The organism is Amycolatopsis bullii (genome assembly GCF_014654205.1).
GTDB lineage: Bacteria > Actinomycetota > Actinomycetes > Mycobacteriales > Pseudonocardiaceae > Amycolatopsis > Amycolatopsis plumensis.
The window spans coordinates 1-55,469 of record NZ_BNAW01000049.1 but is presented as its reverse complement, the minus strand read 5'-3'; the positions used below and the strand labels follow the sequence as shown (position 1 = coordinate 55,469).

At 71.0% G+C, this 55,469-nt stretch carries 58 protein-coding genes (1 of these 58 running past the window's edge); 29 read left to right on the top strand and 29 right to left on the bottom strand.

What is annotated here, in order from left to right; translation table 11 throughout:
- From IE317_RS36180 to IE317_RS36140, 9 genes are all read left to right on the top strand, one after another.
- Positions 1-462, top strand: the 3' portion of a protein-coding gene (locus IE317_RS36180) for an ABC transporter permease (protein ID WP_191315866.1). The gene continues 1,986 nt to the left of window position 1, outside the view; the window shows 462 of its 2,448 coding nt (coding positions 1,987-2,448); the start codon falls outside the window, past its left edge; it ends in the stop codon at positions 460-462.
- Between the two features lie 27 nt (positions 463-489).
- Positions 490-1,053: an orotate phosphoribosyltransferase gene (gene pyrE / locus IE317_RS36175; protein WP_191315865.1), complete on the top strand. Its 564-nt coding sequence runs from the start codon at positions 490-492 to the stop codon at positions 1,051-1,053.
- Between the two features lie 105 nt (positions 1,054-1,158).
- Positions 1,159-1,710, top strand: coding sequence for an RNA polymerase sigma factor (locus IE317_RS36170; protein ID WP_191315864.1), 552 nt, complete (start codon positions 1,159-1,161; stop codon positions 1,708-1,710).
- Complete coding sequence (locus IE317_RS36165; RefSeq protein ID WP_373309202.1) at positions 1,701-2,255, top strand: Asp23/Gls24 family envelope stress response protein; 555 nt, start codon at positions 1,701-1,703, stop codon at positions 2,253-2,255. Before IE317_RS36170 ends, IE317_RS36165 begins: the two co-directional genes overlap by 10 nt.
- Positions 2,252-2,614, top strand: a complete 363-nt coding sequence (locus tag IE317_RS36160) for an Asp23/Gls24 family envelope stress response protein (RefSeq protein WP_191315863.1) — start codon at positions 2,252-2,254, stop codon at positions 2,612-2,614. Before IE317_RS36165 ends, IE317_RS36160 begins: the two co-directional genes overlap by 4 nt.
- Entirely contained in the window at positions 2,611-2,889 is a 279-nt protein-coding gene (locus IE317_RS36155) for a hypothetical protein (RefSeq protein ID WP_191315862.1), read from the top strand. Before IE317_RS36160 ends, IE317_RS36155 begins: the two co-directional genes overlap by 4 nt.
- A 49-nt stretch (positions 2,890-2,938) precedes the next feature.
- Positions 2,939-3,115: a hypothetical protein gene (locus IE317_RS36150; RefSeq protein ID WP_191315861.1), complete on the top strand. Its 177-nt coding sequence runs from the start codon at positions 2,939-2,941 to the stop codon at positions 3,113-3,115.
- A gap of 109 nt (positions 3,116-3,224) precedes the next feature.
- Positions 3,225-3,614, top strand: a complete 390-nt coding sequence (locus IE317_RS36145; RefSeq protein ID WP_191315860.1) for a DUF2784 domain-containing protein — start codon at positions 3,225-3,227, stop codon at positions 3,612-3,614.
- Positions 3,615-3,628: 14 nt separating this feature from the next.
- Complete coding sequence (locus IE317_RS36140) at positions 3,629-4,279, top strand: TrmH family RNA methyltransferase (RefSeq protein ID WP_191315859.1); 651 nt, start codon at positions 3,629-3,631, stop codon at positions 4,277-4,279.
- A 3-nt stretch (positions 4,280-4,282) separates the two neighbouring features.
- On the opposite strand, the gene IE317_RS36135 is transcribed toward IE317_RS36140, so the two are convergent.
- Positions 4,283-5,251, bottom strand: coding sequence for a cellulase family glycosylhydrolase (locus tag IE317_RS36135; protein ID WP_191315858.1), 969 nt, complete (start codon positions 5,249-5,251; stop codon positions 4,283-4,285).
- Positions 5,252-5,319: 68 nt separating this feature from the next.
- Positions 5,320-7,455, bottom strand: a complete 2,136-nt coding sequence (locus tag IE317_RS36130; protein WP_191315857.1) for a molybdopterin-dependent oxidoreductase — start codon at positions 7,453-7,455, stop codon at positions 5,320-5,322.
- A gap of 51 nt (positions 7,456-7,506) precedes the next feature.
- On the opposite strand from IE317_RS36130, the gene IE317_RS36125 reads away from it, so the two are divergent.
- Positions 7,507-8,535, top strand: coding sequence for a glycoside hydrolase family 76 protein (locus IE317_RS36125; protein WP_191315856.1), 1,029 nt, complete (start codon positions 7,507-7,509; stop codon positions 8,533-8,535).
- Here the strand turns inward: IE317_RS36125 and IE317_RS36120 are convergent.
- The 3 genes from IE317_RS36120 to IE317_RS36110 all read right to left on the bottom strand — a co-directional run bounded on the left by IE317_RS36120 (position 8,500) and on the right by IE317_RS36110 (position 10,996).
- On the bottom strand, positions 8,500-9,012 hold the full coding sequence (locus IE317_RS36120) for a GNAT family N-acetyltransferase (RefSeq protein WP_191315855.1): 513 nt from the start codon (positions 9,010-9,012) through the stop codon (positions 8,500-8,502). The two genes, IE317_RS36125 and IE317_RS36120, sit on opposite strands and share 36 nt — an antisense overlap.
- 10 nt (positions 9,013-9,022) lie before the next feature.
- The gene (locus IE317_RS36115; RefSeq protein ID WP_191315854.1) at positions 9,023-9,889 is read right to left on the bottom strand and encodes a LacI family DNA-binding transcriptional regulator; all 867 of its coding nucleotides are present in this window, start codon (positions 9,887-9,889) and stop codon (positions 9,023-9,025) included.
- Between the two features lie 69 nt (positions 9,890-9,958).
- The gene (locus IE317_RS36110; protein WP_191315853.1) at positions 9,959-10,996 is read right to left on the bottom strand and encodes a LacI family DNA-binding transcriptional regulator; all 1,038 of its coding nucleotides are present in this window, start codon (positions 10,994-10,996) and stop codon (positions 9,959-9,961) included.
- Positions 10,997-11,103: 107 nt separating this feature from the next.
- Here IE317_RS36110 and IE317_RS36105 point away from each other — a divergent pair, with 107 nt between their 5' ends.
- The 7 genes from IE317_RS36105 to IE317_RS36075 all read left to right on the top strand — a co-directional run bounded on the left by IE317_RS36105 (position 11,104) and on the right by IE317_RS36075 (position 16,697).
- A complete protein-coding gene (locus IE317_RS36105) occupies positions 11,104-12,120 on the top strand; it encodes a substrate-binding domain-containing protein (protein WP_191315852.1) in 1,017 nt (338 codons plus the stop codon).
- Positions 12,117-13,106, top strand: coding sequence for an ABC transporter permease (locus IE317_RS36100; protein ID WP_191315851.1), 990 nt, complete (start codon positions 12,117-12,119; stop codon positions 13,104-13,106). Before IE317_RS36105 ends, IE317_RS36100 begins: the two co-directional genes overlap by 4 nt.
- Positions 13,103-13,909 (top strand): ATP-binding cassette domain-containing protein, encoded by an 807-nt coding sequence (locus IE317_RS36095; protein ID WP_191315850.1) that lies wholly within the window; start codon positions 13,103-13,105, stop codon positions 13,907-13,909. Before IE317_RS36100 ends, IE317_RS36095 begins: the two co-directional genes overlap by 4 nt.
- On the top strand, positions 13,906-14,739 hold the full coding sequence (locus IE317_RS36090; protein WP_373309201.1) for a PfkB family carbohydrate kinase: 834 nt from the start codon (positions 13,906-13,908) through the stop codon (positions 14,737-14,739). The genes IE317_RS36095 and IE317_RS36090 overlap by 4 nt, the downstream gene beginning before the upstream one ends.
- The gene (locus IE317_RS36085; protein ID WP_043787338.1) at positions 14,736-15,371 is read left to right on the top strand and encodes a nucleoside/nucleotide kinase family protein; all 636 of its coding nucleotides are present in this window, start codon (positions 14,736-14,738) and stop codon (positions 15,369-15,371) included. Before IE317_RS36090 ends, IE317_RS36085 begins: the two co-directional genes overlap by 4 nt.
- Entirely contained in the window at positions 15,371-16,108 is a 738-nt protein-coding gene (locus IE317_RS36080) for an SDR family oxidoreductase (protein WP_191315849.1), read from the top strand. The genes IE317_RS36085 and IE317_RS36080 overlap by 1 nt, the downstream gene beginning before the upstream one ends.
- Before the next feature lie 175 nt (positions 16,109-16,283).
- Complete coding sequence (locus IE317_RS36075) at positions 16,284-16,697, top strand: VOC family protein (protein ID WP_191315848.1); 414 nt, start codon at positions 16,284-16,286, stop codon at positions 16,695-16,697.
- Positions 16,698-16,700: 3 nt separating this feature from the next.
- Here IE317_RS36075 and IE317_RS36070 read toward each other — a convergent pair whose 3' ends face one another.
- From IE317_RS36070 to IE317_RS36055, 4 genes are all read right to left on the bottom strand, one after another.
- Positions 16,701-17,369: a DedA family protein gene (locus IE317_RS36070; RefSeq protein ID WP_191315847.1), complete on the bottom strand. Its 669-nt coding sequence runs from the start codon at positions 17,367-17,369 to the stop codon at positions 16,701-16,703.
- 131 nt (positions 17,370-17,500) lie between these two features.
- Positions 17,501-18,322 (bottom strand): YceI family protein, encoded by an 822-nt coding sequence (locus tag IE317_RS36065; protein ID WP_191315846.1) that lies wholly within the window; start codon positions 18,320-18,322, stop codon positions 17,501-17,503.
- Positions 18,319-20,892: an MFS transporter gene (locus IE317_RS36060; protein ID WP_191315845.1), complete on the bottom strand. Its 2,574-nt coding sequence runs from the start codon at positions 20,890-20,892 to the stop codon at positions 18,319-18,321. Before IE317_RS36060 ends, IE317_RS36065 begins: the two co-directional genes overlap by 4 nt.
- On the bottom strand, positions 20,889-21,419 hold the full coding sequence (locus IE317_RS36055; protein ID WP_191315844.1) for a MarR family winged helix-turn-helix transcriptional regulator: 531 nt from the start codon (positions 21,417-21,419) through the stop codon (positions 20,889-20,891). Before IE317_RS36055 ends, IE317_RS36060 begins: the two co-directional genes overlap by 4 nt.
- Positions 21,420-21,607: 188 nt before the next feature.
- On the opposite strand from IE317_RS36055, the gene IE317_RS36050 reads away from it, so the two are divergent.
- Both IE317_RS36050 and IE317_RS36045 read left to right on the top strand, forming a co-directional pair.
- A complete protein-coding gene (locus IE317_RS36050; protein ID WP_191315843.1) occupies positions 21,608-22,027 on the top strand; it encodes a PPOX class F420-dependent oxidoreductase in 420 nt (139 codons plus the stop codon).
- A gap of 73 nt (positions 22,028-22,100) precedes the next feature.
- The gene (locus IE317_RS36045; protein WP_191315842.1) at positions 22,101-23,492 is read left to right on the top strand and encodes an FAD-binding oxidoreductase; all 1,392 of its coding nucleotides are present in this window, start codon (positions 22,101-22,103) and stop codon (positions 23,490-23,492) included.
- Positions 23,493-23,547: 55 nt separating this feature from the next.
- On the opposite strand, the gene IE317_RS36040 is transcribed toward IE317_RS36045, so the two are convergent.
- Entirely contained in the window at positions 23,548-24,279 is a 732-nt protein-coding gene (locus IE317_RS36040) for an SDR family NAD(P)-dependent oxidoreductase (RefSeq protein ID WP_191315841.1), read from the bottom strand.
- 148 nt (positions 24,280-24,427) lie between these two features.
- On the opposite strand from IE317_RS36040, the gene IE317_RS36035 reads away from it, so the two are divergent.
- A complete protein-coding gene (locus IE317_RS36035) occupies positions 24,428-24,787 on the top strand; it encodes a winged helix-turn-helix transcriptional regulator (protein ID WP_191315840.1) in 360 nt (119 codons plus the stop codon).
- A gap of 98 nt (positions 24,788-24,885) precedes the next feature.
- On the opposite strand, the gene IE317_RS36030 is transcribed toward IE317_RS36035, so the two are convergent.
- From IE317_RS36030 to IE317_RS36015, 4 genes are all read right to left on the bottom strand, one after another.
- Positions 24,886-25,590 (bottom strand): DedA family protein, encoded by a 705-nt coding sequence (locus tag IE317_RS36030; RefSeq protein ID WP_191315839.1) that lies wholly within the window; start codon positions 25,588-25,590, stop codon positions 24,886-24,888.
- A gap of 45 nt (positions 25,591-25,635) precedes the next feature.
- Positions 25,636-26,016 carry a hypothetical protein gene (locus tag IE317_RS36025; RefSeq protein WP_191315838.1) on the bottom strand — a complete coding sequence of 127 codons (381 nt, stop codon included), beginning with the start codon at positions 26,014-26,016 and terminating at the stop codon, positions 25,636-25,638.
- Positions 26,017-26,040: 24 nt separating this feature from the next.
- The gene (nagA, locus tag IE317_RS36020; RefSeq protein ID WP_191315883.1) at positions 26,041-27,192 is read right to left on the bottom strand and encodes an N-acetylglucosamine-6-phosphate deacetylase; all 1,152 of its coding nucleotides are present in this window, start codon (positions 27,190-27,192) and stop codon (positions 26,041-26,043) included.
- 91 nt (positions 27,193-27,283) lie between these two features.
- Complete coding sequence (locus IE317_RS36015) at positions 27,284-27,856, bottom strand: RNA polymerase sigma factor (RefSeq protein WP_163046624.1); 573 nt, start codon at positions 27,854-27,856, stop codon at positions 27,284-27,286.
- Positions 27,857-28,057: 201 nt separating this feature from the next.
- On the opposite strand from IE317_RS36015, the gene IE317_RS36010 reads away from it, so the two are divergent.
- Positions 28,058-28,336: a YciI family protein gene (locus tag IE317_RS36010; protein ID WP_191315837.1), complete on the top strand. Its 279-nt coding sequence runs from the start codon at positions 28,058-28,060 to the stop codon at positions 28,334-28,336.
- Positions 28,337-28,385: 49 nt separating this feature from the next.
- Here the strand turns inward: IE317_RS36010 and IE317_RS36005 are convergent, their stop codons facing one another.
- The 4 genes from IE317_RS36005 to IE317_RS35990 all read right to left on the bottom strand — a co-directional run bounded on the left by IE317_RS36005 (position 28,386) and on the right by IE317_RS35990 (position 32,306).
- Positions 28,386-29,855 carry a flavin-containing monooxygenase gene (locus IE317_RS36005; RefSeq protein WP_191315836.1) on the bottom strand — a complete coding sequence of 490 codons (1,470 nt, stop codon included), beginning with the start codon at positions 29,853-29,855 and terminating at the stop codon, positions 28,386-28,388.
- 81 nt (positions 29,856-29,936) lie between these two features.
- On the bottom strand, positions 29,937-30,410 hold the full coding sequence (locus IE317_RS36000; RefSeq protein ID WP_191315835.1) for a pyridoxamine 5'-phosphate oxidase family protein: 474 nt from the start codon (positions 30,408-30,410) through the stop codon (positions 29,937-29,939).
- 2 nt (positions 30,411-30,412) lie between these two features.
- Positions 30,413-31,324: an SDR family oxidoreductase gene (locus IE317_RS35995; RefSeq protein ID WP_191315834.1), complete on the bottom strand. Its 912-nt coding sequence runs from the start codon at positions 31,322-31,324 to the stop codon at positions 30,413-30,415.
- 55 nt (positions 31,325-31,379) lie between these two features.
- A complete protein-coding gene (locus IE317_RS35990) occupies positions 31,380-32,306 on the bottom strand; it encodes an aldo/keto reductase (RefSeq protein ID WP_191315833.1) in 927 nt (308 codons plus the stop codon).
- Positions 32,307-32,369: 63 nt separating this feature from the next.
- Between IE317_RS35990 and IE317_RS35985 the strand changes: the two genes are divergently transcribed.
- Positions 32,370-33,194, top strand: coding sequence for an LLM class F420-dependent oxidoreductase (locus IE317_RS35985; protein WP_191315832.1), 825 nt, complete (start codon positions 32,370-32,372; stop codon positions 33,192-33,194).
- 154 nt (positions 33,195-33,348) lie between these two features.
- Positions 33,349-34,380 carry a class II fructose-bisphosphate aldolase gene (fbaA, locus tag IE317_RS35980; RefSeq protein WP_191315831.1) on the top strand — a complete coding sequence of 344 codons (1,032 nt, stop codon included), beginning with the start codon at positions 33,349-33,351 and terminating at the stop codon, positions 34,378-34,380.
- Between the two features lie 54 nt (positions 34,381-34,434).
- Here fbaA and IE317_RS35975 read toward each other — a convergent pair whose 3' ends face one another.
- Positions 34,435-35,616 carry a hypothetical protein gene (locus IE317_RS35975; protein WP_191315830.1) on the bottom strand — a complete coding sequence of 394 codons (1,182 nt, stop codon included), beginning with the start codon at positions 35,614-35,616 and terminating at the stop codon, positions 34,435-34,437.
- A gap of 236 nt (positions 35,617-35,852) precedes the next feature.
- Between IE317_RS35975 and IE317_RS35970 the strand changes: the two genes are divergently transcribed.
- Positions 35,853-36,263 carry a DUF3151 domain-containing protein gene (locus tag IE317_RS35970; protein ID WP_043787367.1) on the top strand — a complete coding sequence of 137 codons (411 nt, stop codon included), beginning with the start codon at positions 35,853-35,855 and terminating at the stop codon, positions 36,261-36,263.
- Between the two features lie 70 nt (positions 36,264-36,333).
- Here the strand turns inward: IE317_RS35970 and IE317_RS35965 are convergent, their stop codons facing one another.
- Positions 36,334-37,557 (bottom strand): alpha/beta fold hydrolase, encoded by a 1,224-nt coding sequence (locus tag IE317_RS35965; RefSeq protein ID WP_191315829.1) that lies wholly within the window; start codon positions 37,555-37,557, stop codon positions 36,334-36,336.
- Positions 37,558-37,645: 88 nt separating this feature from the next.
- Here IE317_RS35965 and IE317_RS35960 point away from each other — a divergent pair, with 88 nt between their 5' ends.
- Positions 37,646-38,290, top strand: a complete 645-nt coding sequence (locus tag IE317_RS35960) for a TetR/AcrR family transcriptional regulator (RefSeq protein ID WP_191315828.1) — start codon at positions 37,646-37,648, stop codon at positions 38,288-38,290.
- On the opposite strand, the gene IE317_RS35955 is transcribed toward IE317_RS35960, so the two are convergent.
- The 3 genes from IE317_RS35955 to IE317_RS35945 form a co-directional block, all read right to left on the bottom strand.
- Positions 38,291-39,454: a GGDEF domain-containing protein gene (locus tag IE317_RS35955; RefSeq protein WP_191315882.1), complete on the bottom strand. Its 1,164-nt coding sequence runs from the start codon at positions 39,452-39,454 to the stop codon at positions 38,291-38,293.
- Between the two features lie 321 nt (positions 39,455-39,775).
- Positions 39,776-41,035, bottom strand: a complete 1,260-nt coding sequence (locus IE317_RS35950; protein WP_191315827.1) for an MFS transporter — start codon at positions 41,033-41,035, stop codon at positions 39,776-39,778.
- 315 nt (positions 41,036-41,350) lie between these two features.
- Positions 41,351-41,647, bottom strand: a complete 297-nt coding sequence (locus IE317_RS35945) for a hypothetical protein (protein ID WP_191315826.1) — start codon at positions 41,645-41,647, stop codon at positions 41,351-41,353.
- A 171-nt stretch (positions 41,648-41,818) separates the two neighbouring features.
- On the opposite strand from IE317_RS35945, the gene IE317_RS35940 reads away from it, so the two are divergent.
- Entirely contained in the window at positions 41,819-43,702 is a 1,884-nt protein-coding gene (locus IE317_RS35940; protein ID WP_191315825.1) for an FAD/NAD(P)-binding protein, read from the top strand.
- Between the two features lie 5 nt (positions 43,703-43,707).
- Here IE317_RS35940 and IE317_RS35935 read toward each other — a convergent pair whose 3' ends face one another.
- The 3 genes from IE317_RS35935 to IE317_RS35925 form a co-directional block, all read right to left on the bottom strand.
- Positions 43,708-44,826, bottom strand: a complete 1,119-nt coding sequence (locus tag IE317_RS35935) for a glycosyltransferase (protein ID WP_191315824.1) — start codon at positions 44,824-44,826, stop codon at positions 43,708-43,710.
- A gap of 21 nt (positions 44,827-44,847) precedes the next feature.
- Positions 44,848-45,486 carry an HNH endonuclease family protein gene (locus IE317_RS35930; RefSeq protein WP_191315823.1) on the bottom strand — a complete coding sequence of 213 codons (639 nt, stop codon included), beginning with the start codon at positions 45,484-45,486 and terminating at the stop codon, positions 44,848-44,850.
- A gap of 90 nt (positions 45,487-45,576) precedes the next feature.
- A complete protein-coding gene (locus IE317_RS35925; protein WP_191315881.1) occupies positions 45,577-46,221 on the bottom strand; it encodes a hypothetical protein in 645 nt (214 codons plus the stop codon).
- A gap of 112 nt (positions 46,222-46,333) precedes the next feature.
- On the opposite strand from IE317_RS35925, the gene IE317_RS35920 reads away from it, so the two are divergent.
- Positions 46,334-47,620 carry an adenylosuccinate synthase gene (locus tag IE317_RS35920; RefSeq protein ID WP_191315822.1) on the top strand — a complete coding sequence of 429 codons (1,287 nt, stop codon included), beginning with the start codon at positions 46,334-46,336 and terminating at the stop codon, positions 47,618-47,620.
- 11 nt (positions 47,621-47,631) lie between these two features.
- On the opposite strand, the gene IE317_RS35915 is transcribed toward IE317_RS35920, so the two are convergent.
- Positions 47,632-48,129, bottom strand: a complete 498-nt coding sequence (locus IE317_RS35915; protein ID WP_191315821.1) for an OsmC family protein — start codon at positions 48,127-48,129, stop codon at positions 47,632-47,634.
- Between the two features lie 138 nt (positions 48,130-48,267).
- Positions 48,268-51,180, bottom strand: a complete 2,913-nt coding sequence (locus IE317_RS35910) for an ATP-binding protein (RefSeq protein ID WP_191315820.1) — start codon at positions 51,178-51,180, stop codon at positions 48,268-48,270.
- 190 nt (positions 51,181-51,370) lie between these two features.
- Here IE317_RS35910 and IE317_RS35905 point away from each other — a divergent pair, with 190 nt between their 5' ends.
- Entirely contained in the window at positions 51,371-52,279 is a 909-nt protein-coding gene (locus tag IE317_RS35905; RefSeq protein ID WP_191315819.1) for a TIGR03564 family F420-dependent LLM class oxidoreductase, read from the top strand.
- On the opposite strand, the gene IE317_RS35900 is transcribed toward IE317_RS35905, so the two are convergent.
- A complete protein-coding gene (locus IE317_RS35900) occupies positions 52,260-53,894 on the bottom strand; it encodes a Na+/H+ antiporter (RefSeq protein WP_191315818.1) in 1,635 nt (544 codons plus the stop codon). The two genes, IE317_RS35905 and IE317_RS35900, sit on opposite strands and share 20 nt — an antisense overlap.
- Positions 53,895-54,042: 148 nt before the next feature.
- On the opposite strand from IE317_RS35900, the gene IE317_RS35895 reads away from it, so the two are divergent.
- Positions 54,043-55,278, top strand: a complete 1,236-nt coding sequence (locus IE317_RS35895) for an MFS transporter (protein WP_191315817.1) — start codon at positions 54,043-54,045, stop codon at positions 55,276-55,278.
- Positions 55,279-55,469 lie beyond the last annotated feature (191 nt).

The window sequence follows — 55,469 nt, the reverse complement described above, 5'->3', positions numbered from 1 at the left end:
GCCGGGCTGCCGGTGTCCGTCGGCGACCGCGGCACGCTGATCGCGGCGCACGCGAAGGGCAACGAGGTCGGCGCCTGGGTCAACTACCTGCTCGTCGGGATGATCATCGCGTACACGGTGATTTCCGTGGTGAACACGCTGGTGACGGCCACCGCGCGACGGCGGCGCGAATTCGGGGTGCAGCGGCTGAGCGGCTTCACCCGCGGCCAGGTGCTGCGGATGGCCGGCGTCGAAGGCGGCTTGATCGCGACCATCGCGGTGCTGCTCGGGACGCTGACCGCGGCGGGCGCGATCGTGCCGTTCTGCCTGGTGGTGACCGGCTCGCCGCTGCCGTCGGGCCCGGTGACCATCTACCTGACGGTGCTGGCGATCGCCGTGGTGCTCGCGCTCGTGGCGATCCTCGTCCCGGCCTGGGCCGCGACGCGCGGGCGTGCGGTCGACGCCACATCCGTCGGTGAGTGAGCCCGGCCGTGTGTAAGACTCACGGCCGTGGCGAACCCCGGGTTGGATCAAGCGGCGAAACTCGAACTGGCCAGGCTGGTCACCGATCTTTCCGTGGTGCACGGAAAAGTGACCCTGGCGTCCGGCAAGGAAGCCGACTACTACATCGACCTCCGGCGGGCGACGCTGCACCACGCGGCCGCGCCGCTGATCGGCAAGCTCCTGCGTCAGCTGACGGCGGACTGGGACTACGTGGCGGCCGGCGGCCTGACCCTCGGCGCCGACCCGGTCGCGCTGGCGATGCTGCACTCGGCGGCGAACGACGGGGTCGTGCTGGACGCGTTCGTCGTCCGCAAGTCGGTCAAGGAACACGGCATGCAGCGGCGCATCGAGGGCATGGAGGTCCGCGGCCAGCGCGTGCTCGCGGTCGAGGACACGTCGACGACCGGCGGAAGCGTGCTGACGGCGGTCGAGGCGCTGCGCGAAGCGGGCGCGAACGTGGTCGGCGTGGTGACGGTCGTCGACCGCGACACGGGCGCGCGCGAGGCGATCGAGAAGGAAGGCCTCGAATACCGGTACGTCCTCGGCAAGGACGACCTCGGCCTGGAGTGAACGTCCACCGGGGCGGATCGCTGGATTCGCCCCGGTGACCGCCGTCACCCAGAATCACTGCGTGACGTTTTCCGCCCGCCGGTGTCCTCCCCTCGAGGAGGTGCCGTGACGACGACTACGCCGCTGGACGACGTGACGCTCGTCAGCCGGGCGCGGGACGGCGATGTCCGGGCGTACGAACAGCTCGTGCTGCGCTACCAGGGCCCGATGTTCCGGCTCGCCGTCAAGATGCTGGCCCACCGCGGCGACGCCGAAGACGTCGTGCAGGAGGTGTTCCTCAACGCCTGGCGCAAGCTCGGCCAGCTGAGCGAGGACGCCGCGTTCGTCGGCTGGCTCTACCGGGCGACCACGAACCGCTGCCTCAACACGATCCGGGCGCGCAAGCCGCAGGCCGACGTCGACCTCGACACCGCCGAGTCGCCCCTGGCCGATCTCCAGCCGGAGCGGGCCGCCCAGGTGAGCGGCCAGCTCGCCGCGTTGAACGCGGCCTTGGAGCAGCTGACGCCCGAACAGAAAGCCTGCTGGCTGCTGCGCGAAGTCCACGGCCGGTCCTACGACGAGATCGGCGCCATCGTCGGCGTGAACGCGACCGCGGTCCGCGGCCGGATCGCGCGCGCCCGTGCCCAGCTGGCGGAGGTGATGAAGCCGTGGCGATGACGGGCTACGAGCTGCCCTGCGAACGCGATGTCGAGCAGGTGTGGGAGCGGCTCGACGCGGTCGCCGACGAGCACGAGCTCAGCTGCCCGCACTGCGGGGCCGCGCGCGAGAGCCTGCTGGCGCTGCGCGAGGCGACCACCGAGCTGGCCGCCGAGGAGGACGCGCCGTCGCCGGACCTGTTCGGGCGGATCATGTCGGCGGTGCGGGCCGAGGTGCGGCGCGGCTCGACGGTGCGCCTGCCGACTCCGGAACCCGGGTTCGTCGAGGTCAGCGAGCAGGCGGTGGCGGCGGTGCTGCGGTACGCGGCCGACACGGTCGACGGCGTCCGGGCGCGGCGGTGCCGGGTGCGGACCGGGCCGGACGGCGTCGAGGTGGAACTGACCCTCGCGGTGAGCCTGCGGACCGTCGCGGGCGGGGCCACGCTGGCGAAGGTGCGGGAGCGGGTGACCGCGGCGGCCACGGCCCGGGTGGGCCTGACGCCGGCGAAGCTCGACCTGCTCGTGGAAGACATCTTCGAGGAAGACGCCGGGGAGCCAGGGCCATGAGCGTTGACTACGTGATCGCCGACCCGGTGATCGCCGGGGTGGCGGCGCGGGCGGCGATCGCCACGCCGGGTGTGGTGCGGCTCGAACCGGGCCTGCGCGGCCTGGTGACGGCGTGGACGCGTGCGGCCCGCGGGCGCTGGAAGGGGCTCGACCCGGCGCCGTCGGACGGTGTCCGGGTCCGGACCGCCGACGGCCGGCTGACGGTCGAGATCGACCTGGTCACGGCCGGGGCCGACCAGGCGGCGGCGGTCGGCCGGGCCGTCCAGCGCTCGGTGACGCGGTTCGTGGCCGAGCAGACCGGCTTGGCCGTCGACGAGGTGTGGGTGTCCATTCTGGACATCGAGCCGGAAGCCCGGTGACCGCGGCCGAAGCCGTCGAGCGGATCGTCGGCGCTCTCGCGCAGGTGAACGGCCTCCGCCCGGCGACCCCGGCGGTGCCGATGGGCCGGGACGGCACGGCGGTCGACGTGACGGCGGAGCGCGTCGAGATCCGGCTGATCGCCACGCGGCTGCCGATCCCGCCGCTCCTGGACCAGGCCGCCGAGGCGGTGCGGCCGGTGCTGGCGGGAACCGCGTGGGCGAACGCCCGGCTGCGGCTGGTCGTCACCGATCTCGACGGCGCCGCATTCGGCTGAGCGCGAAATCGCGCAGCCGCGGTGAGGGCCCGGGCGTACCGTCGAGCGCATGGACGAGCCGTCGAAGCCCGGCGAGCCGCCGGAACCCCACCGCCCCCGCGACCCGAACCGGACGAAACCGGACGGCGCGCCGGACCAGTACCCGCACGAGGAACCGACGCAGTACCCCGGCAAGCGGCCACCGGAATTCCCACCGGGCGTAACCCCTCCGTCACCGCGCCAGTGAACGGGTTGCTCTGCTGGGTTGAACATCACACGGATGGGCACTAATAGGAGGGGACAACTGCGGTCGGCGGAGTAAAGTCGCTGGTAGGGGGATTGGTGGAGGGGGTGCGATGGCGAAGTTCCTGGCCGACGTGACCATCGTCGTGCACATCCTGGCGCTGCTGCTCATCGGTTTCGGCGGCTTCGTCGCGTGGCGCTGGCCGAAGCTGATCTTCATCCACATGCTCGGACTGGCCTGGGGCATCCTGGTCAACGTGGCACCCGTGGCGTGCCCGTTTACCGCGCTGGAGAACTACTTCCGGCACCAGCAGGGCCTCGGCGATCTGCCCGGCGGCTTCAACGCCTACTACCTCTACGGCACGGTCTTCCCGCAGTCGTGGCTGCCGGCCATCGGCATCGGCGCGATCGCGGTGGTCGCCTACTCCTACGTCGGCGTCTACCACCGCTGGCGCCACCGCCACGACGAGGAAACCCACGTGCGTCCCGTCCACCTCGGCTGAGCGAGAATCACCGGGTGAACACAACACCCGGACCCACCGAGTGGGTGAGCCGCGAAGAGGTCGGCGTCGGCCCGTGGCCGGGTGAGTGGCCCGCGGACGAGCGGTACGACCCCGAGCTGCTGCGCGACGGCGACCGCCGCAACGTCGTCGACGCCTACCGCTACTGGCGCCGTGAGGCCATCGTGTCCGATGTGGACAGCCGACGGCACCCGTTCCACGTCGCGATCGAGAACTTCCAGCACGACCACAACATCGGCACCGTCGTCCGCACGGCCAACGCCTTCGCCGCGGCCGAGGTGCACATCGTCGGCCGCCGCCGCTGGAACCGGCGCGGAGCCATGGTGACCGACCGCTACCAGCACCTGCGCCACCACGACGACGTCGGCGGCCTGGTCGCCTTCGCGGCCGAGCACGGCCTGGCCGTCGTCGCGGTGGACAACACGCCGGGCTCGCAGCCGGTCGAGACGGCCGAGATCCCGCGCGAATGCGTGCTGCTGTTCGGCCAGGAAGGACCCGGGCTTTCCGCGGAGGCGCAGGAAGCCGCGTCGCTGGTCGTGTCGATCGCGCAGTTCGGCACGACCCGCTCGATCAACGCCGGGGTCGCGGCCGGGATCGTCATGCACGCCTGGATCCGGCAGCACGCCGATCTCGGCCGCGCCTGGTGACGGCTACAGGCCCCAGCCCCAGCGCAGCTGGGCGACGCCCGTCGCGTTGTTGACCTCCAGGCCGCTGCCGCTCTGCCGCGTGATCGAGTACGTGTCGCCGGACCGCAGGCCGGGCCAGTAGACGACGCCCATCTGCCGGGAGCGCGCCAGGTCGGTGGTGGCGGCGAAGTACGCGGTGAAGTTGTTGCCGTCCTGGTGGCCGGCGGAGTAGTCCAAGCCGGTCGTCATCGGGGCACCGGCCTCGTCGATGATCGTGCGGGAGGAGTACGACCCGAGCCGGTTGCTGAGGTTCGCCGTCCAGGCCGAGCGGGTCGTGTCCGAAGCCCAGAAGCCGTAGAAGTGCAGCGACAGCAGCGTGCCGTTCAACGCGCTCGCCGCGCCGACCCCGGTGACGTTGTCGTTGTAGCCGGTGCCGCTGATCAGCACCCGGCCGCGCGGGATGTTCGAGTGCCGGGACAGCCAGGTGGAGCAGAGGGACACCCAGTCGTTGAGGCGGTAGCCGAAGGGCTCGTTCATCGGCTCGAAGTACACGTTGGCGTTGCCGCCGTAGTCGGCGGTGACCTTGTCCCACATGGTGTTCCAGGCGTTCGTGTCGTCGACGAAGCCGTCCTTGTTCGCTTCCCAGTAGCCGAAGATGACCTTCATGCCGTGGGACAGCGCCGAGTCCGCGGCGCCCTTGTACCGCCCCCACCAGTCGGAGTTGACGCTCTGCGGGTTGATCGGCAGCCGGACGGTGTTCGCGCCCAGCTTCTGCTGGAAGCCGGTGATGATGCCGTCGGCCTTGCCGCGGACGCTGTCGTAGCTGTCCCCGGCGGTGAGGCCGGTCGGGATCACCCAGCCGTCCACGTAGTTGTCGCGGGCATCGGCCCAGTTGACGCCGCGGAAGGCGTTGGTCGCGGCCGCGGCTTCGTGCGGGACGGCGAAGAGGGGAACGAGCAGGAGAGCGAGCAGGCAGTGACGAAGACGGGCCATGCGAACTCCGATGTTCACGTAAACATGCCGGTCGCAGAATCCTTGACGGCTCGCCGCGGTGTCAAGGCTCAGGCGGGGGCGACCTCGACGGGAATGCCGTTCAACACCGACGTTCCGGAGGGCCTGTCCAGAAATGTCTCATCCGTGAGGAGGTTCGAGTTCACGCCGGGGTTCGCGCGTGCCACCCGCGTTCGCGAGCCGTCGGCGTCGTGGCCCCAGCCGTGCGGGATGCTCACCACGCCCGGCCGCACCTCGTCGGTGACCTCGACCGGGACCTGCAGCTTTCCGGCGCGGGAGGTGACCGAGGCGAGGCCACCGTCGGTGAGGCCGAGGCGCGTCGCGTCGGCGGGGTGGACCTGCACCGTGCACCGGTTGCCGCCGCGGACCAGCGGGGCCAGGTTGTGCATCCACGAGTTGTTCGAGCTCAGGTGCCGCCGCCCGATCAGCACGAGCCCGTCGTCCGCCGTCTTCGCGAGTTCTTCCCGCAGCCGCGGGACGTCCGCGACGATCGGCTCGGGTGCCAGCTCGATCCGCCCGGACGCGGTGCACAGCACCTCCGGGATCCGCGGCTTCAGCGGCCCGAAGTCCACCCCGTGCGGCGCGGCCTCGAGGTCGGCGAGCGTGACGTCGTACGGCCCGGCGCGCAGCATCAGGTCGACCAGGCGGGCGGGTCCGGTCCGGTCGTGGGTGACCTCCAGGCCCGCGCGGCGGGCGACGTCGGCGGCGACGAAGTCGTCCAGCGCCGCGACGTCGGCCTCCGGGCCCTGACCGGCGACGATGCCGGTGAGCCGGAGCATGGTTTCCCACTCCTGCGGCAGCGCCGAGGGGAGCGTCGCGGGGGTCCAGTTGGCGACGTTGCGGATGGACAGCTGGTAGAAGGCCAGGTCGAAGTGCGGGCGTTCGAGCGGCGACGGACCGGGCAGGATGACGTCGGCGTGGCGGGACGTCTCGTTGAGGTAGACGTCGACCGAGATCATGAAGTCGAGGGTGTCGAGCGCCGCGGCCAGGCGTCCGGCGTTCGGCGTGCTCAGGCAGGGGTTGCCGCTGACCGTGATCAGCGCGCGGACCTGGCCCTCGCCCGGGGTTTCGATCTCGTCGGCGAGGGTCGCGACCGGCAGTTCGCCGACGACCTCGGGCAGGCCGCGCACGCGGCTGTGCCAGCGCCCGACGGCGAACGGCCGCCGGTTCCCGGTGGGCTGGCACGCGGCCAGCGGGAACATCGCGCCGCCCGGGGTGTCGAGGTGGCCGGTGAGCACGTTGAGGACGTCGACCAGCCAGCTCGCGATGGTGCCGAAGGCCTGGGTGGTGGTGCCGATCCGGCCGTAGACCACAGCGTTGTCCGACGTCAGCTCCCGGGCCATCCGGCGGATCTCGCCGGCGCCGATGCCGGTGTGCGGCGCGACGGCGTCCGGGGTGAACGGCCGGGCCAGCTCGCGGACGTCGTCGAGGCCGTCGAGGTGTTCTTCCAGACGCCCCGGCGCCACGAGGTCTTCCGCGAAGAGGACGTTGACCAGCGCGAACAGCAGCAGTGCGTCGGTGCCGGGCCGGATGGCGTGGTGCTCGTCGGCGAACTGGGCGGTGCGCGTGCGGCGCGGGTCGACGACGACGATCTTGCCGCCGCGGTCCCGGATCCCGCGCAGCCGCCCTCGGATGTCCGGCGCGGTCATCAGGCTGCCGTTGGAGACGAGCGGGTTGGCGCCGAGGATCAGCAGGTGCCGCGTCCGGTCCAGGTCGGGGACGGGGATGGCGAGCGGGTCGCCGAACATCGTGCCGGCGGAGAAGTGCTTCGGCAGCTGGTCGACGGAGGTCGCGCTGTAGAAGTTCTTGGTGCCCAAGGCTTTGTAGAGCACGCGGCCGTAGAGCGTCAGCGCGATGTTGTGCACGCCGGGGTTGCCGGCGTAGACCGCGACGGCGTCCCGGCCGTGCTGCTCGAGGATCGGCGGCAGGCGGCGGGCGATCTCGTCGTAGGCCTCCTGCCAGCTGACCTCGACGAACTCACCGTCGCGCTTGAGCAGCGGGGCGATCAGCCGGTCGGGGTCGTGGTGCAGTGCGCCGAGCGACGCCCCCTTGGGACAGATGTACCCGCGCGAGAAGACGTCCTGCTCGTCACCTCGGACGCGCGTGACCTGCTGGTTCGCGTCGAGCGTCACTTCGAGACCGCAGGTGGCTTCGCACAGCGGGCAGGTGACGTGGGCCGTCGTCATGACCACCGAACATACCGAGCGGTATGTCGATGGGCAAGGCACGATTGCGTCATGGACGTCTCGGCCGCGGAACACGCGGTGACTTCGCGCCACCTGCGCCGGGTGTGGGCCCTGCCCGGCACGGTCCTGGGCCGCAGCCGCTGGCCGGCGGCGATGGATCAGCGGGTGCACTGGCACTGGAACTACTGGTGGCAGGCGCACCTGCTGGACACCCTGGTCGACGCCCAGCTGCGTGCTCCTTCTTCCGGCCGGCTCGCCTTGATCCGGTCCTTCGTGCGTTCGGTGCGGTTGCGCAACTTCGGCAAGTGGACCAACGACTACTACGACGACATCGCGTGGCTGGGCCTTGCGCTGCAACGGGTTTCCGCATTGGGGATCGACGTCGGCCCGGCGCTGGCGGCGATCGACACGCAGTTGCTGTCGGGCTGGACGTCAGCCGCGGGTGGCGGCATCTGGTGGCGCCGCGGCGACGACTTCAAGAACGCCCCGGCCAACGGCCCGGCGGCGATCTTCCACGCCCGATCGGGGAATCTCTCCCGGGCTCGCGAGATGACTGCGTGGCTGACGTCCACTTTGGTCGATCCGTCGTCCGGCTTGGTCTGGGACGGGATCCGGGCGGACACGGGCGAGCTGGTGAAGCACATTTACACGTACTGCCAAGGTGTCTACCTCGGTGCTTGCCTGGAACTGTCCTTAGTGGACGACGCGGCCCGGACCGTGCGGGCGGTCGCGGAGCACGTCGCGCCGGGAGGGGTCATCCGCGGCCAAGGCGGCGGCGACGGCGGCCTGTTCGCGGCGATCCTGGCCCGCTATCTGGCGTTGGCGGCACGCTCTCTGCCCGGTCCGGAGGCGGCGACGGCCCGGTCGCTGGTGCTGACATCGGCGGAGGCGTGCTGGTCGGGCGCGGCTGATGCGCCGGAGGGGCCGCTGTTCAGCGCGTACTGGGACCGCCCGGCGCCGTGGCCGTTGCCGGAGGACGCACCCGAGCGGGACCTGTCGGTCCAGGTGGGCGGCTGGATGCTCCTGGAAGCCGCGGCGACGCTGTCACCAGACGTCGCCGGCCCGCCAGTCGGCGGTTAGCCCGCCGTCGAGGTCCAGGGGCACCCGGCCGGGGAACACGTACACGCCGCCGTCCTCGTCCGCGGTGCGCCGGATGCCCGATGGCGTGAGCGCGAAGGTCGGTCCGCGCCACCGCTGCCAGCCCCGGCCCTCGTACAGCGCCACCGCCTCCTCCGAAGCGCTCAGCGCGCCGAGGTCGTAGCCGGGCAGCAGCCGTTCCAGCGCGGTCATCAACGCGCTCGCGTGCCCCCGCCGGCGTTGGTCCGCGCGAACGGCCACGCCTTCGACGTACCCGGCTCGGAGCACGCGCTCGCCGTGCAGCAGCCGTCGTTGGACGAGCGCGGCGTGGCCGACGAGCTCGGTGCCGTCGAAGGCGAGGGCGTGCGTGCCACCGAGGGCGTTCTCCCAGTCGGTGTCCGCGAACTCGCCCTCGAACGCGTCGTCGAGCAGGGCGCGGGTGGCTTCGGGCAGGTCGGCGGTGTGCGCGAGGCGGATCACCGCCCCAGTATCAGCACCCGCAGGAAGCGCCGTGGAGGAGTTTCGGGGTCAGCCACACCGACTCCGGGGGCCGGTCCGGGTCCGCCATACGCGACATCAGCAGCTGGACCGCCCGGCGGCCCAGGTCCGCGATCGGCTGGACCAGCGTCGTCACCGCCGGGCTCACCCGCCGCGCCCAGTCCATGTCGCCGTAGCCCACCACCGCCAGCTCCGAACCGATCCGGATGCCCCGGCGGTGGGCCTCGTACTGGACGCCGACTAGCATCGCCTCGTCCGCCACCACCAGGGCCGTCGGGGAGGGCCAGCCGTCCAGGAGCTTGGCCGTCGCGCGAGCCGCGCCGCCCGAGGTCGACAGCCCGCACTCCACCAGCTCGCGGTTGAAGCGCAGGCCCGCCTGCTCCAGCCCGAGCCGGTAGCCGCGGACGCGCTCGCGGCTGACCTCGAGGCCGTCGTCGCCCGAAATCAGGCCGATCTTCCGGTGCCGCCGGTCGGTGAGGTGGCGGACCAGCGACGCCACCGCGTGCACGTTCTCCGTGCCCACCTGGTCGACGTCGTTGCGCGCGGCCACGCGGTCCACCAGCACCGTCGGCACACCCATCCGGACCAGGCCGTTGATCACCGCTTCGTCGCCGGCCGAAGGCACCAGCAGCACGCCGTCCACCAGGTCCGCGCGCAGTGCGCGCACCACTGCGGCTTCTTCGCCCACGGTGTCTTCGGTGTCCGCCAGCACGACGTCGCAGCCCGCCTGCGCCGCGGCCGCCCTGATCGCGCGCAGCAGTTCGCCGGAGTACGGGTGCGTGTCGACACCCATCGCGACGCCGATCCGGTAGGTGACCGGGGGGTCCCACAACCGGAGGTCCGGCGAAAGTGCGGTCATAAGCCCTCGCAGACGCTCAGCGGCAACGTATCCGCTGAACGGCCGTACGGAGGTGTCAGGAACCCAGATTCACTGAAGTGAGTGAACCGGTGGGCAGCCGCACGACTCACGGTGACGCAGGGTGGGTGCCAGCCGGACCGTTTCGGCCTTGCGCGCCGGGTCGTTGATCCGGGCCAGCAGCAGCCGCACCGCCTGGCGGCCGATCTCCTCGATCGGCTGCGCCATCGTCGTCAGCGGCGGATCGACCAGGTCCGCCCACTCGACGTCGTCGTAGACCACCACCGGCAGGTCCCGCCCGATCCGCAGCCCGCGCCGCCGGGCCTCGTGCAGCACCCCGACCATCATGCTGTCGTTGCCGACGACCAGCGCCGTCGGCGGCTCGGGCAGGGCCAGCAGCGTGCTCAACGCCAGCGCGCCGCCCTCGCGCGAGGAGTTCCCGCAGGCCACGAGGTCCGACGACCAGGTCAGCCCGGACCGCCCGAGCCCCAGCCGGTAGCCGAGCACGCGCTCCTCGCTGGTCGACAGCCCGGGCACGCCGCTGATCATCCCGATCCGCCGGTGCCCGAGCGTCGCGAGGTGCGCGGTCAGCGCCGACGTCGCCTGGATGTTCTCCGACCCGACCTGGTCGACGTCGGTGCGGGTGGACAGGCGGTCGATCAGCACGGTCGGGACGTCGAGGGACACCAGCTCGCCGATCACCGGGCCGTCGCCGGGCGCCGGGGTGATGAGCAGGCCGTCGACGCGACGGGAGCGCAGCGCCCGCACGGTGTCACGCTCCGTTTCCGCCGCGTCGTGCGTGTCCGCCAGCAGGACGGTGTAGCCGTGCAGCGACGCCTCGCGCTCGATGGCCTGCATCAGCGTCGCGAAGTACGGGTTGGCCACCAGCGAGATCGCCATCCCGATCGACCGGGTGCCCCCGGTGACCAGCGAACGCGCGATCGCGTCGCCGGTGTAGCCGGTCGCCTCGATCGCCCGCAGCACCGCCGCCTTGGTGTCCTCGGCGACCGCGCGCGTCCCGTTCACCACGTGCGAGACGGTCGTGATCGAGACGCCCGCGAGCTCGGCGATGTCCCGCTGAGTCGGCCGCGAAGACTTCGATGAGGGCATCCCGATCCTTTCCGGCAAGCGTTTGCGCAAACGCTTGCGCGCCGAGAGCAGTCTGTCTACCTTCCCGACCATCGGCAAGCCTCGACACGAACAAAGGCTGGGAAACCATGAGACAGCGAAGTCTCACCGCGCTCACGCTGGCCGCCGTCCTCGCCGCGACGACCGGGTGCACGGTCGAGCGCCACTGGGGTGGCAACACCAACACGGGCGGGAGCGGCAAAGCCAAGGTCGGCCTGGTCACCAAGACCGACACCAACCCCTACTTCGTGGAACTCCGCAACGCCGCCAGAGCGGCCGCGCAGGCCAACGGCGCCGACTTCAGCGCGCTGGCCGGCCAGTTCGACGGCGACAACGACGGCCAGGTCCGCGCCATCGAGAACCTCCGCCAGCAGGGCGCGAACACCATCCTCATCACGCCCAGCTCGTCGACCGGCGTGCTCAAGGCGATCAAGGACGCCCGCGACGCCGGGGTCCTGGTCATCGCCCTCGACACCGCCACCGAGCCGGCCGACGCCGTCGACGCCACCTTCGCCACCGACAACTTCGCGGCCGGCGAGCAGCAGGGCGCCTACGTCAAGGCCGCGCTCAACGGTGTTCCGCCCAAGCTGCTGATGGTCGACGGGACCGCCGGCAGCACGGTCGACACCCAGCGGCACGGCGGGTTCCTCAAGGGCATCGGGCTCACCGACGGCTCGCCGGAGATCAAGGGCCACACCGCGGCCAACGGCGACCAGAGCCTGGCCCAGCAGGGCATGGAGAACCTGCTGCAGCGCAGCACCGACATCAACGCCGTCTACTCGATGAACGAGCCGATGGGCCGCGGCGCGTACGCGGCGCTCAAGGCCCGCGGGCTGACGAACCAGATCGTCATGGGCTCGATCGACGGCGGCTGCGAAGGCGTCCAGAACGTCAAGGACGGCCAGTTCGCCGCCACCGTCATGCAGTTCCCGAAGAAGATGGCCGAGCAGGGCGTGCTCGCCGCCGTCGAATACGCCAAGACCGGCAAGAAGCCGTCCGGGTTCGTGAACACCGGATCGGCTGTGATCACCGACAAGCCCCTGCCCGGCATCGAGAGCCACGACTCCGCCTGGGGCCTGCAGAACTGCTGGGGAGGTTCGAAATGACGACGGCAGTGGCAACGAAGGACCGTGAATCGCTCGGCGACTTCCTGCTCCGCGCGCCCGCGGTCGGCCCGGCGCTGGCGCTGGTCGTCGCGATCGTGGTGTTCTCGCTCGCCACGGACACGTTCTTCGACCTCGACAACCTGTCCACGGTGGTCCAGCAGTCGCTGGTCGTCGGAACGCTCGCGCTGGGCCAGACGCTCGTCATCCTCATCGCGGGCATCGACCTGTCCAACGCGGCCTCGATGGTCGTCGCGACGCTGATCATGGCGAAACTCGCCGCCGCGGGCACGAACGGCTTCGTCGCGCTGCTCGCCGGGGTGGTGCTGACGATCATCGTCGGCATCTTCATCGGCGGGCTCGCGACGCGGATCAAGCTGCCGGCGTTCATCATCACGCTCGGCACGTTCACCATGCTGACCGCGGTGTCGAAGCTGATCGCCGGCGGCCAGGCCGTGCCGGTCACCGACGGGCTGCTGCAGTGGCTCGGCACCAAGCGCTACCTGTTGGGCGGCATCCCGATCACCTACGGCATGACGCTGGCGCTGCTGATGTACCTCGGCATCTGGTACGCGCTGACGAAAACCGCGTGGGGCAAGCACGTCTACGCGGTCGGCAACGCGCCGGAGTCCGCGCGGCTGTCCGGGATCAAGGTCAACCGCACGGTGCTCTCGGTGTACATCGTGGCCGGCCTGACCTTCGGCATCGCCGCCTGGCAGGCGCTCGGCCGGACGCCGAACGCCGACCCGAACCAGTTCCAGCTCGGCAACCTCGACTCGATCACCGCCGTCGTCCTCGGCGGCACGAGCCTCTTCGGCGGCCGCGGTTCGGTGCTCGGGACGCTGATGGGCGCGCTGGTCGTGGCGGTGCTGCGGTCCGGGCTGACGCAGATGAACGTCGACGGCAACTACCAGGACCTCGCCACCGGCGCCCTGCTCATCGCCGCCGTCGTGGTGGACCGGATCGCGAGGAGGCAGCAGCAGTCATGACCGAACCGATCCTCCAGGCCCGCGGCCTGGTCAAGCGCTACGGCCGGGTGACCGCCATCGACGGCGCCGACTTCGACCTGCTGCCCGGCGAGGTGCTCGCCGTGGTCGGCGACAACGGGGCCGGGAAGTCGTCGCTCATCAAAGCTCTGTCCGGTGCGGTGGTCCCGGACGAAGGCGAGATCAAAGTGGACGGTCGGACCGTCCACTTCAAGTCCCCTTTGGACGCCCGGCACTACGGGATCGAGACGGTCTACCAGGACCTCGCCGTCGCGCCCGCGCTCGACATCGCGTCGAACATGTTCCTGGGCCGGGAAAAGCGGCTCAAGGGGCCGCTCGGGCTGTTCCGCAAGCTCGACACCGCCACCATGCGGGCGGAGGCGCAGCGGATCCTCGACGAGCTGGGCATCAACATCAAGTCGATCAGCCAGCCCGTGGAGACGCTCTCCGGTGGCCAGCGCCAGGGTGTCGCGGTGGCCCGCGCGGCCGCGTTCGGCACCAAGGCCGTGATCATGGACGAGCCGACCGCCGCTTTGGGTGTCGCCGAGTCCGGCAAGGTGCTCGACCTGATCGGCCGGATCCGCGACCGCGGCCTGCCGGTGGTGCTGATCAGCCACAACATGCCGCACGTGTTCGACATCGCCGACCGCATCCACGTGCACCGCCTCGGCAAGCGCGTCGCGCTCGTCTCGCCGAAGACGCACTCGATGAACCAGGTCGTCGGCCTGCTCACGGGCGCGTTGCGGCTCAACGAGAACGGTGAGGTCGAAGAAGCCGGGGCGACCCACGTGGCCGGTTTGAAGTGAAGGTGCTGCTGGCGGGTTTGTGCACAGTGGACCTGGTCCAGCGGGTCGAAGAGCTGCCGGCGCCGGGCGAGAAGGTGCAGTCGCTGCAGGTGGACGTCGCCGCGGGTGGGCCCGCGACGAACGCCGCGGTGACGGCGGCCGCGCTCGGCGCCGAAGCGACCCTGCTGACCGTCCTCGGTGCCCACCCGCTGGCGGCCCTCGCCCGCGCCGACCTGGAAGCCCACGGCGTCCGGCTGATCGACCTGGCCCCCGACCTGCCCGGCCCGCCACCGGTCAGCGCGGCCACCGTCCGCGACCGCGACGGCGAGCGCACCGTCGTCTCCCGCAACGCCGGAGGGCGGCACTTTCCCGGGAAAGTGCCCCTTTTGGCAGCGGATGTCATTTTGCTGGACGGGCACTATCCGGAACTCGCGCTGGCGGTCGCGAAGGGCGCGGAGGCCCCGGTGGTGCTCGACGCCGGGAGCTGGAAACCCGTGCTCGACGAGCTGCTGCCCCTGGTCGACGTGGCCGCGTGCTCCGCGCACTTCACCGCGCCGGAGCCCGGACTGCACGAGCGCGGCGTCCCCACCGTCATCACCACGGCGGGGCCCCGCCCGGTGCGCTGGTCCACTGCGGACGGCGGCTCGGGTGAGGTGCCTGTTCCCGCGGCGGAAGCGCGGGACACACTAGGGGCGGGCGACGTCTGGCACGGCGCGCTCGCCGTGGCCGTGGCCCGCGAACGGACGGTGACGGACCGGATCCGCTTCGCCAACGAGGTGGCCGCCGAACGGGTGCGGCATGTGGGACCGCGGTCGTGGACGACCGCGATCGCAGGAAGGAACAGGACATGACGGCGTTCGACGACCTGCTGGCCAGGGCCGAGGGGCTGACCGTGCGCGGGCAGCGCAACGTGCTCGGGATCGTGGGCGCGCCCGCGTCCGGCAAGACCACGCTCGCCTGGGCGCTGGCCAACGCGCTCGGCTCGCGCGCGGCGGTGGTCGGCATGGACGGGTTCCACCTCGCGCAGGTCGAGCTGCGCCGGCTGGGTCGCACCGAGCGCAAGGGCGCCCCGGACACGTTCGACGCCGCGGGCTACTACCACCTGATCCGCCGCCTAGCCGAAGGCCGCGAAACCGTGTACGCGCCGGAGTTCCGCCGCGAGATCGAGGAGCCCATCGCCGGGGCCGTCGCGGTCCCGCCGGAGGTCCAGCTGGTGATCACCGAGGGCAACTACCTGCTGCTCCCGGACGACCCGTGGAGCGCGATCCGGCCGCTGCTCACCGAGGCCTGGTTCCTCGCCCCGGACGAGCCCGAGCGCATCGAGCGGCTCGTGTCGCGCCACCGCCGCTACGGCCGTTCGCTGGTCGAGGCCCGGCAGCGCGCGCTCGGCTCGGACCAGCGCAACGCCGACCTCATCTCGCAGACGCGCGACCGCGCGGACCTGGTGCTGGAGAACCTGCCGCTGGCCAACTTCGCGATCTGATGCTCATCGTCACCGGCGGCAGCCGGGGCATCGGCGCGGCGATCTGCACCCTGGCCGCCGCCCGGGGCCACGACGTCGTCGTCAACTACTCGGGTGACCCCGCGCCCGCCGAAGCCGTGGCCGAGCAGGTGCGGGTGGCGGGCCGGCGGGCGCTGGCGTTCCGCGCGGACGTCTCCGACGAGGACGACGTCCGCGCGCTGTTCGACGCGGCCGCCGAGCTGGGGCCCGTCACCGGCCTGGTCAACAACGCGGCGATCGTCGGCAACACCCCGGGGCGGCTCGAGGACTACGAGGTCGACGTCGTCCGGCGCACCCTCGACGTGAACGTGACGGGGGTGTTCCTCTGCTGCCGCGAGGCGGTCCGCCGGATGTCCACCCGCCACGGCGGCGACGGCGGCGCGATCGTCAACATCTCCTCGACGGCCGCACGCACCGGCTCGGCCGGCGAGTGGGTGCACTACGCGGCGTCGAAGGCGGCCGTGGACACGCTGACCCTGGGGCTCGCGCAGGAAGTCGCGGCGGACGGCATCCGCGTCAACGCGGTCCGGCCCGGCATGATCGACACGGGCCTGCACGCGGCCGCGGGCATGCCGGACCGGATGGCGAGGTACGCGCCGCAGATTCCACTGGGCCGGCCAGGTCAGCCGGCGGAAATCGCCGAGGCGGTGTTGTTCCTGCTGTCGAGCGCGTCGTCGTTCACGACGGGCGCGATCCTGGAGGTCGGCGGCGGTCGGTGACCACTCGGGCACCGTCCGGCGTTCCCGGGTGACCTTCGGTCACCGGCGTCCGTCTGCTGGGACGGCCGGAGACGGCGAGATCACGATTGGCCGGGGAATTGGTCACCTCGGTTTCGGCGGTCGAACGCTGTGCAACTCTGAGGGGCCGCACCGAGAAAGGACGGCTTCGGAAGCCATGGCCAAACTCATGTCCGTGCACCACCTCGCGCTCACCGTGACCGACGTGGACCGCAGCGTGCCGTGGTACGTGCGCGTTCTCGATCTCGAAGAGGTCACCCGGCGGGAAGAGCCGGACACGGGCCTGCGCAAGGTCGTGCTGCGCTCCGCCGGGGACGAGTTCTCCGTGGTCCTGGTGCAGCACGCGGACACCGGCCGCCGCGGTTTCGACGAACGGCGCACCGGCCTCGACCACGTGGCCTTCCGGGTGCATTCGGCCGCTGAGCTGGCCGAATGGGAGAACCGGCTGCAGGAGTTCGGCGTGCACTACCAGGACGCGGCGCCGTCACGCACCTTCGAAGGCTCGCGGGTCGTCGTGTTCCGCGACCCGGACGGCATCCAGCTGGAGATCTGGGCCGACCCGGAGCTCTGAAGCTCAGGCCCGGGCGTCGTCCCGCTCGTCGACCGGGCGGCGCATCTCCTGGCGGTACCGCAGCACGCCGTACCCGGTGCCGACCACGAAGAACGCGACGCTGACCCACAGTGCCGCCGTCTTCAGCCACGGCAACGCGTCCAGCAGCCCCGCGCCGTAGTACCCGAGCAGGACCAGCGTCGGCACCCACAGCAGGCCACCCAGCGCCGTCGCCGCCATGAACCGGCGCGGGTCCATCCGGGCCGCGCCCGCGATCAGCGGGGCCAGCGTGCGGATCCACGGGATCCACCGTGCCGCCACGATCGCGAAGAAACCCCTGCGGTCCAGGAACCGCTGCGCTCGTTCGAGAGCCTGCCGGTTCAGCACCTTGCCGTCGCGCCGCGCGATGAGCTTCGTCCCGCCGGTGCGGCCGATGTAGTAGCCGATCTGGTTGCCCAGGACCGCGACGATCAGCGCGGCGCCCGACAGGAACCACGCGTTGGCGTCCGAACCGTGCTGGGCCAGCACCACGCCCGCCCCGAACAGGAGCGAGTCGCCGGGCAGGAACAGCCCGATGATGAGCGCGCACTCGACCAGCACGAAGCTCAGCACGATCACCCAGACGAGCAGCGGGCCGGCGGTGTCCAGCCAGCTCACGCCGACGCCCGCGGCCTCGATGCTCACGACGTTCACACCGCGAGGGTACGTGGCCCGGGTGAACGGCCCACGGCTAACGGTCAAATCGAGCGGTCCGGATTATTCAGGTGCTACGAACGGTGAAGGCCCCCTCACCCAGCGGTGAGGGGGCCTTCGGAAGGACCATCTCAGAACTGCGGCAGCGTTTCGCCCTGCACCGCTTCGACGTCCAGCTCGATCTTCACCGTCGTGCCGACCGCCGCGACCCCGGCCCGGACCATCGCGCTGTAGTTGATCGCGAAGTCGTTCCGGTGCAGCGTCGTCTCGGCGTGGAACGCGACGCGCACGCCGCCCCACGGGTCCGGGCCCCAGCCGCCGTAGGTCAGCTCGAGCTCGACCTCGCGGCGCTCGCCGTGCAGCGTCAGCTCGCCCAGCAGCGTCCACGAGTCCGCGCCGCGCTGGCGCAGTCCGGTGCTGGTGAACGTGATCACCGGGTGCACGTCGACGTCGAGAAAGTCCGGCGAGCGCAGGTGGTCGTCGCGCATCCGGATGCCGGTGTCGATGCTCGCCGCCTTGATCTCGGCGTGCACCGACGACCGCTCGGCCGGGCGGCCGATCTCGATGCGGCCGGAGACGTCCGGGAACCGCGCCTTGATGCTCGCGATGCCCAGGTGCCGTGCGGTCGCGACCACCGACGAGTGCATCGGGTCGATCACCCACGGCCCGGCGGGCGGCAGCTCGATCGCCTCGGCCACCGGGGCCAGCACGACGTCGCCGAGCGAGCCGCTGCCGTCCGAGGCGATCTGGGCCGTCCGCGCGACCGGGGTGTACCCGGCCGCGGTGACGACGGCCGTGTACACACCCGGCGCGAGCGCGTCGGTGACGACCTCGCCGCGGACGTTCGCCGCCTGGCGGGCGACCTGCCGCCCGGCCGGGTCGGTGACGGTGAGCACCGCGTGCTCCACCGCCCAGCCCCCGTCCGTGCGGAAGGTCGCGCGCAAGCCGGTCATGACCGGTCGACCAGCTCGTCGAGGGCCTGGTCGTAGCTCAGCCGGACGTCGTGGCCCGCCTCGCCGCCGGTCAGCTCCACCTGGCTGGTCGCCGGCGGGTAGCCGCTCGCGACCACGGTGTACGCGCCTGCGGGCAGGTCGCTGACCACGTACCGGCCTTCGCCGTCGGTCCGCGCGACCGCGGCCACGTTGCCTTCGGCGTCGAGCACGGTGATCCGCGCGTCCGGCACCACCCGGTCGCCCTCGGTCCGCGCGGTGCCGGTCAGCAGCACCGAGCTGGCGAGCTCGACGTCGTGGCGCAGCACGCCGCTGTCGGGCACGGTGAGCGTCACCGCGAAGGGCCGGTAGCCCGCGCCGCTGGCGACCAGGGTGTACGCCCCGGCGCCGACCCCGACGAAGGCGTAGGTGCCGTCCGCGGTCGTGATGAACGCGCCGTTCACCTCGCCGCGGCCGTCGGTCAGCGTCACCGTCACGTTCGGCAGCGGCTGGCCGGTCGAGGCCGCCCGCACGGTGCCGGTCAGCTCGCCGGACCCGGTGAGCGTGACGTCGACCGTGGCCGGCCCGTTGCTGATCACGACGCTGGAGGCCTGCGGCTGGTGGCCGTGGGCCGAGACGATGAGCACGTACGCGCCCGGGCCCTGGCTGGGCACGGAGTAGCTGCCGTCGGCGGCCCCGGTGGCCCGCGCGACCTGGCGGCCGCGCTGGTCGATCAGGGTCAGCGCGGCGCCCGCGACGTGGCTGCCGTCCTGGCGGCGGACGTGCCCGGTCACCGGCAGCCCGCCCGCGCCGACCGGGGTGTCCGGTTCGGTGTCGGCCAGCGAGTTCGTGATCGGCAGGGCACCCGAAACGGCCTGGTAGTCGCCGTGCCCGTTGGTGCTCAGCGCGTGCTTGCCGCCGCCCACGAGGGCGGGTTCACGGTCGATCGGGCGCACCGGCTCGACGATCTCGGTGGGCTCGTCGGCGTGGTCGTCCGCCTCGAGCAGCGCCTCGCCGCCCTCCATGGCCGCCGCGGCCGGGGCCGCGTTGGTCAGCGGGATCTCCTTCATGAACAGGAGCACCACCGTCGCCAGCAGGGCCACCCCGCCCGCGATGTAGAACACCGTGGTGATCGACTCGGTGAAGCCGATCAGCACCGGGGTCCGGATCGCCTCGGGCAGGTTCCAGATGCCGCTGGTGTTCTCGGACAGGCTGCCGATGCCCGCGCCGGCGCCGGCCGGCAGCTGCCCGCCGAACGCCTTGGTGATGTTGGGCAGCAGGGTGTTGAACAGGACGGTCAGGAAGATCGCGACACCGGCGGTACCACCGATCTGGCGGAAGAACGTCGCGGACGCGGTCGAAACGCCCATGTCGGAACGCGGGCCCGCGTTCTGCACCGCGATGATCAGCGTCTGCATGCACTGGCCGAGGCCGAGGCCGATGATGGCCGCCGCGACCAGCGGGTGCCACAGCGGCGAGTCGTACTTGACCTGGGCGAAGAAGAACGCGCCGCCGGCGATCAGGATGGTGCCGATGATCGGGAAGATCTTGTAGCGCCCGGTCTTCCCGGTGAGCCGGCCGGAGACGATCGAGCTGAACATGATGCCCGCCATCAGCGGCAGCATCAGCAGGCCGGACTCGGTCGGCGTGTAGTTCTGCACGACCTGCATGAACTGCGGGATCATCGTGATCGCGCCGAACATCGCGACACCGACGATGACACCGCCGATGATGGCCACGGTGAACGTCGAGTTCTTGAACAGCCGCAGCGGGATCAGCGCGGCGTCCTTCATCAGCCGCTCGACCAGGATGAACGCGATCACGCCGACGCCGCCGATGACGTAGCACCAGATGGCCTTCTGGTCGCCCCAGCCCCACTTCTGGCCCTGCTCGGCGACGATCAGGAACGGCACGACCGCGACGACCATCGTCAGCGCGCCCCACCAGTCGATCTTGTGCTCGTGGCGCTCGTGCGGCACGTTCAGCACGCGGGCGACGACGAACAGCGCGAGCACGCCGATCGGGACGTTGATCAGGAAGACCCAGCGCCAGCCGTCGATGCCGGCCAGGTCGTCGATGCCGGCGAAGAGGCCGCCCAGCACCGGGCCGAGCACGGTCGAGAGGCCGAACACGGCCAGGATGTAACCCTGGTACTTGGCGCGTTCACGCGGCGGCACGATGTCGCCGAGGATGGTCATGGCCAGCGACATCAGGCCGCCGGCGCCGAGGCCCTGCACCGCGCGGAACGCGGCCAGCTCGTACATCGACGTCGAGAAGGTCGACGCGGCGGACCCGGCGACGAAGATGCCGATCGCGGCCAGGTAGAACGGCTTCCGGCCGTAGATGTCGGAGAGCTTGCCGTAGATCGGCGTGACGATCGTCGAGGTGATCAGGTACGCCGTGGTCGCCCAGGCCTGCAGGTCGAAGCCGTGCAGGTCGTTGGCGATCTTGACGATCGAGGTACCCACGATCGTCTGGTCGAGCGCGGCCAGGAACATGCCGCACATCAGGCCGCTCAGGATCGTGACGATCTGGCGGTGGCTCAGCCGTGGTGGTTCCTTCGCCACGGGTTGTTCGACGGTGGTGGTGCTCATGCGTTGGCCCCCTTGGCCGGTGCACCGGCGGACGCGTGGGCGTCGGCCAGCTGTGGAGAGTGGTTCTCGATACCTGTGTTGAGCCGGCCGAAGAGGCGGTTCAGGGTCTGGATGTCCCCGTCCGTCCAGTCCCCGAGCACTTCGGCCAGCCACTGGTTGCGCAGCTTGCGGTTCTCTTCGAACACCCGCATGCCCTCGGTCGTCGCGGCGAGCAGGCAGGCCCGCCCGTCTTCCGGGTCGGCCTGGCGCTCGACCAGCCCGTGCTGCACGAGCGAGCTCGACTGCCTGCTGATCGTGGAGATCTCGGAGTGGAGCGACTCGGCCAGCTTGCTGGTGCGCTGCGGGCCCTCGTGGATGAGGGTGAAGAGGATCGCGTACGCCGCCCGCTCGATGCCGTCCGGACCCTGCTTGGAGACCTGTGACTTCGCCTTGTTGATCAGCCGGACCAGGCGCACGAGCTCGTGCCCGAGCTGGTCGGCGAGGTCCAGCTCGGCCTTGGGCCGGGTGGCGGAGTTGTTCGGTGCCATGGGTGATCCTTCACGGCGTTGGTTGGCGGCTGCAACTAGTTGCCTCAGGCAAGGATGTGCCTTCACTGGCGGTTTGTGCAAGCGGAGTACCTCGTGATGTGGCAGAACACACTTTAGTTGCCGTATGCAAGCACATTTCTCCCGGGTTGCCGCCGGAACAACGACGCCCGCGGCGGGTTGAGAACGGTATGACCGACGACACAGCGTTCAAGGACTTCCTCGCCGCCCGCCACCACGGCGTCCTTGCCACGATCCGCCGCGACGGCCGGCCGCAGCTGTCCACGATCACGTACCTGTACGACGCGGGGACGCTCATCGCCTCGATCACCGAGACCCGGGCGAAGACGAAGAACATGCGCCGCGATCCACGGGTGACGTTCCACGTGAGCAGCGAGGACGGCTGGAGCTACGTCGTCGTCGAAGGGCGCGCCTCGCTCACGGCGCCGGCCGCGGCACCCGACGACGACACGGTGGAAGCGCTGGTCGACTACTACCGCCGCGTGTCGGGCGAGCACCCGGACTGGGCCGAGTACCGCCAAGCCATGGTCACCGACCAGCGGGTGCTGCTGACCGTGCACATCGACAAGCTGCTGGGTCTGGTCCGCTGAGGCACTGGTCCGATCCGGCTGGTTTCGAAAGAAGATTTCCGCACTGCGGACTGTCCGGGCTTACGATGAGGCCATGAGCAACGAAGCTTTGGTCACCCGGCTCCGGGACCTGCTCGGCAAGAGCGCCGTGCTCACCGACTCCGACGTCACGGCGTCCTACGCGCGCGACATGATGCCGCTGGCGCCGTCGGGCACGCCGCTCGCCGTGGTGCTGCCCGCGAACACCGCCGAGGTGCAGGCGGTCGTCAAGGCCTGCGCCGAGGCCAAGGTGCCGATCGTGCCGCGCGGGGCCGGCAGCGGCCTGTCGGGTGCGGCGAACGCGATCGACGGGTGCGTCACGCTGTCGCTGACCAAGCTGAACGAGATCGTCGAGATCGACCCGGGCAACCGGCTGGCGGTCGTGCAGCCGGGCGTGGTCAACCTGGACTTCCGCAACGCCGTGGAGAAGCACGGGCTGTTCTACCCTCCGGACCCGTCGAGCTACGACTGGTGCACGATCGGCGGCAACCTGTCCACCAACGCGGGCGGCCTGTGCTGCGTGAAGTACGGCGTGACGACGGACTCGGTGCTCGGCCTGGAGGTCGTCCTGGCCGACGGATCGCTGCTGAAGACCGGCCGCCGCACGGTGAAGGGCGTCGCGGGCTACGACCTGGCCCGGCTGTTCGTGGGCAGCGAGGGCACGCTCGGGGTGATCACCCAGGCCACGGTCCAGCTCAAGCCGCTGCCCCACGCCCCGGCGACGCTCGTCGCGGGTTTCAGCACGACAGAGGCCGCGGGGGAGGCGGTGGCGCGGGTCGTCCGCGAGGGGCTGGTGCCGTCGCTGCTGGAGATCATGGACGCGTCCTCGATCAAGGCGTCCGAGGCGTACCTGAAGACGGACCTCGGCGCGGGCTCGAACTGCCAGGCGCTGCTGCTGGGCCAGTCCGACGCGGGCGGCGAGGTCGCGCGGCGGGAGCTGGCCGCGCTGGAGCAGATCTGCGTCGATTGCGGAGCCGACCTGGCGTACACGACGGAGGACCTGGAGGAGGGCCGGATGCTGCTCCATGCCCGCCGGGTGGTGCTGACGGCCCTGGAGACGTACGGGCTGTGGCTGACCGACGACGTGTGCGTGCCGCGGACGCGGATCGCCGAGCTGATCCGGGGCTGCGAGAAGATCAGTTCCGAGGTGGGGCTGCGCATCGCGGTGGTCGGCCACGCAGGCGACGGCAACATGCACCCGACGATCGTGTACCAGCCGGACGACCCGTCCGAGTTCGAGCGCGCACAGCGGGCGTTCGACGAGATCCTCGAGGTGGGGCTGTCACTGGGCGGGACGGTGACCGGGGAGCACGGGGTCGGCAAGATCAAGCGGGAGTGGCTGGCGCGCGAGATCGGGCCGGTGGGGCTGCGGGTGCACCAGCAGATCAAGCGGGCGCTGGACCCGGAGAACCTGTTCAACCCGGGCTCGATGTTCTCGATGACCTGAGGTTTCGGCTTCGCGTCGACAGGGGGTCCCCGCCCGGGGGCCCCCTGTTTTCACGTTACCGCGGGGGTACGACAGTTTCGGCCGGTCCGCGCCCGGCCGACCACTCCGCGACGAGCGCCCGGAACGCGGCCACGTCCCCGATGACCTCCTCCACGCGGTCGGGCTGCCGGTACAGCTCGTAGTACCGGTCGCCGATGGCGTCGGGGTCCGCCTCGCCGGCGCCGGGGATGACGCCCGAGGCGATCGTCACCGCGGCCGCGTGGATGCCCTCGGGGCGCAGCTCCGCGTGCAACGCGTGCGCCCAGCTGCGCAGGCCCGCCATCGCGGCTCCGACGTTGGCCAGGAACGGCGCGGGAACCGTCGACGACACGCCCGTCGTCAACAGCAGCGTGCCCCCGCCGTGGGCGCGCATGCCCCGCAGGACCTGGCCGACCGCCGTCACCGCGCCCAGTACGTGCAGCTCGAGCTGCGCTGTCATCGCTTCGGCCGTCGTCCGCGTGGCGGTGGTGATCGCTCCCGTCGGGCTGGGGCTGTACTCCAGGACGTCGATCGGCCCCCACGTCTCGCCGGCGTGCTCCAGCGCCGCGGCCAGCGCCGCGCGGTCGCGGATGTCCGCGGGAAACGCCGCCGCGCTGATCCCCAGCTCCGCCAGCTCGGCGACCAGGGCGGCCAGCCTGCTCGCCGTGCGGGCGATCAAGCCGACCCGGAACCCGCGGCGTCCGAACGCCCGTGCCACCCCCATGCCCAAGCCCGGCCCGGCACCCACCACCACCAGCGTCTTGCCCACCCCACGCCCTCCCGGTCGAAGCCGCGGCTGAAGCTCCTGGTCACGGCTGGTTACCCTTTGTCCGTAACAGGATGAACGGTCACCACGAAGGTGATCAAGACGGCACATTCCCGTCCGCTACGCACACCGAAGTAACCGGAGCCGCACGATGCCCGACGACGAAGAGGCCTGCCGGGAGGTCCGTCAGATCCTCGGGCTCATCGGCGACAAGTGGACCGTCCTGGTCATCGGGTGCCTGCGCGACCGCACCCTCCGCTTCGGCGAGCTCCACCGCGCCGTCGACGGCATCTCCCAGCGCATGCTCACCCGGACCCTGCGGCAGCTCGAACGGGACGGCCTGCTGACCCGCACCGTCCACCCCAGCGTGCCGCCGCGCGTCGAGTACACCCTCACCGAACTCGGCGCCACGCTGCTGGACTCACTGACCTACCTCGCCGACTGGGCCGCCACGCACCGGCGGCAGATCGCGGCCCACCGCCGCCACTACGACGCGAGCCTGCTCGAGTAGCGCCCGCAGGGGTCCCCGCCCGGGGGCCCCCTGTTTTCACGTTACCGCGGGGGTACGACAGTTTTCGGCCGCCCGCGCGTGCGGGCGGCCGGAAGAGCTCAGTCCTTGATGCGCGGGATCCGCTGCGTGACCTCGGGGTCCGCCTCGGCGAGCGCCGTCTTCTTCTCGCGGCGGGCCTTGAGGTACTCGAGCCCGATCGGCACCACCGACACCAGCACGATCAGCACGAAGATCGCGTCGACGTTGTCGCGGATGAAGCTGATGTTGCCGAGCAGCGAACCCAGGATCGTGATGCCCGCAGCCCACAGGATGCCGCCGAGGACCGTGTACGTGAAGTAGCGCTTCGGGTCCATGCGGCCGATGCCCGCGATCCACGTGATGAACGTGCGGACGAACGGGACGAACCGGGCCAGGACGACCGCCTTCGGGCCGTGCTTCTCCAGGAATTCGTGCGTCTTGTCGACGTACTCCCTCTTGAAGAACTTCGAGTCCGGGCGGTTGAACAGCTTCGGCCCGACGAAGTAGCCGATGTAGTACCCGACCACGTTGCCGAGCAGGGCCGCCGCCGTCACCAGGACGCAGACCAGCCACAACGGGGCGTCCAGCGTTCCGTTCGCGATGAACAGGCCCGCGGTGAACAGCAGCGAATCGCCCGGCAGGACCGGGAAAACGCTGCTCTCGATGAAGATGATCAGGCACAGCACCGCGATGACCGGGGTCGTCAGGCCGCTCAGCAGGTGCTGCGGGTCGAGCCATGACGGCAGCAGCGACATCGTGTTGACCGTGCTCTGGGCGAGAATCACCCCAAAAACGGTACAGGGTCACCCTGAGTCGTGACTGAGACCCGGTCAGACCAGGGTCAGCAGCCCGACCACGGACCCCGCGGCGAGGCCCAGCAGCACCGCCAGCATCAAGATCCAGTACGCGGGCAGCTGGGCGGAGGTCCGCACCGGGGCCGGCTCCGGTGGACGCGGGGCGAACGTCGTCGGGGCCTCCGCGTCCAGGGCCGCGCGCTCGCGCTCCAGTGAGTCCGCGCTCGCGCCCGACAGCAGCCCGTACGCCGACGGCAGCTCGTTGATCGCGCTGGTCGGGACCGCGTCCGTGGCCGGTTCCGCAGCCGGGACCGCGGGCGAAGACCCCGTGGAAGACGGCGATACCTGCGGTGCGAAGACGGCTTGCGCGCGAAGGGCGTCCGCCAGCAGCTGCTCGGGGTCCTTCGGCTCGCTCATCTCCGCCCGTTCGCTCGCAGAAACCTAGGTACTCAAGGTAGCCGTTCCCACCTCGGCGACCCATTCTCCCCGGCGCAGCACCTTCGCCGGTCGCAGGTCCTCGTCGAGGACCACGATGTCGGCCTGGTAACCGGAGCACAGCATCCCGGTGCGGTCGGCGATGCCGAGCAGCTCCGCCGGCCGCTGCGACGTCGCGTGCACCGCGTCGAGGATGCCGAGTTTCGCACCCCGGACCAGATTGCGGAAGGCGGTGTCCATCGTCAGGGTGCTGCCGGCCAGCGAGCCGTTGTCCGCCAGGGTGGCGACGCCGTCGTGGACGTCGACTTCGAGGCGGCCCAGCGTGTAGCGGCCGTCCGCGGCGTCCGTGGCCGACATCGCGTCGGTGATCAGGACCGTCCGGTTGCGGCCCGCGTGCTTCGCCGCCAGGCGGACCACCGTGGGGTGCAGGTGGACCAGGTCGCAGATGAGCTCGATCGTGATGCGCTCGTCGTCCAGCAGCGCGCCGACCGGGCCGGGCTCGCGGTGGTGCAGCGGCCGCATGCCGTTGAACAGGTGGGTCGCCACCGTCGCGCCCGCGTCGATCGCCGGCAGCAGCTGCTCCTCGACGCCGTCGGTGTGCCCGATGGCCGCGATGACGCCGGACTCGGCCAGCTGGCGGACGGCCTTCACCCCGCCGTGCAGCTCGGGGGCGATGGTGACCATCCGGATCGCGCCCTGGCCCGCGCGCAGGAGCTTCTCGACCGTGCCGGTGTCCGGTTCGAGCAGCGTCTCCGGGTCGTGCGCGCCGCAGCGGGCCTTGGAGATGAACGGTCCCTCCAGGTGGATGCCCGCGACCTCGCCGTCCTGGACGAGCTCACGCAGGGCCGCGACCTGCTCACGCAGGATGTCCACCGGGTCCGAAACCAGGCTGGCCAGCATGGTCGTGGTGCCGTGACGGCGGTGCGCCCGCACCGCCGTCACGAGTTCGTCGGGATCGAGGGAGGTGAACGAAGCACCTCCCCCGCCGTGGCAGTGGGTGTCGACGAAACCGGGCACGACCAGTGCCCCGCCGACGTCCACGTGCTCGCCGGACGGCGGGGTCCCGGAACCCACGCCGGCGATCCGCCCGTCGGAGACGGCTACCCAGCCGTCGTCGAGTACACGGTCCGGGGCGGCGACCCGGCCGCCCATGATCACGAAATCTCCGGCGCCTCTCACGCACCCCAGCATATATTGGTCTGGACCAAGCATGGTGATACGACTCAGTGATCGGAATGGTCCACCCGGGTCACTGTGGGGCTTGCATGGCCTTCTGGAGTGCCTCGAGCGCCCGGCTGGCGGTCGATTTAACGGTACCCTTGGAGATACCTGCGGCCTCAGAGATCTCGGCCTCGCTCAGCCCGCCGTAGTACCGCAGCACGAGCACTTCGCGCTGGCGGGGCGGCAGCTTCGACAGCGCGCTGACCACGGCCTGGTGCTCGCTGGAGAGCATCGCGAGGCTCTCGGCGGAGCGCGCGTTCACCGCGTGCGGCGGCACGTACTCACGCGCGGTCTTGCGGCGGCGCAGCACGCTGCGCGACCCGTTGACCACCGCGGTGCGCAGGTAGCCGACCGCGGCCGCGGCGTCCCGGAGCCTGCCCCAGTTGCGGTGCAGCCCGGTGAAGGCCTCCTGGACCACGTCTTCCGCCGTCGCGGGCTCGTCGACCAGCAGAATCGCCAGCCGGACCAGCCGCATGCGGTGCTGGCGGTAGAGGTCTTCGAGGGTCAGTGGCGCGGCGGTCTGCGCCGGGGCCGGACCGTCCATGACCCGCAGGTGGCCGAGGGTCGCCTCGACACTGCGTTCCGCATTGCCCTCGAGCATGAACCCCTGCCTGTTCTCGACCCCGGTTTGCACGGTGTGCCGCGTCAGCAGGTTCACGGTATTCACAGCGCTCACACAGGTACTGACGCGTGCCCAGCCTATCGGGTTCGGATGCCGGTGCCACAGATCGGCTGCTGGTACAGAACTGTGACACGGGTAGCGTCGGCAGGGTCAGCCCGCGCCCGACCTCCGGAGATCCACATGGCCTGGTTCCTCGTCGAAATCACCTACGTCCAGGAAAAGATGCCGGACGTCCGGCCGCGCCATCGCGAGTTCCTGACCAAGCTGGCCGAAGAGGGCCGCGTCGCGGTCGCCGGGCCGCTCGGCGACGGGACCGGCGGCGTCACGCTGTACCAAGCCGACGACGAGGCGCACCTGAAGGAGACGATCGACCGGGACCCGTACTTCCTGGAGGGCGTCATCGCGCAGCGGACCGTCCGGGAGTTCAAGCCGGTGATCGGCGCCTGGCTGCCGTCCTAGGCTTCGCGCCCGACGTTTCGCCTGGTGGCGAAACGTCGGGCTCCGCGGATCAGGAGCGGCCGGACAGCTCGTAGTCGGCCGGGTCGACCTTGCGCGTCTCCAGCCAGTAGCGCCAGGTGAAGCCCGGCCAGATCGTCCGGTTCACGCCCTGGGCGTCGAGGTACCAGCTCTTGCAGCCGCCCTGCGTCCAGACGCCCTTGACCAGCTTGTCCTGGATCTCCCGCTGGAACTCGTCCTGCACGCCCGGCCGGACGTCCAGCGCCGCGGCGCCGCGCGAGTCGGCGAGCTTGATGGCGTCGACGACGTACCGCGCCTGCGACTCGATCATGAACACCACGGAGTTGTGGCCGAGCGCGGTGTTCGGGCCGAGCAGGAAGAACAGGTTCGGGTAGCCGGAGACGGTGATGCCCTTGTGGGTCCGCATGCCCTCGGTCGCCCACTCCTTGGCCAGGTTGCGGCCGTCGACGCCGGTGATGTCGAGGTACTCCAGCGCGTCGGTGACCTTGAAACCGGTGCCGTAGACGATGGCGTCGACCTCGTGCTCGACGCCCGCGGAGTCGACGATCGAGTGCGCCTTGACCTCCTTGATGCCGTCGGTGACGACGTCGACGTTCGGCCGGGCCAGCGCCGGGTAGTAGTCGTTGGAGATCAGGACGCGCTTGCAGCCCATCGTGTAGTCCGGCGTGACCTTTTTGCGCAGCGCGGGGTCCTTGATGCCCTTCGCGATGTTCCGCTTCGCGATCAGCTCGCCGGCCTTCATGATCGCCGGGTGGCCGTTGAAGCCGATGGCGCGGGCTTCGAGCAGCCAGTACAGCGCGTTGCGGTAGAGGCGCTGGGTACCCGGGACGCGCTTGAACAGCGTCCGCGCCCACGACGGCATCGCGTGGTCGGGCTTGGGCATGATCCACGGCGGCGTCCGCTGGAACAGCGTCAACGCGGCGACGTCCGGGGCGATCTTCGGGACGAACTGGACGGCGCTGGCCCCGGTGCCCACGACAGCAACACGCTTGCCGCGCAGGTCGTACTCGTGGTTCCAGCGCGCGGAGTGCCAGGTCTGCCCCTGGAAGTTCGCGATGCCGGGCAGCTCGGGGACCTGCGGGATGTGCAGGCCGCCGACACCGGAGACGAGGAACTGCGCGACGAACTCGCGGCCGTCCCTGGTCGTCGCCGTCCAGCGGCGCTCCCGCTCGTCCCAGTGGGCGCCGGTGAGCTCGACGCCGAAGCGGATCTTCTCGCGCAGCCGGTACTTGTCCGCGACCCGCTTGAGGTAGTCGAAGATCTCCGGCTGCGGCGAGAACGACCGCGACCAGCCCGGGTTCTGCTCGTACGAGAACGAGTACATGTGCGACTGCACGTCGCACGCGCACCCGGGGTAGGAGTTGTCGCGCCAGGTGCCGCCCACCTCGGTGGCCTTCTCCAGGATCACGTAGTCCCGGATGCCGGCCTTCTCGAGCTGGATCGCCTGGCCGAGCCCGGAGAACCCGGTGCCCACGATCACGACCTTGAACCGCTCGGTCATCTGTCGGCCTCCGCTGCGTCGGGGATCCTGCCCAGATGACGTTACCTCAAGTAACAGTTACTTGGAAGTACTGCCTACCGATCAGTACGTCCCGCCGAGCTTGCCGTGGTCCCAGCTGGCGACCTTGGTCGGCCGGAAGATCAGCCCGATGCGTTTCGCGGCCTGACCTGCGATGAAGGCCTGCAGTTCGGCCGGTGCCGGGTCGCCCGGCTTGGCGCCGGAGTACCGCTGCATCAGCGCGGTGCCCATCCGGGTGACCTCGGCGGTGTCCTCGACGATCTCGACGTCGGCCTCGAACGAGACGCCGCGGAGCTTCTCGTAGCTGTCGCCGTCCTCGACCAGCACGGTCGCCTCCGGCAGCCGCCGGAAGTTCTTGGCCTTCTGCGACGTTCCGTACGTCCAGGTCGCGACGCCGTCTTCGTGCGGGAAGTACCAGAGCGGCGCGAGGTGCGGGCGGCCGTTCGGGCCGACGCTGGCGACGTTGATGACCTTCTGCTCCGCGAGGTACGCGCGGACTTCGTCGTCGGTCATCCTGATCTGGTCGCGACGGGACATGGTCACCCCTTGGTGGCGGCTCGGCCGCCGTGGCCGGTGACCGCCGACTCGAACGCGCCGCGGGCCTCGATGTCGGCCAGCGCGGCCTTGTCCGCCGACGGTACCCGGCTGCGGGAGCCGATCTCGATCACCGGCGGCAGGAAGGCGCGCAGCAGCTTGAGCCCGCCGACCCAGCGCGGCACGTGGATGGTCCGGGCGCGCTTGAGGATGCCCGCCTCGAGGTCGTCCAGGGCCACGTCCAGCGGGTACGTCTTGCCGATCAGGCCGGGCATCGACGCGCGGAGCTTGCCGAACACCGGGTGCGCGTCCGCGCTCTCGACCAGGTCGGTGCGGATCCATGTCGGGTGCGCGACTCCGACCTTCACGCCCAAGTGGGCGACCTCGGCGCGGAGGCTGTTCGAGAACGCTTCGACGCCGGCCTTCGCGGCGGCGTAGTTGGCCATGCCCGGGGCGTGCGTGATCGCGGCGAGGCTGGAGATCGCCAGCAGGTAGCCCTTGCGCTCGATGACGTGCGGGAGCGTGACGCGGAAGGTCCGCCAGACGCCGAGCAGGTCGACCTCGATGACCTTTTCGAACGCGGCCCGGTCGACCGAGCGGACGAAGCCCGCGGTCGCGATGCCGGCGTTCGCGATGACGATGTCGATCCCGCCGAAGTGCTCGACGACGCCGTTGGTCGCCTGCTCGAGGGCGTCCCAGCTGGTGACGTCGGCTTCCCAGGCGTGCGCGTGGGGCCCGATCCGGTCGGCGACCTTCTGCTGCTCCTCGGCTTCGAGCCCGACGAGCGCGACCTTGGCGCCGCGGGCGGCGAGCCGCTCGGCCAGCCCGGCGCCGATGCCGCGGGCCGCGCCGGTGATCAGCACGACCTTGCCGTCGACCTTCTTGGTGCCGCTCAGCAGCGAAAACGGGTTGGCCACGGTGCCCTCCTAGACGTTCCTTGAGGGCACCGTACCCCAACTTACCCGCGGTAAGCTACCCGACAGTAAGGGGACTTTCACGGGAAAGTACCCCTAGTTCGCCGGGGGTCAGGTCGAGGGAGACCGACGCGATCAGGTCGGTGAGCTGCTCGGGGGTCCGGGCGCTGGCGATCGGGGCGGCGACCGTCGGCTGCTGCCGCAGCCACGCGAGCGACACCGTGGCGACCGAGACCCCGTGCGCCCGCGCGACTTCGTCCAAGGCGGCGAGGACGCGTTCGCCGTGGCCGTCCAAATAGGACACGGCCCGGGCGGCGCGCGGGCTGTCGCCGGGCTCGTCCTTCGTGCGGTACTTGCCGGTGAGGAAACCCTTGGCGAGGGCGAAGTACGGCAACGTCGCGAGGCCTTCCCGCTCGACGAGCGGCGCGAGGTCGTGCTCGTAGTCCCGCTCGACGAGGTTGTAGTGCGGCTGCAGCATGGCGTACCGCGCGAAGCCGTTCTGGTCCGAAATGGACAGTGCTTCGGCGAGCCGTCCGGCGGTGTAGTTGGACGCCCCCAGGTAGCGGACCTTGCCTGCGCGGACCAGGGCGTCGAACGCGGCCAGCGTCTCTTCGAGCGGGGTGTCCGGGTCGTCGCGGTGGGCGTAGTAGAGGTCGATGTGGTCGGTTTGCAGACGCCGCAGCGAGTCCTCCGCCGCGGCCTGGATGTTCTTCGCGGACAGACCCGGCCGTCCGTCCCACAACCCGACCTTGGTCGCCACGACGACGTCGTCCCGCCGGCCCCGCGCGGCCAGCCAGCGGCCGATGATCGTTTCGGAGCCGCCCCCGCCGCCGTAGAGATCGGCGCTGTCCAGGAAGTTGCCGCCGGCCGCGGTGTAGGCGTCCAGGACGGCGAAGGACTGCGGCTCGTCGGCCGTCCAGCCGAAGACGTTGCAGCCGAGGTTGAGGCCGTACACGTCGAGGTCGGTGTTGCCCAGCTTGGTCATACCATCGACGGTAGTTCGCCGGAGCCGGGAGGAAAATCGCCGTCTCGTGCGTTGGAGTGTTCCATGGCTATCGAACTGGGCAAGCTGGGCATCTGGCGGTACCACGCGAACGTGGACGCGGCGTTCGCGGCGGAGGCGGAGAAGGCGGGCTACGGCGCGATCTGGCTGGGCGGCTCACCCGGCGCGGGCGACCTCGCGTCCGTGGACGACATCCTCGCGGCGACGGACTCGCTGGTCATCGCGACCGGCATCGTGAACATCTGGCAGGACGAGCCCGCGGACATCGCCCGGGTCTACGAGCGGCTCGCGGGCAAGTACCCGGACCGTTTCCTGCTCGGCGTCGGCGCGGGCCACCGCGAAGCGACGAAGGAGTACAAGAAACCGTACGCGGCTCTCGTCGACTACCTCGACGGCCTGGACGCGGCGGGCGTCCCGGTCGCGGGCCGGGCGCTGGCGGCGCTGGGCCCCAAGGTGGTGGCGCTGTCGGGCGAGCGCACCGCCGGGGCGCACCCGTACCTGACGACGCCGGAGCACACCCGCAGCACGCGCGAAATCCTCGGCTCGGGCAAGCTGCTGGCGCCGGAGCACAAGGTGGTCCTGTCGACCGACGCCGCCGAGGCCCGGGCGATCGGGCGGCAGACGGTGAAGTACTACCTGGGGCTGTCCAACTACGTCGCCAACCTGCGGAAACTGGGGTTCACGGACGCCGACCTGGAGGGTGAGGGCAGCGACCGCCTGGTCGACGCACTGGCCCTGCACGGCGACGCGGCGACGATCGCCCGCGGGCTGTCGGCCCACCTCGAGGCGGGGGCGGACCAGGTGGTCGTCCAGGTGCTCAACGAAGACCCGTGGCCGGCCTACCGCGCGCTGGCCTCCGAACTGCTGTGATCCTCGTCCGGCCGCCGGTGCGCCCGGCGGCCGGACACACCTCCTTCTGAACCGATTCGACGTGCGGGAAGATTTCTGCGCGGGGACCGGTGTGCAGCGACGGCCGACCTCGTACGATGCGGTCGGGACCACCCTGTGCCAAGGAGGAGTAACGATGCCCATCGCCACCCCCGAGGTCTACGCGGAGATGCTCGACCGGGCCAAGGCGAACGAGTTCGCCTACCCGGCCATCAACGTGACCTCGTCCGAGACCGTGAACGCCGCCATCCGCGGCTTCGCCGAGGCGGAGAGCGACGGCATCATCCAGTTCTCCACCGGCGGTGCGGAGTTCGCGTCCGGCCAGAAGGTCAAGGACATGGTGACCGGCGCGACCGCGCTGGCGGAGTTCGCCCAGGTCGTGGCGGCGAAGTACGACGTCAACGTCGCGCTGCACACCGACCACTGCCCGAAGGACAAGCTGGACGGCTTCGTCCGGCCGCTGATCGAGATCTCGGCCGAGCGCGTGAAGAACGGCCAGAACCCGCTGTTCCAGTCCCACATGTGGGACGGCTCGGCGATCGACCTCGACGAGAACCTCGAGATCGCCGCGGATCTGCTCGCCAAGACGGCGGCCGCGAAGATCATCCTCGAGGTCGAGATCGGCGTCGTCGGCGGCGAGGAAGACGGCGTCGAGGCGGAGATCAACGAGAAGCTGTACACCGCCGAAGGCGACTTCCTGAAGACGATCGACGCGCTGGGCGCCGGCGAGAAGGGCCGCTACCTGCTGGCGGCGACGTTCGGCAACGTCCACGGCGTGTACAAGCCGGGCAACGTGAAGCTGCGCCCGGACGTGCTGAAGGGCGGCCAGGAGGCGGCGGCGAAGAAGCTCGGCCTGGACAGCGGCGCGAAGCCGTTCGAGCTGGTCTTCCACGGCGGCTCGGGTTCGCTCCCGGAGGAGATCCGCGAGGCGGTGTCCTACGGCGTGGTGAAGATGAACGTCGACACGGACACGCAGTACGCCTTCACGCGCCCGATCGTGGACCACTTCTTCAAGAACTACGACGGCGTCCTGAAGATCGACGGCGAGGTCGGCAACAAGAAGGTCTACGACCCGCGCTCGTACCTGAAGGCCGCGGAGGCCGGGATGGCGGCTCGCGTTGTCGAGGCCTGCCAGGCACTGGGCTCGGCGGGCACGAAGCTCAAGTAATCACGCGCGAAGGGGGGGGCACTTTCACGTGAAAGTGCCCCCCCTTCGTCGTGTTCAGGCCGTTTCGGGCACCGGTCGCCGGGTGGCCCACCACCGGGCCGCCGGACCGGCCGCCGCCCACAGGACGAACACGCCGGCCAGCACCACCAGGGCCGTCCAGTACGCCGCCGGCGGCGCCGACTCCGTGTGCGCGTCACCCAGCACCCACGGCCGGAACTGCGACTGCAGCCAGAACGCCCCGTAGCCGAACGCCGTCACCAGCAGCGCTCCGGCGGCCGCGCGCACGGCGCCGTTGCCCATCACGAACGCCAGGTCGACCGCCAGCCCCACGAAGAGCAGGTAGAACGGCACCGTCGACACCGGGAAACCCAGCCCGAGCAGCAGGGGCCACATCACCGACCGGTAGGCGACGTACGCCAGAGCCACCGAAGAAGCCGCCCAGCGGAACCCCAGCGTCCGGCGCGCCAGGACCAGGATCAACGCCATCACGCCGATGCCCCACAGCGGGTACACCCACTCCGGGATGGGCATCGTGAAGTGCAGCACAGCCGTCCGGTCGACCGGGTGCCCGATCTGGTTGGCCGCGAAGTCCAGCAGCGACTTCTCGGCCTCCGGCTCCCCGCTCTCCCAGGCGCGCAGGCCGAGGATGCCGTACTCCTGCTGGCCGTTCGGGAAGAACGTGTTCTCCAGGAAGAACGCCCACAGCCCGAGCAGCACGCCGGTGCGGAAGCGGCCCGGCGGCGCGAGCCGCAGCCAGCCCAGCAGGACGCCGGCCTGCATGATGCCCGTGCCCAGGTAGAGCATCATGTGCGACGGGCTCCACGCGGTCAGGTCGAGGCCGTTGACGCGGTGGTTGATGACGTCGAGGGGCGCCGCGACCAGGAACGTCAGCAGGCCGATCTGCATCAGCCGCAGCGACGTCTTGTCGGCGCCGAGGCCCGTGTAGCTGTGGATGGCCACCAGCACCACGATGATCACCGTGCCGACGGTGTTGATCAGGTGCGGCGGCGCCAGGTCGTCGCGCAGCCACCTGAAGTGCCACGACATGTCCCACGACGAGCCGATCAGCTTGAACGCGAACGCCGCCAGCCACATCCCGTAGCAGAACCGGAGCACCCAGTCCGGGGTCGGCTGCCCGGGGGCGCCGCGGTGCCAGTGCCGCGTGAAGAACAGCCGCGTCTTCGCGACGGGACTGCGCGGGATCACGTCCACCGGGACGTCGACTGCCTTGGCCATGCCGGACATCATGGCCGGTCATGGTCACGAGTGGGCCAAGACCGTGGCAAACGACGCGAAAATCCGGGTTCACCCGTAGGGGTCACGAACTTGCTTCAGCCGCGTCGGGCTTGGCATGGTGTCGCGCCATGATGCCGAAACGAGTTGTCGCGGCCGTGCTCGTCGCCGCGCTGGTGCTGGCCGGCGGCGGGATCCTGGCGGGCTTGTTCTTCTGACCCGCGGGCAGAATGGCAGTCATGACGCACAACCTGCTCGGCCCCGAGCCGACGCTGCTGCCCGAGCACACCGCCGCCCAGGCCGCGCTCGACGCCGGGACCGACCCGGCCACCGTCGCGGCCGAACACCCCGACTACAGCGAGGCGTGGGCTTCGCTGGCCGAGAAGGCCCTGGACGCCGGCGAGACCGTCGCCGCGTACGCGTACGCGCGCACCGGCTACCACCGCGGTCTCGACCAGCTGCGCCGCGCGGGCTGGAAGGGCTTCGGTCCGGTGCCGTGGTCGCACCGCCCCAACCAGGGCTTCCTGCGTGCCCTCGCCGTCCTGGGCAAGGCCGCCGGCAAGATCGGCGAGACCGAGGAGTACGACCGCTGCCGGACGTTCCTCGCCGACTCCGACCCCGCCGCCGCGGAAGCCACCGGCCTCAAGTGACCCGCGCCCCTCGTGAGTGAGAAACAGGGTTAGAACACTGTTTCTCACTCACGACCGGGTGCGGCAGGGCTCAGAACCAGCCGCAGTTGACCGGCGCGGGGAGGCCGGCGAAGCGGCCCTCGAGCCAGGCGAACGCCTCCGGGTACGCCCGCACCGCGCCGAGCACGTGGGTCGGCACCAGTGACGTGCTGAACTGCACCTTCACGCCCTTGCCGCACCACGTCCGGCCCAGGTCGCGGTCCTGCGTGTAGGGCACGATGTCGTCGAGCGCACTGTGCACGATGAGCACCGGCGCCGTCGGCTTCAGGGTCCCGATCTTCTGCTCGGCCACCCGTGACGCGTACGGCTCCTCGCCGAGGTACGCGGTGAGCGAGCGGCCGTCGGTGGTCAGCGTCGAGGACTGCGTGAACGCGTGCGCGGCGATCGCCTCCACCGTGCACTCGGTCCGGACCTGCTCGAACAGCTGCTTCCCGCGCGCGTTGAGCAGCGCCGGGATGTTCAGCTCGGGGTAGGCGTAGTTCATGCTCACCAGCGCGAACCCGAGGAAACCGACCGCGTAGTGGCCGTCGAGGTTCTTGGCCACCTCGGCGAGGTCCGCCGGCACCGCCCCCGCGTACGCGCCCTTCAGCTTGAGCTCGGGCGCGTAGCTCGGCTGCAGTTCCGCCGCCGCGGCCGACGCGCCGCCGCCCTGGGAGTAGCCCGCGATCGCGACCGGGCCGTCGTCCGGGAGCCCCGCCTCCGGCAGCCGCTGCGCCGCGCGGATCGCGTCGAGCACGGCGTGGCCCTCGGACGCGCGGTTGACGTACGTGTGGTCCCCGGGCGTGCCCAGCCCTTCGTAGTCGGTGACGACGACGCCGTACCCGCGGGCCAGCAGCCCCGCGATGAACGGGCCTTCGTATTCGAAGCCCGCGGCAAGCGCTTTCGACGGCGCGCAGTCGTCGCCCTCGCCCTGGGTGCCGACGGCGTAGGACACGATCGGGCGCACCCCGGTGCCGTGCCAGGCCGACCGCGGGGTCAGCACCGTGCCGGTGACGGCGATCGGTGAGCCGTGCGTGTCGGTGCTGCGGTACATGATCCGCTGCACGCCGGCGTCGGCCTTGATCAGCTGGATCGGATCGATGTAGAACGTCGACGCCTCGTGCCGGATGACGTCGCCGTTGCCGCCGGCGGGCAGGGGCGACGGCGGGTCGTAGAAGGACGCCGCCGAGGCCGCGGGCGGGCCGAGCGTCGCCAGTGCCAGAACGAAAACCGTGGCGACGGCCGCGGAGAGGGCGCGGCGGAGGAAGATACGCATGCTTGCTCCTCGTTGAGCAGGTCGAGTGCGCGGGGAACACCTTTTTAGACAGAGGTGTCGGAAAAAGAGTCACGTGAGGTGGACCACTATGTCAAGCCCCGCTCCGCGCGGGCGGCCGCGCAAGCTCCCGGTTTCGGAGCAGCGCGCCCGCGTTCTGCAGGCGACCGCGCGGGTCGTCGCGCAGCACGGGATGCAGGGCGCGACGATCGAGCAGATCGCGCGCGAGGCCGGCGTCTCGCGCCAAGCCGTCTACGAGCAGTTCGGCGACCGGGCGACGCTGTTCGCCGAGGTCGTGGCGGAAACCGAAGAGAGGGCTTTCACCGCGATCGCGGGCCCTTCGGTGGCCGACGAGCAGCCCGGGCTGCGGGCCTGGGCGCGGGCAAACTACGCCAACATGGTCACCTTCGTCGCCGACCACCCCGAGGGCTACGGCGTGCTCCGCGCGGCCGAGCGCGCGGGCGACCCCGCTCTCACCCGGTTGAGGGAGAGGCTGGCCGTCGTCTACGCCGAAGCCAGCCGCAAGCGGTGGGCTGCCCACGGCATCGACTCCGGCCGTGCGGACCGCGCGCTCGTCACCCTGTTCTTCGCGATGACCGAGTCACTGGTCCAGGCCACCTGGGACGGCGAGCCGCCGGACCAGGACGCCCTGATCGACCTGCTCACCGAATTCACCGTGGGCGGCGTCGCCCGCCTGCAGACCAAGGCGAGCGACGTCATCGACCGGCTGCGGTAGCTAAGCCGCGGCCAAGGCCGCCGCGACCGAGCCCACCACCCGGTTGCGCCCGCCGTGTTTGGCCGCGTACACGGCCGCGTCGGCGGACGCCATCACCTCCTCGATGGACGAACCGTCCAGCGGGTAGGCGGCGACGCCGATGGACGCCGTCTGCCGTTCGATGTCGACGGCGGCGCCTTCGTTGGTCGTGGTGCTGATGATCAGCTCGCTGACCCGCTGCCGGATCCGCTCCGCGGTGACGATCGCGTCTTCCTTGGACGTCGACGGCAGCAGCGCGACGAACTCCTCGCCGCCGAACCGGCCGACCAGGTCGTGCGCCCGGGTCTCCTGCTTGACCACGGCGGCGACCGCCTTGAGCACGTCGTCCCCCGCGAGGTGCCCGTAGGTGTCGTTGATCCGCTTGAAGTGGTCGAGGTCGATCATCATGGCGCCGAAGCTGCCGTTCTCCCGCTCCGCCCGCGAGATCTCGCGCTGGGCGCCGTCCTGCCAGGTGGTGGCGTTGAGCAGCTGCGTCTTCTGGTCGGTGGTGGCCAGTTCTTCCAGCCGCTTGATCAGCACGGACCGCTGCAGCACGTAGAGCGGCAGGATGACCAGCACCGACAGCAGCGGCTCCTCGTTGAGGACCATCACCAGCAGTGCACCGACGCACAAAGTGGACAGCTCGAGCAGGTTGTCGTCCATGGTGCCGAGGCAGGACACCGGGGTCGCGTTCTTCGGGTCGGCCAGGTAGAGGCCGAGGCCGGTCAGCGCGGTGTTGACCGTGAAGAAGGCCAGCGCGGCCAGCGTCACCGTCGCCACGCCGCTGCCGATGGTCATGTGACCGACGACACCCGCGGAGAAGGCCGACAAGATCATCGTGGTCGCGTTCGCGGCCACGCGGTGAAATTCACCCGGACGGGTGCCAGACCAACTACGGAACGCCAAGTAGACGTACAGGACGACGCCGAGCGCGGCGATCAGCTGGGCCGGCAGGAGCAGGCCGGCGGGCAGCAGCCACACCGAAGTCATCGAGATGTAGGGCCCGTTGCTGAGGATGCGGCGCTGCCGCTCCAGCCGCCTGCTGACCTCCGTCTGCGCCACGGCCAGGGCTGTGAGCAGCGCAAACGTGCCCAGCTGGGCGACGGTGACCGGCACGGTCAACAGCGAGACGGCCGTCCAGCTCAGCATGACCGTGATGGCGGTCAGCGTCGCGATGATCCAGTCGCGGGGGCGGGTCCACAGTGCCCAGCCCCGCGCCCGAGAAATCAAGTCTTGGCCGCGCTGTTCCCCCGATGTGACCATTTTTCCCCCAGACCCTTGCGTGGTTGTACGGTGACAAAGTACTCACGGACAGTTTCAGACCGTTCGCCTGCTGTCCACAAGGGCTTTCGGTGTGTACTTTTTCTTTGACACCGGAACGAGAGGTGGCCAGCGATGCGCGGCAAAGAACAGTGACCGCACAGCGCACCGCAAGGTCGCGCAGGTCGAGCCCACGCGCGGGGCATGTCATGCATGTTCGGCGCGTGCGGCTTCTTTGTCGATCCATCGATCCGGCTCGCCGGACAGCGCCCGGCTCCACAGCGCCGCCAGCGGCAGCGTGAGCACGATCCCCACGATGCCGAAGATCCCGACCGTCCCGTGCGGGGTCAGCTGATCCGCGAGCACGCCACCGATCAGCGGGCTGATGCCCATCATCGTGGTCAGGCCCGTGTTGGACAGGCCCATCACCTGCGCCCGCTGCTCGTCGGGCACGGCCAGGGTCAGTGACGCGGTGGCCTGCAGCAGGCAGACCGTGCCCAGGCCGCCGGAGACGATGAACAGGACGATCGACGAGACCGGACCGGGGTTCAGGAAGCAGAGCACCAGCGGCACGGCGCACAGCGCCGACAGCGGGCCGATCAGCTTCGGCCGCAGCCGCGCGGGCACCCAGCGCGTGTAGGCGAAGGTCGCGATGACGCTGCCGATCGGGTCGGCCGCGAGCAGCAGGCCGATCGCCTCGGGCCCGCCGCCCGCTGCGGTGACGTACGGCGCGGCGATGCCCTCGTAGACCGGCAGCAGCCCCATCAGCCAGGTGAACAGCACCAGCGTCCGCAGCGGCCCGCTCGCGAACGCCGTCCGGCCACCGCCGCCGAGCGTCGCGAAGAAGGACTTGCGCTGCTCGCCGGTCGCCGCGGCCGGCCGGGCGCGGACGCCGAAGCGCACGAAAAGGGCCGAGAGCACGAAGGTGGCCGCGTCGACGACCAGCGCCACGTGCGGGTCGAGGGTGATCAGCAGCGCGCCGCCGCCGGCGAAGCCGAGCAGCTGGGCGGTCTGCACGGTCATGCTCCGGATGCCCATCCCGACGACGAACCGGTCGCCTTCGAGGACCTGCGGCAACAGGGCGAGCTGGGACGCCTTGAACGGCGGGTTGACCAGGGAAACGCCGCCGACCAGCACGCACATCAGCCAGAACGGCATGCCGGGCAGGGCGACCAGCAGGATCAGGCCGGCCCGCAGCAGGTCGACGAGCACCATCACGCTGCGGCGGGGGAAGCGGTCGGCGAAGCCGGTCAGGAAGATGCCGCCCAGCAGCGACGGCGCGTACGTCAGCGCGTAGGTCAGGCCGGTGAGCGTCGCGGAGTTCGTCCCGGTGAACACGAGGATGGACAGCGCGACCCTGGCCAGCTGGTCGCCGGCGATCGAGAGCAGCTCGCCGAACCACAGTGCCCGGAACTCGGCGATCCCGAACACCTCGCGGAACGTGACGCGATCCGGCGGTGCTGCCATGCGTTTCTCCCGACCTCTTGTGCAGACCGCGACCCTCGCATGACCTCCGGTGACGAGACGACCAGTCGGTCATGAGGCAGTCACGGTACGTGAGTTACCCCAGCCAGTGTCCCGTGACTGTTGGTAAATCTCTAGGTTCTTTCGCTGGTATCCAAGGTGTCACGGAGCTTTCCCGAACGGGTCAGACGATAGCCCGCAGTGTCTGACCGGTCGCCCAGGAGTCACCAATGGATCATTCCGTACCGCTTGGTCGGTCGCCAGGGGCAAAAGTAGCCACCTCGCGAGCGGGAGGTGACTCCCGGGGAAACGGGCGCCTCAGCTCCGGCCACGCGCGCGTTCGATGACCTCGATCGACGCGCGGACCTGCTCGAAGGTGGGCGGGGCCGCCCGGTTGAACACGACGGTCAGGGACCGGCGCGGGATGACCACGAACTCGACGTCGACCCCGGCCGCCTCCGCGGCGGCCTCGACGACGTCCCGCCAGTGCTCGGGGTCGATCCCGTCCGGATCGGCCCATTCGTGGGCGAAGATCGCCCAGTTCCCCCGGAGCAGGGTGCCGACCACGTCCTGCGCGGTGTGGACGCGGCGCGGCGAACCGATCTCATCGGCCAAGTATTCGCAGGTGAAGGTGGGTGTTCGAGGCCCGGGCGCCTGGGTGGACGAAGGTCAAGTTCGCTCCTTTCGCCGGTGTGCCCCAGGGATTCGGAGCCGGGGGCGGCGTGGATGGGTTCCGCCCTGTGGGAAGGACTTCCGGCGCCGGAACCCCGGCGTAGCTTCGGGTTCGTGGCCGATCTCCCGCCGTTCACCCTGGCTGTCGTGGGCGCCGGACCCCGCGGGGTCGGCGTCCTCGAACGGCTCGGCGCGAACGCCGCGGAGCTGTCCGGCGGCCGTCGGCTCGAGGTGCACCTGATCGACCCGTTCCCGCCGGGGCCCGGCCGGGTGTGGCGCTACGACCAGTCACCGCTGCTGCGGATGAACTCCATGCCCGAGGACGTCACGATGTTCACCGACGAGTCGGTGAAGATGGCGGGCCCGGTGCGGCCGGGACCGTCGCTGCTGGAGTGGGCGCGGAAGGTGCGTGACGGCGGGCTCGACGCCGACGTGCCGCCCGACGTCGCCGGCGAGCTGACGGCGCTCGACCCGTTCCACTTCCCCACCCGGCGGCTGCAGAGCGCCTACCTGACCTGGGTGTACCGGAAGGTCGTCGAGGACCTGCCCGACGGCATCGACGTCGTCGAGCACGCGGCCCGCGCGACCGGCGTCGACGGGAACACCGTCAGCCTGTCCGACGGCACGGCGGTCGTGGCGGACGCCGTCGTCTTCACCGTCGGGCACCTCGACGCCGAACCCGACGAGCGGGAGCGCGAGCTGGTGGCGTTCGCCGCGCGGCACGGGCTGGCCTACTACCCGGCCGGCTACACCGCCGACGTCGACTACGCGGGCGTCGAACCGGGGGAAACCGTGCTGGTGCGCGGCTTCGGGCTGGCCTTCGTCGACCTGATGCTGTTGCTGACCGAGGGCCGTGGCGGCCGGTTCGAGGACCTGCCGTGCGGCGGCCTGCGCTACCACCCGAGCGGCGCGGAGCCGGTGCTGCACGTCGGCTCGCGGCGCGGAGTGCCCTACCACGCGAAGATCGGCTACCGGCTGCGCGGGAAACCGTTGCGGCTGCCCAGGTTCTTCGACGCCTACGCGATGGACGCGCTGGCCGGGGACGCGCTCGACTTCCGCGCCGACGTCTGGCCGCTGATCGCCAAGGAACTGGCCTGGGGCTACTACAGCGAGCTGTTCACCGGGCACCCCGAGCGCGTCCGCATGGACTTCGCCGTGTTCGCCGACGCCTTCGCCGACCTGGCCTGGGATTCGCCGTCCATGCGGGAGCTCGTCGCGCGGGCGGTGCCGGCCGAGGCCGACCGGCTCGACCTCGACCGGCTGGACCGGCCGATGGCAGGACGCGAGTTCGGCACGGCGGAGGAGTTCGGCAAGGAGCTGCGCAAGTACGTCGAGGTCGACCTGGCGCGCCGGGCGGACCAGGAATTCAGTGCCGACCTGGGCGCCTTCATGGCGCTGCTGTCGGTGTACGGCCAGCTGCCCGTGCTCGTCCACAAAGGACGGCTGGACGCGGCGTCCCAGGTGTCCGATATGGACGGCTGGTTCCACGGGTTCTTCTCCTACTACGCCAGCGGTCCGCCGCCGCGCCGGCTGGAGGAGCTGCTGGCCCTTCACGAAGCCGGGATCGTGTCCTTCGCGGGCGCGGAAATGCGGGTGACGGCGGAGCGCGGGGTCTTCGTGGCGTCGTCGGCGAGTCACCCGGAGACCGTCGAGGCCCGCACGCTGATCGAGGCGCGGCTGCCGGACCCGAGCGTGACCCGCGCGGCCGACGGCCTGCTCCGGCAGCTGCGCGACGCGGGCGAACTGGCGGAGGAGACGGTGGCGGACCCGGTGACGGGGGCCCTGCTGCCGTCTGGCCGCATCCACACGCGGGTGTCGGACTCCCGCCTGCTCGACGGGACGGGCCGCCCCCACCCGCACCGGTTCGCGGTGGGCCCGCACACGAGCGCCCGCTCGGCGGCGGCCTTCACCCGGCCGCGGACGAACGCGCTGTCCTTCCGCCAGAACGACGCCGTAGCCCGCGAAATCCTGGCCCTGGCCAACCCCGCGATGCAGTGAATGAGTCATTCACTGCATTCCCAGCTCCAGGCGACCAGTTCGTCGAGCACTGTCTCGGGTGCGGGCATGGCGGCGATTTCGGCCGCGATCCCTCGCGCGATCTCTCGCGCCGCGGAGTCGTCCAGGAGTTCGCGGGCCGCCGCTTCGATCGCGTCGATGCGGATGGCGTCGCCCACCAGTGCCTTCGCCGCGCCGAGGGCCGAGAGCGCCTCCGCGTTGGCGAACTGGTCGGCACCCTGGGGCAGGATCAGCTGCGGCAGGCCGGCGGCGAGCGTGCCGAGCACCGTCCCCGTGCCGCCGTGGTGCACCACCATGCCCGCGTGTTCCAGCACCTCGGCCTGGGGCACGAACCCGGCCACCCGCACGTTTTCCGGCACCGGGCCCAGCGCCGCGGGATCACCGGGGCCGACCGCCACGACCACGTCCACCGGCAGCCGCGACAGGGCGGCGATCGCCCCGCGCAGCACCTGGGTCGCGCCGAAGACCACCGTGCCCAGCGTCAGGTACACGAAGCCGTCTCGCGGGAGCGGCGGCAGCGGGACGTCGGCGTTGTACGGCGTCGGGCGCATCCGGAACACCTTCGGCACGGCCGCCGTACCGGGGTCGCGGACGCTGTCGGGCCAGACGTCGACGCAGGCGTCGCCGAGCATGGCGTCCGCGGGCGGGGTGTCCCAGAGCGGCGCCAGCCGTTCGGCCGCGACGGACAGGACCTCCGGGGACACCGACCGGCCGATCACGTGCGACACCGCCGGGATGCCCGCCCGCTGCGCCAGCGCACCGGTGCCGACGTCACTCTGCTCGTAGACCACGAGATCCGGGCGGAGCCCGGGCAGCAGCGGCCGCAGGTCGGCCATCGTCGCCCGCGGGAGCAGCTCGGCGAACATCGTGATGCCGACGTCGAGGAAGCCGGCGTCCTCGCCGTGCCGCCGCTTGGCCTCGGCTTCCGCGTCCGCGATGGAAACGCCCACGCGGTGGGCTTCGAAGCCGAGTGCGCGGACCTGGGGCACGAACGCTTCGCCGGTGCCGAAGACGACCTCGTGCCCGGCCGCGCGCGCCGCGTTCGCCAGCGGCAGCAGGGGGAAGAGGTGGCCGTACGCCGGGCGGCACGTCATGAGGATCCGCACCGCCCCGAGCGTACCGGTTTTTCAGCAGCGGCCGAGCATGTCGGTCAACGCGGTCTTCTCCGCGGAATTGACCGTCAGCTTGAACTTGTACTTCACGGCCACCCACATCTTCGCGTAGGTGCACCAGTAGCCGACCAGCGGCGGCTTCCACTGGTCGGGCGACTTGTCACCCTTCTCCTGGTTCACGTTGTCGGTCACGGCGATCAGCTGCGGATCCGACAGGTCGTTCGCGAACGCCTGGCGCTGCGCGGTCGTCCACGACGACGCACCGGTGCGCCACGCGTCGGCCAGCGGCACGACGTGGTCGATGTCCACATCGGACGCCGCGGTCCAGGTCGCGCCGTCGTACGGGCTGACCCACTTGCCGGAGGTCGCGGCGCAGCTCGAATCGGTCACCACGTTCGTGCCGTCGCGCTTCAGCACCACTTCGCGCGTGTTGCAGCTGTTGCCCTGGTCGATCCAGTGCGGGAACTTGTCGCGGCTGTAGCCGGTCTGCGAGCCGTCGGCCTTGACGGTCAGGGCCGCGAGCTCGGACTTCGCCGTGGTGGCCGACGGGATGCCGGGCGGGGTCGCGTCCGCGACGCCGGCCAGGGTTCCGGACAGCACGGCGGTGATCGCGAGGACGGTGAACGAATGACGAACAGCACGCCTGGTTGGCATCTTGCTGCCTCCGTGTCAGGGGTGGGGACAGCTAACCCTGAAGCACGGGAGTGGCGCGTACAACACGTATAGGTGACATGTGGCTGTCCGTCAAATGGCTCCCCGCACCAGCCGCAGGTCCTCGGTGTGCCGGTACCAGGTCCACTTGTTCACCGCGCGCTCGAAGACGACGTCGTCGCGCACCGGCCGGGTCGGGATGCAGCCGATCTGGAACGCGCGGGAGTACAGCGTCGTCGGCCGCTTGAAGACGGTGCCCTTCACGACGCGGACGGCCAGGCCGGGACCGCCCGGGTCCGGCGTTACCTCGATCGACGCGGCCGGCCCGCGGAGCGCCACCTGCTCGTCGGCGTACGCGACGCCGCGGACCAGCCGCAGCTGCCCGCGTCCGACGAGCACGCCGCCGACGTCGTCGCGGATCAGCGGCACCGGGTCGACCTCGCCGCGCAACGCCAGCGCGAGCGCCTGCAGCGGCGTCTTCGGCAGTCCCCAGAGCGCGCCGACGACCGAGTCCGGCGACGACGGCACGAACCCGACCGACACGCCGGAGATCGCGTCCTTCCGGAGCAGGCGCAGCACCACCGCGGCGAGGTCCGCGTCCGTGCCCGAGACCACCAGATGATCGTGTTCGCCCAGCAAGGGGTCGATTTCCGCCTTGCCGGGGCGGCTCGGGACGCGGATCGACTCGACGTCGTCGACCTCTTCGAAGCCGGCCGCGCCGTCGCCACAGGCCACCACGATTCCGCGCACCCGCAGGTCCTCCGTTACAGTCATGCACCGGCATTTCGTCAGCGCCACCGGTGTCCGTCCGGGACACTAAACCTCAGTCGTCGAACACCTGGAGTGTCACATGCCGGCCATCGTGCTCATCGGTGCCCAATGGGGAGACGAAGGCAAGGGCAAGGCCACCGACCTGATGGGTGACCGCGTCCAGTGGGTCGTCCGCTACCAGGGTGGCAACAACGCCGGCCACACGGTGGTCCTGCCGAACGGCGAGAACTTCGCCCTGCACCTCATCCCGTCCGGCATCCTGACCCCGGGCGTGACCAACGTCATCGGCAACGGCGTGGTGGTGGACCCCGGCGTGCTGCTCGATGAGCTGTCCGGCCTGGAAGCGCGGGACGTCGACACGTCCAAGCTGCTGATCTCGGCCGACGCGCACCTGATCATGCCGTACCACGTGGCCATCGACAAAGTCACCGAGCGCTACCTCGGCAGCCGCAAGATCGGCACCACCGGCCGCGGTATCGGGCCGTGCTACCAGGACAAGATCGCCCGCGTCGGCGTCCGCGTGCAGGACCTGCTCGACGAGAAGATCTTCCGCCAGAAGGTCGAAGCCGCGCTGGAGTTCAAGAACCAGGTGCTGGTGAAGGTCTACAACCGCAAGGCGCTCGACGCCGACCAGGTCGCCGACGAGGTGCTGGCGGCGGGCGAGAAGTTCGCGCACCGCATCGCGGACACACGCCTGCAGCTCAACCAGGCGCTGGAGCGCGGCGAAACGGTGCTGCTGGAGGGGTCGCAGGGCACGCTGCTCGACGTCGACCACGGCACGTACCCGTTCGTGACGTCGTCGAACCCGACGTCCGGCGGTGCGAGCGCGGGTTCGGGCATCGGGCCGGGCCGCATCACGACGGTGCTCGGCATCCTCAAGGCCTACACCACGCGAGTCGGCTCCGGCCCGTTCCCGACCGAGCTGCACGACGAGTCCGGCGAGTACCTGCGCAAGCAGGGCGGCGAATTCGGCGTGACGACCGGCCGGTCGCGGCGCACCGGCTGGTTCGACGCGGTGATCGCGCGGTACGCGGTGCGCGTCAACGGCATCACCGACTACTTCCTCACGAAGCTGGACGTGTTGTCCGGCCTGGAGAAGGTTCCGGTGTGCGTCGGCTACGAAGTCGACGGATTCCGCACGCAGGACATGCCGATGACGCAGACCGACGTGCACCACGCGATCCCGATCTACGAAGAGCACCCGGGCTGGTTCGAGGACATTTCGGCGTGCCGCACGTTCGAGGAGCTCCCGGCGAACGCCCGCGCGTACGTCGAGCGCCTGGAAGAGCTGTCGGGCGCCCGGATTTCCGCGATCGGCGTCGGCCCCGGCCGGGAGCAGACGATCGTGCGGCACACGTTTGTGTAAGGCGCTGCCGTCTAGGTCAGCTTCGTGCTGACGGGCGTTTCGTTCCGGAACAGGTCGAGCACCGGGCAGTGCTCGTCGACCTCGCGCTTGAGGTCTTCGTAGCGCTCCCGGCTCGCCGGCCCTTCGAGTTCGACGGACACGCGGACGTCCCCGAAGCCGGGCCGCGTGTTGAAGGAGAAGCCGAAGAAGCCGTGCAGATCGAGGTCCCCGTCGACGGTGACCTTGACGGAGTCGAGCGGAATCCCGCGTTTCGCCGCCCAGAACTGGTAGGTGATCACCTGGCACGACCCGAGGGCGGCGAGCGCGAACTCGACGGGGTTGGCGGCCTGGTCGGTCCCGCCGAGCGCGGGCGGTTCATCGATGGTGAAGCGGTGGTCCCGCACCTTCACCTCGACTTCGGTCCTGGTCCCCGGCTTGAGCGCGTGGTCCACGCTGAAGGAAACGGCGGCGTTGTGCGGATCGGCGTCGACGGCCTTGCGGGTGCCTTCGATGACTTCGGTCAGCGACATGGGTTCTCCTGAAGATCGTGATTTCGCTTCAGGGTGGGCGATGTCACGGCGGCCCGCTCGGGTTCTCATGCGTTGGGAGCCGGGGTGTCCGGCATCCGGAAGCGCTTGCCCGCAGCCGCGGCAGCCGATATCCGCGGGTCATGCTCCCCCGGCGACGGCCGCGAGTCCGTGGTAGCCGTGGGTTTTCGCCAGCTGCAGAGCGGCCCCGATGTAGTGGACGGCCCGGTCGGGTGAACCGGCTGCCCGGTGGGCGTGCCCGATGGTGATGAGCGCTTCGCATTCGTCGAACCGGATGCCGGCCCGCCGGGCCATGCGGAGTGCGTGGTGGCCGCTGAGCAGAGCCTGCTCGTGGCGCCCGTCGGCGAGCCTGCTCACCGCGAGCGCCGCGTGCCCGGCGATCTCGGCGCCGGTGTCCCCGATACCGCGCGCGGCTTCGAGCGCTTCCTCCGCCAGGCGAACGGCTCGTGCGGTGTGACCGGTGCCGGCGTGGACCCTGCTGAGCACCGCGAACGCGTAGGCCTCGGTGCACCGGTCGTTGATGTGCCGGGCGAGTTCGGCGGCTTCTTCGGCGATCGAACGGGCCGTGCCGTAGTCGCCCGCGCGGGCGACTACGCGGGCGAGCAGGAGCAGGTCGTCCGGACACCGCGTGTCGGTGGCCAGCGCCTTGTGCATCGCGGTTGCTTCGGCCAGCCGGCCGCGGTGTTCGTGGAGGATGCCGACATTGCGGCGGCAGACCGGGTTGCGCTCCGGGTCGAGCGCGGCGGCCTCGGCGAACAGCGTGCCCGCCCGGTCGAGGTCGCCGGTGAAGAGGTGGAGGGTCGCCAGGTTTTCCAGCACGCCGACGACGCCCCGCCGGAACCGGAGTTCGCGGTAGAGCCGGAGAGCGGCCCGGAAATGCGTGACGGCGAGCTCGAAGTCGTAGCGGAGTGCGCTGGTGGCCGCGAGGTTGTTGTGCGCGGCCGCCCGCAGTTCGGCCTCGCCGGTGGCGTCGGCGGCGGCGAGGCCGATCCGGGCCAGTTCCGGGCTTTCCGCCAGCCAGGTCGTCATGCTGTGCCCGCGCAGGGCGTCGACGAGCTGCCAGGCCGTCCGGTGGTACCGGCGGGCGTGGGCGTGCCGGATCGCCGCGACGAGGTTGGGGACTTCGTCGTCGAGCCACGTCCGCGCGGCTTGCTCGCTTCCGAACACGCACCGCTGCGGCGCGTTCTGCCGCAGGAGGTCCGGGTACAGCAGGTCGGCGGCCGCGCCGGTGTGGACGAGGTAGTGCTCGAGCAGGGCACGCGTCGCCGTGTCGCGTTCCTCCTCGCCGCACTCGAGGTCCGCGCGCTCGGCGGCGTACTGGCGGAGGAGCTCGTGCAGGCGGTAGCGGCCCGGCGCGTGCTCCTGGACGAGGTGGGCCAGCGCGAGCCGTTCGAGGTGGCGAGCCGTCGTCGCGGCCGGCGCACCGGTCAGCGCGGTGACGGCGGCGGGAGTCGTGTCCGGCCCGGGCACCAGGCCGAGCAGCCGGAACGTGCGGCGGGTCGCGGTGTCCAGCGCGGCGTAGGAAAGGTCGTACGCGCCGCGGACCGCGCTGGTTTCGCCGTCGGTCGTCAGGCTGTCCAGCACGCCGTGGGCGCGCAGGTCGGCGAGGTGGTCGGCGACCCGGCGGCCGGACCGGTGCCGGAGCTGGGCGCCGGTGATGCGCAGGGCGATCGGCAGCCGCGCACACGTCTCGGCCAGTTCGGCCGTGGCCGCCGGTTCGCGGGCTGCCCGTCCGGACCCGATCGCGGCCGCGAGGACGGCCGCCGCGTCGGCCGCGTCGAGGACGTCCAGCGAAACGCGCTGGGCGCCGTCGAGGGCGACCAGGCCGTCCAGGCGGTTGCGGCTGGTCACCAGGACCACGCAGTCCGGTGCCGCGGGCAGCAGCGGCCGGACCTGCCCGGGATCGAGCGCGTCGTCGAGCACGCAGAGCACGGACTTGGCCGCCAGCACGGACCGGTACAACGCCGCGGCTTCGTCGACGTCCTCGGGGATCTGCCGGGCCGGGACACCCAGCGCCCGCAGGAACCGCGCGAGAACCGGTCCCGGCCGGGCCGAGCGGCGGAGGTCGGCGTACAGCTGCCCGTCGGGAAACCCGTCGCGGACGCGGTGCGCCCACTGCGTCGCGAGGTCCGACTTGCCGACCCCGGCGGTTCCGACGACGACGCCGAGGCGCGGCCCGTCGCCGCCGGGCAGCAGCCGGTCGAGGGCCAGCAGTTCGGTGCGGCGGCCGTGGAAGCCGGCCGCGGCACGGGGAAGCTGCGCGGGACGCAGTGGCGAGGGGGCGGCGGCGACCTGGTGCCGCAACACGGCCAGCTGTGCCTCGCGCAGGTCCGGACCGGGTTCGGCACCCAGGTCACCGGCCAGCCTGCTGGTGATCGTGTCGTAGGCGTCGAGCGCCGCCGCCGGTTGGCCGGCGGCGGCCAGCGCGAGCATGAGCAAGGCCCAAAGCCGTTCGTGCAGCGGGTGATCGGCCACCAGCCGGTGCAGCTCGGCAGCCACTTCGGCGCACGCACCCAGGTTGAGCCGTGCGCGGCAGTGGTGTTCGACGGCGGCGAGCCGGGCGTCGACCAGCCGCTGTGCCTCGCCCTCCACCGCGGTGGTCGTCGCGAGGTTGCCCAGCGGGTGGCCGCGCCACAGCGCCAAAGCGCGCCCGAGCGTCGCCGCGGCGGACTCGTCGTCGCCCGCGAGCAGCGCCCGGCGCCCCGCCGCGGCGAGGTGCTCGAACCGCTCGGTGTCGAGTTCGCCCGGCCGGACTTCGACCAGGTAGCCGCCGGCCCTGGCGTGGATGCGCCGGGCACCGCCGTCGAGCGTGGCGAGCTGCCGGCGTAGCTGGGCGACGTGGGTGCGCAGGTTCGCCGCCGCCGACGGCGGGGCCGCCACGCCCCAGATCACGTCGATCAGCCGGTGCGGCGCAACCACCGCGCCGGGCGCCAGCAGCAGCGCGGCGAGCAGGGCGCGCTGCCGCTGTGAGGCCAGCTGCAGGTGCCCGGTTCCCGACCGGACCTCGACCGGGCCGAGGAGCAGGAACTCCACGGCATCCCTCCCCGTGCGCTTCGCGTGCCCGTTCGATGTTCGCCGGATGTGCCGATTCTGTACAGCCTCGCTGCCACTGTGGGGTCGCCGGGCGGGGCGCACGGCGGGGCGAGGGGGCTCGCCGTGCGCGCCGCCGGTCCCAGCCACTGGGAAGCCGGAAACCGGTGGCGCCGCTCGCTAACTTGGGTTCATGACCATCGGAGTCGCGCTGCCGGCCGGGGACACGGACTCGGCACCGAACCTCGTCGACGAACTGATCACCCAGACCCGCCAGGCCGCGGAGGCCGGCCTGAAGTCGGTCTGGTTCTCCCAGCTGCCGCTCAGCCAGGACGCCGTCGCGATCGCCGCGCTGGCCGGGCGGGAGGTGCCCGGCATCGAAATCGGGACCTCGGTCGTGCCCACCTACCCGCGGCACCCGTTCCTGGTCGCGAGCGCCGCGCAGACCGCGCAGGCCGCCACCGGCGGGCGGTTCACCCTCGGGATCGGGCTCGGCTCGAAGGGCTTCCTCGGGCCCGTCTACGGCGTCGACTACCCGCCGCCGATCCGGCACCTGCGCGAGTACCTGACCGTCCTGCGGCGGGTCTTCGCCGGGGAAACCGTCGACTTCGCGGGCGAGACGATCACCGCGCGGGCGCCCGGACCGTCCACTGTGGCCGGTGGCGGGGACATCCCGGTCATCGTCGCCGCGATGGGACCGCAGGCCCTCGCCGTCACCGGGGAACTGGCCGACGGCACCCTCCCTTACCTCGCCGGTCCGCGCGCGCTCTCCGAAGTGATCGTCCCGGCCCTCCCCGACGGCAAACGCGTCATCGCCGCCGTTCCCGCCGTGGTCACCGACGATCCCGACGCCGTCCGTGCGCTCGCCGTCGAGCAGATGGCCTTCTACGGGCAGATTCCGTCGTACCGGAAGATCCTCGACGCGGAAGGGTTGGACCACCCCGCCGACCTGGCCCTGATCGGCGACGAGAAGACCGTCGCGGAAGGGATCCGGCGGTACTACGACGCCGGTGCCACCGACGTCGTCCTCACCCAGACCGGCATCCGCTCCGCCGAAGAGCGGCTCCGGACCTGGGCGGCGCTCAGCTCATCCGGTTCGTGAGCGTCGCCGACACCGACATCTCCTCCAGATCCAGTTCGCGCAGCACCTTCCGCAGCACTTCGTCGTCGAGCCGGCCCGCGCGGTTCTCCTCGATCATCGCCTTGCGCTGGGTGATCAGCAGCTCGCGCCGGGCCTTCGCGAACTGGGCCTGCGGGCTGCCGGAATGTTCCTCGCCGGACAGCGTGATCGCCGCCTTGGCGAACCGGTAGCGCATGTCGATCAACCGCTGGAGCCGTTCCTTGAGCCGGTCGACCTTCTCCTGGGGCAGGTCCAGCGCGGCCAGCCGCTCGTGGCTGATCTCGCGCAACCGCTCCTGCGCCGCCTTCTTCGCGACCTCGCGCGCGGCCAGCTCCTCTTCCTCGTCGCGGGCGGCCTCGGACGGGTCCTCGACCTTCAGGACGCGGATCAGCGGGGGCAGCGTCAGCCCCTGGATGAGCACCGTGCCGATGGCCACGGTGAACGCGAACAGCTGAATTTCCGCGCGTCCCGGGGTGTTCGCCGGGACGCCGGCCGCCGCGGCGAGCGTCACCACGCCGCGCATGCCCGTCCACGAAACCACCGCCAGCGTCCGCCACGACGGTGCTTCGCGGTCCCGGCCGAACAGCCGGACCGTCTGCGGCAGGTACGCGGACGTGAACACCGCGGGAATCCGGACCAGCATCGTCACCGCCAGCACGGCCACGGCGACCAGCACCAGCGTCCGGTTGTCGCGGGCCGCGTGCTGCGCCTCGTCGAGGACGAACGGCAGCTGCAGCCCCATCAACGCGAAGACCAGCGCCTCCAGCAGGACGTCGATCGAGGCCCACACCGAGCTGTCCTGCATGCGGGTCGCCGGGGACGCGTACAGCGTGCGGTGCCCCAGGAGCAGGCCCGCCGCGACGACCGCGAGCACGCCGGACCCGCTGAAGTCCTCGCTGAACGGGTGCAGGTGCTCGGCGGTGACGTACGCGGCGAACGGCACGATGATCCCGAACGCCGACTCCATCAGCGGGTCGTCGAGCTGCCGCCGGATCAGCACCACGAGCGCGCCGATGGCCAGGCCGACGCCGATGCCCAGCACGGTCGCCACCCCGAACACCGCGAACCCGTGCCCGGCCGAGCCCGCGGTGCCCGCGACGGCGGCGAGGGCGACCTTGTACAGCGTCAGCGCGGCGGCGTCGTTCACCAGGCTTTCCCCGGTCAGCACGGTCATCACCCGCCGGGGCAGGCCGAGCTTGCGCCCGATCGCCACCGCCGTCACCGCGTCCGGCGGCGCCACCACCGCGCCGAGGACCAGCGCCGACGCGAACGGCACGTCCGGCAGCAGCAGGTGCACGACGACGGCGACGACCACGGCGGTCACGGCGACCAGCACCACGCCGAGCGCGACGATCGGCCGCAGTGCCCGCTTGAAGTGCGTCAGCGAGCTCTCGAGCGAAGTCGAGTAGAGCAGCGGCGGCAGCACGAGGCTGAGGATCAGCTCCGGCTCGAGCTCCAGCCGCGGCACGCCGGGGATCAGCGCGACGCCGAGCGCGACGACCACCACCAGCAGCGGCGCCGACAGGTTGCAGCGCCGGGCGATCGCGGTCAGCACCAGCGAACCGGCGAGCACGCCCATCAGCGTCAGAATTTCCACCCGGCCGATCTTTCCGCAGGTCGGGCCGCCCTGCTCGACTTCCGGTGAGCGGAAAGCCGCTGGATTGTGCCGGACCCCGGGTGCATACTTGTTCGCAATACGCACACCTGTGCGGAAGACGTGCACCGACGCACCTCCGGAGGTTCCGATGTCCCCTGGCGCCCGCTCCTGGGTCGTGCCCCTGGCCTGGACCGCCGTCCTGCTCGACGGGTTCGACCTGGTCGTGCTCGGCACGGTGCTGCCCGTGCTGCTGAAAGGCCACGTCTGGGGCCTGACCCCCGCCACGGCGTCGGTCGTGTCGACCGTCGGGCTCGCCGGGATGATGCTGGGTGGCCTGGCGATCGGCACGGTCACCGACGTCATCGGCCGCCGGAAGTCCCTGATCATCTCCGTGACGCTGTTCTCGCTGTGCACCCTGCTGTGCGCGTTCGCGCCGTCGACGTTCGTCTTCGGCCTGCTGCGGTTCGTCGCCGGACTCGGCCTCGGCGGCTGCCTGCCGACCGCGATCACGCTGGTCACCGAGTACGCGCGCCAGGGCAGGTCGGGCAGCGCGACGACCACGGTGATGACCGGCTACCACGTCGGCGCGGTGCTGACCGCGCTGCTGGGCATCGTGCTGATCTCGCCGCTGGGGTGGCGCGCGATGTTCGTCGCCGGCGCGATCCCGGCCGTCGTGCTGGTCCCGCTGATGCTGAAGTACCTGCCGGAATCCGAGACGTTCCAGCGGGTCCGCGAGACGGAGCGGTCGGCGGGGCACGCCGTCAAGGGGCTGTTCCGCGGCGGGCTGCTGCGCGCGACGATCGCCTTCTGGGTCACCTCGTTCATGGGCCTGCTGCTGGTCTACGGCCTGAACACGTGGCTGCCGGAGATCATGCGCCAGGCCGGGTACCCGCTCGGCGCCGCGCTGAGCCTGCTGCTGACGTTGAACGTCGGGGGCATCGTGGGCCTGCTCGTCGCGGGCCGGGTCGCCGACCGCGTCGGCATCCGCCCGTCGGCCATCGCCTGGTTCTGCGCGGGTGCGGTGTTCCTCGCCCTGCTGAGCGTGAAACTGCCCGCGGTCGGGCTGTACGCGGCGGTGTTCCTGACCGGCTGCTTCGTGTTCAGCGCCCAGGTGCTGGTGTACGCCTACATCGGCCGGATCTACCCGGACGCGATCCGCGCGACCGGCCTCGGCTGGTCCGCCGGCATCGGCCGGGTCGGCGCGATCTCGGGCCCGCTCCTCGGCGGCGCGCTGCTGACGGCGGGAATCGCGTATCCGTGGGGCTTCTACGCGTTCGCGGGTGTCGGTGCGCTGGGCGCGGCGGCCGTGACGGTGGTCCGCCCCGGCCGCCGCTCCCCGGCGTCCGGCCGTGCCCCGGCCCCGGAAAGCCAAGCGACATCCTGAGCCCGCCGCGGCAGCTCGTGAGTGGTAAGGCGGGTTCCAACCCGCTGTGCTGTCTCAGGACCTCACGGACAGGTGTGTTTCAGGACTTCGCGGACAGTTTGTGGTTGGTGAGGGGTTGGTAGCGTACCGAGCGGTCTAGCGTGAGCTGGCGGGTGACGGTGTCGCCGATCATGACGGTGACGCGGTCGCCT

Excerpts from the sequence above, each read along its gene's own strand:
- IE317_RS35920 (WP_191315822.1), top strand. The coding sequence starts at position 46,334 with ATGCCGGCCATCGTGCTCATCGGTGCCCAATGGGGAGACGAAGGCAAG.
- IE317_RS35905 (WP_191315819.1), top strand. The coding sequence starts at position 51,371 with ATGACCATCGGAGTCGCGCTGCCGGCCGGGGACACGGACTCGGCACCG.
- IE317_RS35895 (WP_191315817.1), top strand. The coding sequence starts at position 54,043 with ATGTCCCCTGGCGCCCGCTCCTGGGTCGTGCCCCTGGCCTGGACCGCC.
- IE317_RS35930 (WP_191315823.1), bottom strand. The coding sequence starts at position 45,486 with ATGCCAACCAGGCGTGCTGTTCGTCATTCGTTCACCGTCCTCGCGATC.
- IE317_RS36075 (WP_191315848.1), top strand. The coding sequence starts at position 16,284 with ATGGCCAAACTCATGTCCGTGCACCACCTCGCGCTCACCGTGACCGAC.
- IE317_RS35950 (WP_191315827.1), bottom strand. The coding sequence starts at position 41,035 with ATGGCAGCACCGCCGGATCGCGTCACGTTCCGCGAGGTGTTCGGGATC.
- IE317_RS36060 (WP_191315845.1), bottom strand. The coding sequence starts at position 20,892 with ATGAGCACCACCACCGTCGAACAACCCGTGGCGAAGGAACCACCACGG.
- IE317_RS36105 (WP_191315852.1), top strand. The coding sequence starts at position 11,104 with ATGAGACAGCGAAGTCTCACCGCGCTCACGCTGGCCGCCGTCCTCGCC.
- IE317_RS36015 (WP_163046624.1), bottom strand. The coding sequence starts at position 27,856 with ATGCTCGAGGGCAATGCGGAACGCAGTGTCGAGGCGACCCTCGGCCAC.
- IE317_RS36035 (WP_191315840.1), top strand. The coding sequence starts at position 24,428 with ATGCCCGACGACGAAGAGGCCTGCCGGGAGGTCCGTCAGATCCTCGGG.
- IE317_RS35975 (WP_191315830.1), bottom strand. The coding sequence starts at position 35,616 with ATGGCCAAGGCAGTCGACGTCCCGGTGGACGTGATCCCGCGCAGTCCC.
- IE317_RS36135 (WP_191315858.1), bottom strand. The coding sequence starts at position 5,251 with ATGGCCCGTCTTCGTCACTGCCTGCTCGCTCTCCTGCTCGTTCCCCTC.
- IE317_RS36100 (WP_191315851.1), top strand. The coding sequence starts at position 12,117 with ATGACGACGGCAGTGGCAACGAAGGACCGTGAATCGCTCGGCGACTTC.
- IE317_RS36005 (WP_191315836.1), bottom strand. The coding sequence starts at position 29,855 with ATGACCGAGCGGTTCAAGGTCGTGATCGTGGGCACCGGGTTCTCCGGG.
- IE317_RS36065 (WP_191315846.1), bottom strand. The coding sequence starts at position 18,322 with ATGACCGGCTTGCGCGCGACCTTCCGCACGGACGGGGGCTGGGCGGTG.
- IE317_RS36055 (WP_191315844.1), bottom strand. The coding sequence starts at position 21,419 with ATGGCACCGAACAACTCCGCCACCCGGCCCAAGGCCGAGCTGGACCTC.
- IE317_RS36115 (WP_191315854.1), bottom strand. The coding sequence starts at position 9,889 with ATGACCGCACTTTCGCCGGACCTCCGGTTGTGGGACCCCCCGGTCACC.
- IE317_RS35915 (WP_191315821.1), bottom strand. The coding sequence starts at position 48,129 with ATGTCGCTGACCGAAGTCATCGAAGGCACCCGCAAGGCCGTCGACGCC.
- IE317_RS35965 (WP_191315829.1), bottom strand. The coding sequence starts at position 37,557 with ATGCGTATCTTCCTCCGCCGCGCCCTCTCCGCGGCCGTCGCCACGGTT.
- fbaA (WP_191315831.1), top strand. The coding sequence starts at position 33,349 with ATGCCCATCGCCACCCCCGAGGTCTACGCGGAGATGCTCGACCGGGCC.
- IE317_RS36045 (WP_191315842.1), top strand. The coding sequence starts at position 22,101 with ATGAGCAACGAAGCTTTGGTCACCCGGCTCCGGGACCTGCTCGGCAAG.
- IE317_RS36145 (WP_191315860.1), top strand. The coding sequence starts at position 3,225 with ATGGCGAAGTTCCTGGCCGACGTGACCATCGTCGTGCACATCCTGGCG.
- IE317_RS36160 (WP_191315863.1), top strand. The coding sequence starts at position 2,252 with ATGAGCGTTGACTACGTGATCGCCGACCCGGTGATCGCCGGGGTGGCG.
- IE317_RS36125 (WP_191315856.1), top strand. The coding sequence starts at position 7,507 with ATGGACGTCTCGGCCGCGGAACACGCGGTGACTTCGCGCCACCTGCGC.
- IE317_RS35970 (WP_043787367.1), top strand. The coding sequence starts at position 35,853 with ATGACGCACAACCTGCTCGGCCCCGAGCCGACGCTGCTGCCCGAGCAC.
- IE317_RS36130 (WP_191315857.1), bottom strand. The coding sequence starts at position 7,455 with ATGACGACGGCCCACGTCACCTGCCCGCTGTGCGAAGCCACCTGCGGT.
- IE317_RS35960 (WP_191315828.1), top strand. The coding sequence starts at position 37,646 with ATGTCAAGCCCCGCTCCGCGCGGGCGGCCGCGCAAGCTCCCGGTTTCG.
- IE317_RS36050 (WP_191315843.1), top strand. The coding sequence starts at position 21,608 with ATGACCGACGACACAGCGTTCAAGGACTTCCTCGCCGCCCGCCACCAC.
- IE317_RS36000 (WP_191315835.1), bottom strand. The coding sequence starts at position 30,410 with ATGTCCCGTCGCGACCAGATCAGGATGACCGACGACGAAGTCCGCGCG.
- IE317_RS36150 (WP_191315861.1), top strand. The coding sequence starts at position 2,939 with ATGGACGAGCCGTCGAAGCCCGGCGAGCCGCCGGAACCCCACCGCCCC.
- IE317_RS36010 (WP_191315837.1), top strand. The coding sequence starts at position 28,058 with ATGGCCTGGTTCCTCGTCGAAATCACCTACGTCCAGGAAAAGATGCCG.
- IE317_RS36095 (WP_191315850.1), top strand. The coding sequence starts at position 13,103 with ATGACCGAACCGATCCTCCAGGCCCGCGGCCTGGTCAAGCGCTACGGC.
- IE317_RS36085 (WP_043787338.1), top strand. The coding sequence starts at position 14,736 with ATGACGGCGTTCGACGACCTGCTGGCCAGGGCCGAGGGGCTGACCGTG.
- IE317_RS36110 (WP_191315853.1), bottom strand. The coding sequence starts at position 10,996 with ATGCCCTCATCGAAGTCTTCGCGGCCGACTCAGCGGGACATCGCCGAG.
- IE317_RS36025 (WP_191315838.1), bottom strand. The coding sequence starts at position 26,016 with ATGAGCGAGCCGAAGGACCCCGAGCAGCTGCTGGCGGACGCCCTTCGC.
- IE317_RS36080 (WP_191315849.1), top strand. The coding sequence starts at position 15,371 with ATGCTCATCGTCACCGGCGGCAGCCGGGGCATCGGCGCGGCGATCTGC.
- IE317_RS35990 (WP_191315833.1), bottom strand. The coding sequence starts at position 32,306 with ATGACCAAGCTGGGCAACACCGACCTCGACGTGTACGGCCTCAACCTC.
- IE317_RS35985 (WP_191315832.1), top strand. The coding sequence starts at position 32,370 with ATGGCTATCGAACTGGGCAAGCTGGGCATCTGGCGGTACCACGCGAAC.